The following is a 57,671-nucleotide window of genomic DNA, read 5'->3' on the forward strand; positions in this document are numbered from 1 at the left end:
CAAACCGACACAGGTAGGCGAGGAGAGAATCCTAAGGTGAGCGAGAGAACTCTCGTTAAGGAACTCGGCAAAATGACCCCGTAACTTCGGGAGAAGGGGTGCTCATCAAGGTGATAAGCCATGATGAGCCGCAGTGAAAAGGCCCAGGCGACTGTTTAGCAAAAACACAGGTCTCTGCGAAACCGTAAGGTGAAGTATAGGGGCTGACGCCTGCCCGGTGCTGGAAGGTTAAGGGGAGCGCTTAGCGAAAAGCGAAGGTGCGAACCGAAGCCCCAGTAAACGGCGGCCGTAACTATAACGGTCCTAAGGTAGCGAAATTCCTTGTCGGGTAAGTTCCGACCCGCACGAAAGGCGTAACGATCTGGGCACTGTCTCAACGAGAGACTCGGTGAAATTATAGTACCTGTGAAGATGCAGGTTACCCGCGACAGGACGGAAAGACCCCGTGGAGCTTTACTGCAGCCTGATATTGAATGTGGGTACAGCTTGTACAGGATAGGTAGGAGCCAGAGACGCGTGAGCGCCAGCTTGCGCTGAGGCGACGGTGGGATACTACCCTGGCTGTACTGACATTCTAACCCGCGCCCCTGATCGGGGCGGGAGACAGTGTCAGGTGGGCAGTTTGACTGGGGCGGTCGCCTCCTAAAAGGTAACGGAGGCGCCCAAAGGTTCCCTCAGAATGGTTGGAAATCATTCGGAGAGTGCAAAGGCAGAAGGGAGCTTGACTGCGAGACCTACAAGTCGAGCAGGGACGAAAGTCGGGCTTAGTGATCCGGTGGTTCCGCATGGAAGGGCCATCGCTCAACGGATAAAAGCTACCCCGGGGATAACAGGCTGATCTCCCCCAAGAGTCCACATCGACGGGGAGGTTTGGCACCTCGATGTCGGCTCATCGCATCCTGGGGCTGTAGTCGGTCCCAAGGGTTGGGCTGTTCGCCCATTAAAGCGGTACGCGAGCTGGGTTCAGAACGTCGTGAGACAGTTCGGTCCCTATCCGTCGCGGGCGCAGGAAATTTGAGAGGAGCTGTCCTTAGTACGAGAGGACCGGGATGGACGCACCGCTGGTGTACCAGTTGTCCCGCCAGGGGCACCGCTGGGTAGCTATGTGCGGAAGGGATAAGCGCTGAAAGCATCTAAGCGTGAAGCCCCCCTCAAGATGAGATTTCCCATCGCGAAAAGCGAGTAAGATCCCTTGAAGATGACGAGGTAGATAGGTCCGAGGTGGAAGCGTGGTGACACGTGGAGCTGACGGATACTAATCGATCGAGGACTTAACCAAGAAAGAGCATCTATTCGTGAAGGAACCGTTATCTAGTTTTGAAAGAATGATATTCAAATAAGTGTTGACAACTGCGATCAAAAAGTTATAATATTAGTTGTCCATCGAATTGAATGGAACAATGAATAGAAAAAAATTGCTTGGTGGCAATGGCGAAGAGGTCACACCCGTTCCCATCCCGAACACGGAAGTTAAGCTCTTCAGCGCCGATGGTAGTGAGGGTTTGTCCCTTGCGAGAGTAGGACGTTGCCAGGCAATTCATTTGAATATAAGCTTTCTAAATTATCGCGGGGTGGAGCAGTCCGGTAGCTCGTCGGGCTCATAACCCGAAGGTCGCAGGTTCAAATCCTGCCCCCGCAACCAATGGTCCCGTAGTGTAGCGGTTAACATGCCTGCCTGTCACGCAGGAGATCGCGGGTTCGATTCCCGTCGGGACCGCCATTACAACAATATACGAACAACTAACGAAACGTTCAACGTTTCGTTTTTTTATTTTATGAATATCTTGGATAAGCTAAACATATGCGGTAAACTATACAAGAGGATTGAATTGGATTCTTTAGGAGAGCATCTTTTAAAGAAAGAGGTTTTATATGTCAATTCAGGATGAATTTGAGTTTATCCGAAGTATTCGGCCAGCACATTATTTTCACGAAGGCCTTGTTGTCGGAATAGGTGACGATGCCGCAGTTTACACACCGAATAAAGGTTTTCAGCAAATAGTCTGCACAGACACAATGGTCGAAGGGGTTCATTTTTTACGTAAAACAATGGAGCCTTTTGATATCGGCTTTAAATGTTTGGCAGTGAACATTAGTGATATTGCCGCAATGGGCGGGATTCCAAAGTATTTTTTAGTTTCCATTGCGATTCCCTCTCGATGGCACGAGAAAGACTTACAATCTATATACAAAGGAATGGCAGATGCCGCAGAAAAATATAAAGTGGATTTAATCGGTGGAGATACTGTTTCTATTGCTGATCACCTCGTCATCACCGTCACCTTGATTGGAGAAGTTGAACGCGGGAAAGCCCAATTGAGAAGCTCAGCAAGACCGGGGGATGTGGTTTTTGTTACGGGTACTCTGGGGGATTCAGCTGCTGGATTGCACCTTCTATTAAACGATGAGTTCAATTTGCCGGAGGACGATTATCAATATTTAGTATCTCGCCATAGACGTCCGAAGCCGCAAGTAAAAGCGGGCAGGATTATTTCTGAAGTGGATCGGGCGAGCCTTAATGATATTAGTGACGGTATTGCAAGCGAATTGAATGAGATAGCTGACATGAGCAACGTACAAATCGTCGTACATAAAGATCTTCTTCCATTAAGTGATTCAATACAATTATTGCCGTTAGAAAAGCAATTTGAGTGGGCTATCACTGGAGGAGAAGATTTTGAACTGGTAGGGACGACTTCTAAACATTCCTTTGAAGTGTTGAAAAAAAAATGCGAGCAAGAAGGAATACGCATAACGAAGATCGGAGAAGTATTTGAAGGCAGCCCATCGGTTTATTTGCAAGAAAAAAATATTCGCAAACGGCTACTAAGCAAAGGCTACAATCATTTTAAAAAAGGTGATTCATTTGGATCAATTTGAAATAAAAACGACAAATCCTGATGAGACAGGGAATATGGCGATGAAGCTGGCTCAGCACTTACAAGCGGGCGATGTGATTACGCTTGAAGGAGATCTTGGAGCAGGCAAAACTACATTTGTGAAAGGACTGGCAAAAGGTTTGGGCATTGGCAGAACAGTGAGCAGTCCTACTTTTACAATCATGAAGGAGTATACAGACGGCAGACTGCCGCTTTATCATATGGACGTTTATCGGATTGAAAATAGCGATGAGGATTTAGGGTTTGATGAGTTTTTTGATGGAGACGGTGTAACAGTTGTAGAGTGGGCGCATTATATAGAAGATCAACTGCCGGAGGAAAGACTGGATGTATTCATCCGTTACATTCAGGACAATACAAGATCTCTAATTTTTAGGCCGAAGGGAAAAAGATATATTAAGCTGTGTAAGGAGTTTTTTACTGATGACGGTATTAGCGATTGATACATCAAACGACTGTTTAGGCATTGCGTTAGTAGACGAAACTAAAATTATTGGCGAATATATGACGAACTTGAAAAAAAACCATTCTGTTCGTGCAATGCCGGCAGTTGATTATCTTTTGAAAGAGTGCCACGTTCAGCCCAGCGACTTAACAAAGATTGTGGTTGCCCAAGGTCCTGGCTCTTATACTGGTGTGCGAATCGGTGTAACAATTGCTAAGACGCTTGCATGGGCTAGAAACATTCCTTTAACGGGCGTTTCCAGTCTTGAAGTGCTTGCGCTGAACGGGCGTTTTTTTGACGGATTGATTTGCCCTTTATTTGATGCAAGAAGAGGACGAGTTTATACCGGGCTGTATGAATTTAAAGAAAACATACTTTGTGTGAAAGAAGACAGAAATATTCTGCTAGAAGATTGGTTGAATGAAATAAAACAGCTCAAAAAGCGGGTGCTCTTTTTAGGGAATGATGTTTCTCTTCATTTAGATCTGATCAAAGAAATAATGGGTGAGTTGGCAGTCATCGGGGATCCGTCATTGCACCAGCCGCGTCCGGGATTGCTAGGTTTGCTGGGAATGACTAGAGAAGCAGTCAATGTTCATCAGTTTGTGCCAAATTATTTAAGGTTAGCAGAGGCGGAAGCGAAATGGATCGAGCAGCAAAAAACGTCAACATGATTAATAATCAAGTAAATGTTCGAAAAATGACAGTTGAAGATATACATCGTGTTTATGAAATCGAACAGCTGTCATTTTCGGTTCCTTGGACAAAGGAATCATTTTATCGGGAATTGGTCCATAACCATTTTGCTACTTATTTAGTAATAGAATATGAAGGAAAAGTTGTAGGTTATTGCGGTTTATGGGTGATTGTTGATGATGGGCAGATTACCAATATTGCTATTTCTCCAGCGTATCGGGGAAAAAAGCTGGGAGAGACCCTGCTTAGAAGCGTTTTAAACGTAGCAAAAGAAAAAGGAGCCAAAACCGTTACATTAGAAGTCCGAGTTTCGAATACGGTTGCGCAATCATTATATAAGAAATTGAATTTTGAACCAATCGGAATCCGGGAAAACTATTATACGGATAACCAAGAAGATGCGATATTAATGCAGGTGAATTTATAATGAAAGATCGATTAATTTTAGGAATTGAAACAAGCTGTGATGAAACAGCAGCTGCCATTGTGAAAAACGGAAAAGAAATTGTTGCACAAGTCGTTGCTTCCCAAATTGAAAGCCATAAACGTTTTGGCGGAGTCGTTCCAGAAATCGCTTCACGCCATCATGTCGAGCAAATTACTCTCGTATTAGAAGAAACGTTAAAACAGGCGAATCTGTCGTATCACGATTTGAACGCCATAGCCGTGACAGAAGGACCGGGGCTGGTTGGTGCATTATTGATTGGAGTCAATGCCGCAAAGGCTTTAGCTTTTGCGTATGATCTTCCACTAATCGGAGTACATCATATTGCAGGACACATTTATGCGAACCGTCTTGTGAAAGAATTTTCTTTCCCGCTGATTGCATTAGTTGTTTCCGGCGGCCATACAGAGCTTGTCTATATGAAGGAGCACGGTTGTTTTGAGGTGATTGGGGAAACACTTGATGATGCAGCAGGAGAGGCTTATGATAAAGTAGCGCGAACATTAAACCTGCCTTATCCGGGCGGGCCTCATATCGACAGGCTAGCACATGAAGGAACTGCTTCCATTGATTTGCCGCGAGCATGGCTTGAAGAAGGCTCGTTTCATTTTAGTTTCAGCGGGCTGAAGTCAGCGGTGATTAACACTCTTCATAACGCGGCGCAAAGAGGGATCACGATAGATCCGAAAGATATGGCTGCAAGTTTTCAGCAAAGTGTTGTAGAAGTTTTAGTGGAAAAAACTGTTCGTGCCAGTGATAAGTATCAAGCTAAGCAAGTTCTTTTATCAGGCGGAGTAGCGGCGAATAAAGGATTAAGAACTGCTATGGAGGAAGCATTCAAAAAGAAAAAAGGGATCGACCTCGTCATTCCACCATTGTCCTTATGCACAGATAATGCGGCCATGATTGCAGCTTTCGCTGATGTACTTTATGAAAAAGGAATTTTCGGTGATTATCGTATGAATGCTCATCCTGGATTGGAATTAACGTCATATATATAGAGGCAAAATAGGGTCGAATGAACAGCGGCCCTATTTTTTGTTTGTGCGCCCGGCATGGGTGTAATCTATAGGGTGAAAGTCCCGAGCTGCGAAGGCAGAAGTAGCAGTTAGCTTAACGCAAGGGTGTCCGTGGTGACGCGGAATCTGAAGGAAGCGAGCGGCAAACTTTGGGTCTCTCGGAACACGAACTTCATATGAGGCTAGGTATCACTGGGTGAGTTTGCAAGACAAAACAAAGCCCTTTCTGCCGAAGGTGATACAGAGTAAATGAAGCAGATGGATGGAAGGAAAGATTACACTCTTACCCGGGGAGGTCTGGCTGGCACGCCAAGTAACCTTGGTAACCTATCTAGTGATAGATAGCTGAACAGTCAGAAGTCAGCAGAGGTCATAGTATTAGTTGGTCTAGAACAACTAAGAAGGACCGAACAATTAAGAGAGAATAGCCCTTGGCATTCAGTGAGTCATGATGAACACAGAAAACGTAGTACCTCACTTGAGGGAGGAAGCGGTGAATCCCGTGGGAGATCTCTTGGAGGGTGGAGTGACCACTGGCATAAAGAGAACAGCTATTCACGGAAGTTATAAAGACTTGCGTCAATTATCTTAATTGAACCGCCGTATACGGAACCGTACGTACGGTGGTGTGAGAGGACGGGAGTTAATCGCTCCCTCCTACTCGATTAACCACAGGTTATCCACAAAGAAAATCTTCATTTTGGATAAATAAGACGAAACATTGAAATAGACGAAGAAAAAACAAGGTGAAACATGTGGATAACTAAAGGGGTTTGTTGTGGATAATGTGAACAAATAAGAAAAATATTATAAGGTAAGGAACTAATGATGTGGATAACTGTTTGAGAGAAACATGCTGAAGGAAACAAAATAAATAAAAAACCGGCATGAGCCGGTTATTCAGAAAGAAGTGATTCCCATTCCTCCATCAGTTGATCTAGTTGTTCCGTTAACATGACATTTTGATCATGAAGTTTTTGAGCTTTTTCATGATCTTGGTATATATTTGGATCGCAAAGCATTTCATTGTTTTCAGCGATCGCTTCTTCAATTTCTGCTATTTTGTTTTCAAGTTCTTCAATGCGGCGCTGTCTTTGCCGTTCCTTTTTTTTCAATATTTTTTCTTGTTCATAAGATAATTTTCCTTGTTTTTGCTCTTTGGTTTCGATAGTTGGTTCTTTCAACTGTTCAAGCTCGATCATCTCCGCTTTTTTTGCAATGTAATAATCATAGTCCCCGATATATTCGGCAATGCCTTCCGTGGATAATTCAAAAATTTTGGTCGCGATTTTGTTGATAAAATAACGATCGTGCGAAACAAACAAGATTGTTCCAGGAAAATTTATCAGAGCGTTTTCCAATACTTCTTTGCTGTCGAGATCCAGATGATTCGTAGGTTCATCCATGATGAGAAAGTTAGATTTTTTTAGCATTAATTTCGCTAAAGCGAGCCGAGCTTTTTCTCCTCCGCTTAAAGACGAGACGGTTTTCAGCACTTCATCTCCGGAAAAAAGGAAATTCCCTAAAACCGTTCGGATTTCTTTTTCTGTTTTTTCGGGATAGTCATCCCACAATTCATCTAAAACCCGTTTAGATGAAGACAAATCCGCTTGTTCCTGGTCATAATATCCGATTTGGACATTAGATCCAAACTGAATTTTTCCGCTCAGCGGCTTTAAGCGGTTGATGATCGTTTTTAATAAGGTAGATTTACCAACTCCGTTTGGCCCTATTAAAGCAATTGAGTCCTTCCTGTTGATCGAAAAGTTAATATTTTTCACGATCGGAGTTTTTTGATCGTAGGAAAGGGACAAATCAATGGCTTTTAACACGTCATTGCCGCTTTGCTTTTCGATTTCGAAGGAAAAGCTGGCTGACTTCTCGTCCCCAGCGGGTCTGTCCAGTATTTCCATTTTCTCAAGCATTTTCCTTCTGCTTTGCGCACGTTTCGTTGTCGATGCTCTTGCTAAGTTTCGTTGAATAAAATCTTTCATCCGCGCGATTTCTTCTTGCTGTTTTTCAAATTGTTTTAATTCCCTTTCGTACGCTTCCGCTTTTTGTTTTAAATAAGTGCTGTAATTCCCAACATACTTCGTACAAACTGTTCGTGATATTTCATAAACAGTGTTGACAACGCGATCTAAAAAGTACCGGTCATGGGAAACAATTAGAACCGCTCCATTATAATGCTGTAAATATTGTTCGAGCCAGTTTAATGTTTCCATGTCGAGATGGTTTGTCGGCTCGTCGAGTATGAGCAGATCCGGTTTTTTCAACAGGAGCTTTCCGAGTGCTAACCGGGTTTTTTGTCCTCCGCTCAAAACCGAAATTTTAGTTGAATAGTCGTAATCAGCAAACCTTAATCCATGCAGCACAGAACGGATATCCGCCTCATATTGATATCCGCCATTTTCTTTATATAAATGTTGGAGTGAATCATATTCCTTCATTAAGCTTTGCAAAGCATGAGAATCTCCAGCTGAGGAGATAGCTGCCATTTTTTGTTCAATATTTCGCAGCTCAGCTTCGATGTTCCGCAGCTCTTCAAAAACGGTTAGCATTTCATCCCATATCGACTTAGTTGATTCTAATCCTGTGTTTTGTGCCAGATAGCCGATTGTTAAATCTTTTGGCTTCACAATTTCACCAGAATCAAAGGGCATTTCACCGGCAATGATTTTCAATAATGTTGATTTTCCGGCTCCATTGCGGCCTACAACGGCGATTTTATCTCCTGTTTGGATTTCCAGCTTAATATTCGATAAAATAAGGTCAGCACCATAATATTTTGTGATTTTGTTTAACTGCAATAAAATCATCCATAGTTCACCTCAATCTTTGCTAGAATAAGTGTAGCCTATATATTTGACTGCAGGCAACTGACCTGATGAACAAAAGGACAAGAAATTGTAACAATCGTTCAAAAGACACGAATAAAAAAATAGTGTATAGTTTTTATATAAGGAGAGTTTGGAGAAAAAACAAATAAAAAGAAATGTAGACGGAGAAGAAGATCAGGATGGAAGCGTTATCAGTCTGATATTGTTTCATACAGGCGAGCAGCCGCTTGCTAGAAAACATAGTTAAAAACAAAATTAGTCAGGTTGTTTTGGATTGCGAGGGATGAGCATTGAATCAAGATCAATCTAAGATACCGCAAGCAACTGCAAAAAGATTACCTCTATATTATCGGTTTTTGCAAAATTTACATGCCTCGGGAAAACAACGTGTTTCCTCTCAAGAACTGAGTGAAGCAGTAAAAGTAGATTCTGCGACAATTAGAAGGGACTTTTCATATTTCGGAGCGCTGGGCAAAAAAGGTTATGGATATAATGTCAATTATTTGTTATCATTTTTTAGAAAGACGCTTGACCAAGATGAGTTGACCAAAGTTGCCCTCATTGGCGTCGGAAATTTGGGAACAGCTTTTTTAAATTACAATTTTACAAAAAATAACAACACACAAATTGTTATTGCATTTGACATTAATAAACGAAAAGTAGGAATGAAAATTGGTGGAGTTCCAATTTATCATTTGGATCAGCTAGAAAGTGAATTGCCTGATGATGTGCCTGTTGCGATATTAACGGTCCCGGCAACCGCCGCTCAAGGAATAACGGATCGGTTAGTGGAAAAAGGCATAAAAGGCATTTTAAATTTTACGCCGGCTCGCTTAAATGTTCCGGATAAAATTCGGATTCATCATATCGATCTATCTGTTGAACTTCAGGCTCTTGCATATTTTTTAAAACATTATTCGAATGAAGATTGAAGGAGCGATATTAAATGCCAACAATTGGAATTGGAAGCTTGCTGTTGATTGTATTTGCAGCTCTGCTTGTTTTCGGGCCGAAAAAACTTCCTGAGCTTGGAAAAGCTATAGGAGAATCATTAAAGGAGTTTAAAAGTGCCACGAAGGGCTTAGCAGACGATGATGAAGAAAACAAGAAAAATGAATAGCAAGAAGAATGGATGAATAATGATGAGCGAAAAAAAAATGTCCGTGTTGGAGCATATAGCGGAGCTTAGAAAACGGCTGATTATTGTAGTCGTTTTCTTTTTCGTTGCTATGATTACTGGCTTTTTCATAGCGAAGCCAATTATTGTTTTTTTACAGCAAACTGATGAAGCAAAGCAATTCGCCTTAAATGCTTTTCGTCCTGCAGATCCATTGATCGTTTATATGCAGATTACATTTATTATTGCTTTAATTCTAACTTTCCCTGTTTTATTGTACCAGCTTTGGGCGTTTATCAGCCCAGGACTGTATGAAAAAGAAAGGCGGGTCACATTAAGCTATATACCGTTGTCGGTTGCTTTATTTCTTTTAGGAATAAGCTTCTCTTATTTTATTTTGTTTCCTTTTGTCATCGATTTTATGGGGCGGCTTTCCAATGATTTAAACATTCAACAAATGATAGGAATAAATGAATACTTTCGTTTCCTGCTGCAGTTAACATTGCCTTTCGGACTGTTGTTTCAGCTTCCCGTTGTCATTATGTTTTTAACAAGACTCGGGATCATCAATCCGGCGTTTTTGGCAAAGGTTAGAAAATATGCGTATTTTGTATTGCTTGTTATCGCAGCGATTATTACGCCGCCTGAAATTGTGTCGCATTTAATGGTCACGATTCCGCTATTCATTTTGTATGAAATAAGTATCATTGTTTCAAGATTTGCTTACAAAAAAGCACAGTCTTCTCAAATAAAAGAATCAGATCAAAAGTAAAACCGATGGGCTGTTATAAACATATCCCTCTTGTGAAGACAGTATAGGCTTTTTTCCTACTGTCTACACAAGAGGGATAATATCATTACACCTCATCGGTTGTTTTTTGCTTTCCGAATTTTATATGAGAAAGTGAACATGCGGATGGAAACAGCAAAATCAAACGTGGCTAAAATCATTAAAATCATATTTGTAGCTGTCCACATACCATTTTCAGCATGATGAATTGCTAAATATGTAAATAGAACTCCCATGATAAAATAGAAGAGTCCCATGGAAACGGGATGAAAATTCATAATCTTAGCTGCCTCCAATAATGATTTGTATTTGTTCCATTTGCTTCATCATGTTTTCAATCTCATCATGATAAATTGTTTGAATGATGACTACGATTGTATTCATCATTGTATGGGCAAAAATAGGGACTAATATGCGTTTTGTTTTATAATATAAAAAAGCGAACGTAAACCCCATTGCTGTATAACGCAATAAAAGTTCAGGTTCCCCATGCACGATGCCGAACAATAGCGAGCTGACAAGCGCGCCGATCCAAAAATTCGTTTTTTGATAAATCACCCCGAAAATAATTTTTCGGAAGATAATTTCTTCAAGAATCGGTCCTATTATTGATGTGACAATAATCAAATAAGGCGTTGCTTCAATTAAATCCATAATAACTTGAGTATTTTCCGACATCGGATTAACTTTAAGTACATATATTTCAATATTGCCAACGATTGTTTGAATGAAAAAAGCTAAAAAAACTCCGAAAACAGCCCATATGGCAGATTCGCCGAAAGAAGCTTTTTCAATCCGGACATTATTTTTTCGTTCATGACGAAGGAGAAATAAAATAATGACAAACGCAGCAGTAAAACTTGTAATCGACCAATATGCTTGCGCTTGAAAAAGTCCTGCATTGAGATTTTCATCGACGCCAACACCCAGTTCATAAAAAAGGGGAACTCCAATATAGGATGAGAGCTGCATAATGATGTACGTAATGATGATCCACCAATATTGCTTTTTCACGAATAGTTCTCCTTTATAAAAGATTCATATGACTATTTTAACACACAATGGTTTTAAGAAAGAAAAACAATTTTGACAAGGGAAGCACTTAATGGAGGATGTTAAAATTTTTTTAAAAGAGACTTGAAAAATAGAGGAGGTTTCTTTAATATAATAATTGGTGTTAGCACTCGATAGCAATGAGTGCTAATAATGAATAAGGAATAAATTTTGAAAATCTCAAAAGATATTTGAGGAGGTTGTTTCCCTTGTTAAAGCCATTAGGTGATCGCGTTGTAATTGAACTTGTTGAAACAGAAGAAAAAACAGCAAGCGGCATCGTATTGCCTGACACAGCTAAAGAAAAACCTCAAGAAGGTAAAGTAGTAGCAGTTGGTACTGGTCGTGTATTAGACAGCGGTGAACGTGTTGCAGTTGAAGTTGCTGTTGGCGATCGCATTATCTTCTCAAAATACGCCGGCACAGAAGTAAAATATGACGGCAAAGAATACTTAATTTTGCGTGAAAGCGACATTTTGGCTGTGATCGGCTAATAGAGACAGCCCAATATCATAGACAATTTAAATTTTGAGGAGGTTTTCGCAACATGGCAAAAGAAATTAAATTCAGTGAAGAAGCACGTCGTGCAATGCTGCGTGGTGTGGATAAATTAGCAGATGCGGTTAAAGTTACTTTAGGACCAAAAGGCCGTAACGTTGTTCTTGAGAAAAAATTCGGTTCTCCGTTAATTACAAACGATGGCGTTACGATTGCAAAAGAAATTGAATTAGAAGATCCATTTGAAAACATGGGTGCAAAATTAGTTGCAGAAGTTGCTAGCAAAACAAACGATGTTGCTGGGGACGGTACAACTACTGCAACAGTTTTAGCTCAAGCAATGATCCGCGAAGGACTTAAAAACGTAACAGCTGGCGCAAACCCAATGGGTGTGCGTAAAGGAATTGAAAAAGCAGTTGCTACAGCTGTTGAAGAATTAAAAGCAATTTCTAAACCAATTGAAGGAAAAGAATCAATTGCTCAAGTTGCTGCTATTTCTGCTGCGGATGATGAAGTAGGTAAATTAATTGCTGAAGCAATGGAACGTGTTGGTAACGATGGCGTTATCACTATTGAAGAATCTAAAGGTTTCACTACTGAGCTAGACGTTGTAGAAGGAATGCAGTTTGACCGCGGATATGCTTCTCCATACATGGTAACAGATTCTGATAAAATGGAAGCTGTTCTTGAAAATCCATACATTTTAATTACCGACAAGAAAATCTCTAACATCCAAGAAATCTTGCCAGTTCTTGAGCAAGTTGTACAACAAGGCAAACCTTTATTAATCATTGCTGAAGATGTTGAAGGAGAAGCTTTAGCAACATTAGTTGTGAACAAACTTCGCGGTACATTTAATGCTGTAGCTGTAAAAGCTCCTGGATTCGGTGACCGCCGCAAAGCAATGTTAGAAGATATCGCCATTTTAACAGATGGTGAAGTTATTACAGAAGATTTAGGTTTAGATCTTAAGAGCGCTACTATTTCTCAATTAGGCCGCGCTGCAAAAGTTGTTGTAACGAAAGAAACAACTACAATTGTTGAAGGCGCAGGCGCAAGCGACAAAATTGCAGCTCGCGTAAATCAAATTAAAGCTCAATTGGAAGAAACAACTTCTGAATTTGATAAAGAAAAACTTCAAGAGCGCTTAGCAAAATTAGCTGGCGGCGTAGCAGTTATCAAAGTTGGTGCCGCTACTGAAACAGAATTGAAAGAACGTAAACTTCGCATCGAAGACGCTCTTAACTCCACTCGTGCAGCAGTGGAAGAAGGAATTGTCTCCGGTGGTGGTACAGCTCTAGTTAACGTTTACAAAAAAGTTGCTGAAATTGAAGCAGAAGGCGACGTTCAAACTGGTGTAAACATCGTTCTTCGCGCTTTAGAAGAGCCAGTTCGCCAAATCGCTCACAACGCTGGTTTAGAAGGCTCTGTTATCGTTGAACGCTTGAAAAAAGAAGAAGTTGGAATCGGCTTTAACGCTGCTACAGGCGAATGGGTGAACATGATCGAAGCTGGTATCGTTGACCCAACAAAAGTAACTCGTTCTGCTCTTCAAAACGCAGCATCCGTTGCCGCTATGTTCTTAACAACTGAAGCAGTTGTTGCTGACAAACCAGAAGAAAACAAAGGCAACGGCAACCCAGGCATGCCTGACATGGGCGGAATGATGTAATAATTGCAGTGAACTAGTCACAGAAACAAATATATTCAATCGTAAGGACTACTTCCTATAAAAAGGAGGTAGTCCTTTTTTGTTGCTCAAATTTGCATATCAAGATTTTTTAGAAGATCGGAAATTCAAAAACACAACAAAAGCGAACATAAGAAATTATGAAACGCTTCTAGGTGAATTTATCAACTATTGATTGATGGTCAATATGCTTATAAGGAAGAAGAACTTTTTAAGCCGAATGAGGATATTTTAAAGAAATTTAATTATGATGAAAAAGCTGCACATGCCTACATAGACGAACAATGGAAAAAGAATGTGATTGAGTTTTTTAATGATAAACCTGAATATGCGGAAATGTATATGCATTACATAATTAATTTTAGGCAGTATAAAGAAGTTCCTTTTGATGATGATTTTTACCGTTATTGTACTTTGAAGTTGTTGCAGCAAGGCGATTGGATAGAGTTTGAGATTAAGAAGGTAATATAATCAATTAGAAAGGTGAATTGAATGAAAAAAATTGAAATTCCTAGTTTATTTAAATGTACTAAATGTGGTTTAAAAATCCCGTATGAGAAAGCTGGAGAAATGGAATGTGGACAGTGTTCGTTTGAGGATTGGGAGAATGGCTTTAAGGATAAACATGCTGTTTTTAGTGATTATTGTGATGCCGGGCAAGAAATATTTGATACATACGAGGAAGCAAAGGCAGAATTTGAACGAAGAAAAAATGATGAAAACGAAAATGGTGTAGATGTTTACTTATGCAAGGTAATTGAAGAATATCATGCTAAGTGAAAGGGAATAAATCAAATATTTAAAATGATAGATCACAAAAAGTTATCACAGCTATTATTTCTTTGATGTGGTGTACTGTATTTGCGGCTTTAGCGTGTGGAATTGCTTGGTTGATTGAAACGCTATTTAAAGTAAATGTTAATTATTATGTAGCTGGTGGAATTGGCGTGTTTATTTATGTGTTATTGTTTTTGATTGCGTTGAACCAATATTTGTTTATGAAGAAATTTAGTAATGAGATTGAAAAGAATTGGTGATGAAAACTACATTCTGGGAATGTGGTTTTTTATTTTTTCTTTTTGGACTCGTAGCTCAACGGTTAGAGCAGCCAGTTTGAATACTGTGCGGTTTGCAGGTTCGAATCCTGCCGAGTTCACCGTAAAATGTGTTTTCTCTTGTCGAAGTTACTAGGAAATTCCTCCTATCATTCTCGAAATATGGTAAAATATAGAGAAGATTGGAGGATGATATGAGTATTGAAGAAAAAATGTCAAAACTTGTTAAGGAAGTTCAAGATCTAAAACCAAAAATGAAAGAAGAATACTTTCCTAAAGCAGAGGGGATTATAAAAAATATACCTATTGAATGCTCATTACATGAATTAGCAATTCAAAATCAAAAAAAAGAAATGCTAATCCTAATAAAATTCATCCTATTCAAGTTAAACGAGGTCAAATTTACAATGCTCTAATTGGAGAGAATATAGGTAGCGAACTCTGTGAAAATCATTTGGTCTTAATATTACAAAACGACACCGGAAATATGTTTGCTGATACCGTTAATGTATTAACGATTAAAGGTGATGGAAATAATATTAACGAAACGTTTCATGTCAAACTCACTAATAATGATATGTATTATGGCAAACTAGATAAAGATCCATCTAGAATAAATGTTACAGAAATACTAACAATTGATAAAGCTCGATTAGATAAAAGAGTAGGTAAGATAAAAAATGAATTATTCAAAGAAATAAATAAAAAAGTAAAAAATCAATTAGGTTTAAAATAAATCTATTGACAAACCCTTATATAATACTTTAAAATGGACTTATAAAATTTATTTAGCCTTAAACAAGGCAAATGGCTCAATCTTTTGAGTTTTGTTAGGGGGAGAAATTGTCTTCCCCAATTTCATTTAATAATCATATTTTTGTCAACAGTGCATAAAATATTTACACCATTTCAAAAAATTATTTAGTCACTTTAGTGACAATAGGCTTCCAAATGGAAGTTTTGTGTATCTTTGAAATGGGGCAGGAGTTTTGTCTCCTGCTTTTATCAGTCATTAAAGACCTCCTCAATAACCATATGGAGGTCTTTTTCGTTGTAAATTTTTTAAAAAAGAAGGAATTTTGTAATGCCCTATTGAATTATACTAACGTATAATTCAATAGTTAATCAAAAATTAATAAAAATTGTGTATAAGCATCCTTTTTTCAGGGTGCTTTTTTTATTTGGAGGGAAGAAGATGATAAAAGCCAGTGATTTGTTTGAAATAAAGACGGAAACAGTAAGTGAATCTGATTATAGTGTAACATTTGCTCATTATATAAAGCTAAAAGGAACAGATGAATGGCAGTACATTGGAGCAGTACAGTATTTTGCCAATGGCGATATTGATTTAGTGGTGATGCAATTTATCAGGAGGGAAGAAAATGAACGAAATAAAAATAAAGTAAGAAAATGTTACTTGAAATACTTTCTTAAATTAAATGAGAATCATTTGTTAATATTAAGAGTTCTTCGTGATATTTGTATTGCTAATGATTATAACCTTCGTCAAATTGTATCAGTAAAAGAAATTATCAATAATTCACCGAAAAATAATATAACAAGTGATCAACTTAAATTGATAAATAGATGATAAATACGCTGTGTTAGGAGATGATATATGAAGAATTTTTGTGTTGAGAAGATCGAATTTATTAATAATGAGGAGTTTAAGGTTATAGTGAAGCTTATACATAAAGGAGAAGAAAAATATTTTGTAAAAAACTTTGGTAAAGACTATATGGAGAGGAGTATTAGCGAACTGGAACAGATTATGAAAGGAATTGTTTTTGATTGTATTTTAGATGGCGTGTGTAAATTGTAGACAATTCTTATTTTTTTAATTATATAAGTGAATTATTATATGTTTATATAAAACATCCTTTTTCATCTGGTAACAATGTTACATTTTCATTAAATAGATATTCGTTGTCTTCATCTCTGTGAATTTTTAAGTATAATCCAAAGTAGTAATACTCCCACTTTTTACATTAAATGTGTAGTCTTTGTTGGTTTCTCCATTAATCTTTAATTCAGGTTGAAAACTCATTGTAGTATTGTTAGCTGTTGCGTCAATCATTAAATCTTTGATAGCAGTATCGGATTTTCCAATATTATAAACGTCAATTTTTATTTTTAATTCTAAAAATGAAGCTTCATCGGGAGTTGCTATCTTTTCTACGTCAAAACCATTTTCATTTACAAAATTTTTATAGTAATTAAATTTTCCAGATGACTCATTGATCCCAGTTCTAATTTTAGGCTTATTTTGAATATAATCTTTGATTAAATTTAAACAAAAACCTAATACAACACCAATTAATGTCATGAAGGGTAATAATAACTTCATACTGTAGATGAGCAAATTCACTAACATAAATTTACATCCGAACAAAAAAGGAGACATGAACCCGATTCCTTGGTTAGAATAGATGTGCCAACAAACCATTCACACAAGGAGGTTCATGTCTCATGAATAGATTAGCACATCATCAAGGAATCCACAAGTTTTTCACGATGTTGGGGTTGGCACTTTATTTTTCAAAACCTGTCATGAAGCATCTCGTTCATATCGTGGATGCGATGATCACGAAAGGCTTTTCTGGAACGTTGACCGATCTTCATCATTGGAGCTTTCACCCCAATCATCGAACGACACTCAGCCATTTTTTCACGAAAAGCCCTTGGGATGAAGAGACGCTGCTTCGCAAACTCCAGCAATGGATGCTTCATCGTGTCGAACGGATCGCCAAACAGAAAAATCAACCCCTTTTTGTTTCGATCGATGATACGATTTGCCAAAAAATCAAGCCTTCGTCACGGGCAACGCACGCCATTCAAGGGTGTGATTGGCACTATTCTCACACAGAGAAAAAGTCGATCTGGGGACATTCTCTTGTTTGGCTCATGGTTCATACGATGACCCAGGCTTTTCCCTTTGCGTTCCGCCTCTACGACAAGGCGGCTGGGAAAAGCAAGGGGGAACTCGCGATCGAGATGCTTTCTTCTTTGGATGTACGCCGTCCCGTTTATGTGCTGATGGATTCGTGGTATCCATCGCAAGCGCTCGTGGAAGCCTGTCTGAAAAAAGGATTTCACGTCATCGCGATGCTCAAAACGAACCGGATTCTCTATCCGAAAGGCATCGCCATCCAAGCCAAACAGTTTGCCCGCTATATCGAACCGAACGACACCCATCTCGTCACGGTGGGAGAAGAGCGTTATCGCGTGTATCGCTACGAGGGATCGCTGAAAGGTCTCGATGATGCCGTTGTGTTGTTGGCTTGGAAAGCCGATCAGCCGATGACACCCGAACATCTTCACTGCGTCTTGAGCACCGACCGGGAGCTAAGCGATGAAGAGATCTTGCGCTACTATGCCCAGCGTTGGTCGATCGAATGCTTTTTTCGACAAGCGAAAGACCAGCTGAAGCTCGATGGGTACCGCGTTCGTCAACGTCGGGCGGTGAAACGGTATTGGATCTTGGTGCAACTCGCTTATGTGTACAGTATGGTCGAATCCAACAGCGATTTCTCTACCGGGCTTGACTTCCTTCGAAAGAAGAAAGGACATAGCCTCGTGGAGTTTATTTACGATGCAGCGAAGCAAGATATTCCCATTGATGTCGTTAAAAAACAGCTCCATGTGGCATAAGGGGTACTCCGTTTGTCTCTTTTTACATGGTAATTATTGTAATGAAAATTGCTCAACTACAGTTCATATTAATTAAATTTATTAAACAAAAGCCTAGTACAACTCCTATCAGTATCATGAATGGCAAAAGTAACTTCATATACTTACTCCTTTATTATTGTACTGTACAACATTAGGATTGAAGTCTACTCATAAAAGTTTATTCTTCCTCTTCAACCTCAACCAGTTCCGCAAGATCATCCACTTTATACCCTACAATTTTCGCTAAAATAAAGGCTTTCTCTAAAGTCGGGAAACTTACTCCATTTTTTCAATTCCAAAGCTGTTTTTGTTGCACATTTACGTGTTTTCGTATGTAATCATTCCGCAATTCACTCTTTTCAATTAGTTCCCCAATATTGCTTTTCAGTTTGTATTTTTTCATCACTCATCACCATTTAAAATAATTCCACTCGTTTCATTTTTTCCTTCGTCCAAAATAAATAATACAGTTATAAATAAAAAGAGTTAATGTAAAAAGATTATCCATTTCGTATTGTCCAAGTAAATGGACTAAAATTACGCTCATAAGGGACGGTAAGTTACCGTTCCTTTTTTGGTTCACATAGTAATGTTATAATTAGTAGGAAAATTTCGTAAAGAGGTGATTAAGTTTGAAAAAAAATTTGCTTTTAACAATATTTTGTTTGGTATTTATGAGTATGATAGGTTGCAGTTCAGAAAAAACTGTTGAAGAAAATAAAACAAAGGAAGAGCAACAAGTGCAAAGTAAAATTGAAAACAAGGCAAAGTACGATATAGATAAAATTATTGTTCCCGTTCAGACAGAATGGACAAACGATTTAAAAGTATATCGAGACTTTAATATCGCAGTAATAAAAGAAATGGCTCAATCAAATAATATTCCAGTTGAACTAAGAGAATTTCCTACATTTGACGATGTGATTATTGCTTTAAAACGTGGAGATGTTGATGTTGTGCCGGGTATTGATAACCTCGTAGAAACAGATTTAACTAAGACGTATACATATTTTACGGGAGCTATATATCTCCCTAATGGAGAAGAGTTTGTACCGAAGAAAAGCTATGCAATGGCAGTAAGAAAAAAAGATACAGAACTTTTAAAATTTTTCAATGATATGATCTTAAAGTTTAAAGAAACAGGTAAATTAGAAAAAATCCAACAGGAATATCTAGGAGATCGAAATTAAAGAGAATTTCGTTCAAAAAGGTAACCGTTTACGAATATTAACATGGACAATAGCGTTAATAATTAAGACCACTCATTTCGAGTGGTCTTTTTCATCATCAATATATTCAATAAGATCCTCAACTTTGCAATCCAAAGTTTTACACAACTTGTTTAAAGTATCAAACTTTATTCCATCAGTTCCCTCATTGTATATCTTTGCAATTCCATTCCGATGCAACCCTGTCATTCTTGCCACATCTGAAATCTTCAACCTTTTCTCTCCCATTATCCTTGAAAGATGTACTTTAATCATTATTTTATAATATCCCCATTGACTACTTTACACTTTTTTGTAACTATTTTATAATGTAAATATCTTAATTAAAATAGGAAGTAGTCAGTATGTTTTAAATATATTTATAACTGTGATTTATATATGTTTGGACATTGTTGGAAAAGTATGAACTTCAAAACTATTACTGATTCAGCAATACTTTATTGTTAAGCCCGCAAGGATTAAAAATATAACTCCTTCTTAACATTCATAATGTCTATCCTAACTTTTCCCTTGATATATCATCTAGGTTAGAAAAAAGAATGTCACATCCTAAGAATAGAAATGTAATAAAAAAGGATAAAAGTAACTCTCCTCCTTGAAATATGGATACATTACTTAGATGGCTATCTGTAACATACTGTATGGAGAAATAAACAGCTATCCATGCAACAGCAAACTCACATATGTAAGTTATCCACTTAGGGATTCTGAGAAATATTGAGAGTCCTTTTATAACTGCCATAAGTATAAGCATGTAAACAAGTGCTAATGCGCTTACCAATAAAGAAAATATATATAAATCGGATCGAGAGCTATAATTTACATAGTCGCCTAAGAAATGATTAACACCTAAAGAAACAAAGTAAATAATTAGGCTAGTAACAGCTATGACAAAGAATAAACAAAAGCCAATAAGGAGGATAAAGGATATAAATGCTAAGGTGTTTGGAGGATTATCTATAACACCCTTTTTAATCAAAAATAAAAACAAACCACAGGAAATAACCAAACATGAAAGTATAGATAGAGTTATTGCTGTAAAGATAGTCAAGTCATCTTTAACCTCCATTAGAAAAGTGCCATTAGCAGGGAACTAACAGCACTTTTTCTTAAATTTTTAATGCGTTAAATCAGCGCAACAATGAATTTTGCCAACGCTCTCGCCACATCAGGTGGACAGCCAATGCCTCTAAGTCCATTATAAAACTGATTCTCTGTCCATTTTTCGCCTTTATCCATCAACTTAGCTACTTTAGCAGAGTTTTTTCTAACCCATGCGGCGGCCTTTGGAGACAAAGGTCTTAGCATTTGCGATAAAGCCCATCCTCCTGAGCGGAGAGCTAATTTAAAGGCTTTATAACTCCAGGACACTGCGCCTTGAGTTTGAAAATTCCCATTAGCAGTAGCTACTGTTTTAACAGGTACATTCTGTGACTTGATAGCGTTTTGTACCCCTTTATGAACAGTCACTTTCACAGGAACAGGAGCAGATGACGCTGTTTTTTCAGATGCTAATGCACCTGATGTGCCTAAGAAAGATGTAAGAAGTGTAGCGCTTAGAACCACTGAAGCTATTCTCTTTTTATTTTTCATATATATTTGCCTCCTACTATTTTATGAACATTTTTTAATAAATTGCTTTTATTGCAATGGTTGTCCAATGCGGCATAGCTTTAGCACTTGAGTCAGAAAGTCCTGACTTTTTAAGCGATTTATATAGCTTATTTTGGACATCAGACCATCCAAAAGCAGAATACTCATCCAAAAGGTCTCTCAGTACCGGCTCAATATACTTTGAAAACCTTTTTTCAAGCTCAGTTCTTATTTTCTTTTCTGCAAACTTTTCTATAAGTTTGAAAAGCTTTGCTTTGTTTTTTAGTACAGCTCTAATAGCATCTTTGACAGGATTTTCAATGAGTAATTGAATCTTTGATGGTTGATTATCTATAGGTAAGCGTAAAATAATCCCCACCTTTTAATGATAGGGATTAAATACTATTATTGTGATAAGTTATTAAAAACCCGACAATTCAAAGGAATTGTTTTGGACCAAGGAAGTAGTTGATCAAGCTCATCCATATTGCTTATATCCATATTGGGAAGCCTTTCAAATAAGTAGCGAAGATAATAAAATGGATTTAATTTATTCTCTTTTGCTGTCTCCACAATACTGTAAATGATTGAGCTGGCCTTAGCTCCTTTCGGAGTATTGCTAAAAATCCAGTTCTTCCTTCCGATCACAAATGGTTTAATGGATCGTTCACTTCGATTATTATCGATTTCTAATCGTCCATCCTCTAAAAATGCCACGAGTTTTTCCCATTGGTTGAGGCAGTATGTAATGGCTTGACCTAATAGACTCTTTGGTAAAACATTGCTTTTCTCTGTTTTTAGCCATGCTGAAAAAGCCTCCAACAATGGTTGGCTGTGTTTAAGTCGTTTTTTATATCGTTCTTCTGGTGTACATTCTTTCAAATCACGCTCGATGGCAAATAGCTGATTACAGAAATTGAGTCCTTCCCGAGCTGTGACTGCTGAATGACGTTTGGATTCAGGAAGTACGTTTAAAGCCTCATCGAACTTTCTGCGGGCATGAGCCCAACATCCAACTAATGTTACGCCGGATACCTTATGGTATCCTGCATATCCATCGACATGCAGGTATCCTTTAAACCCTTTTAGGAATTCTTTGGCATGTTCTCCTGCTCTAGTTTCCTGATAGTCATAAAGGACAAGTGGTGGATCCTCTCTTCCAGTCCGATAAAGCCACATGTAAGATTTCGATGTACTTGACCTTCCAGGTTCATGTAAAACCTGAACAGTTGTTTCATCCGCATGTAGAATGTCTTTAGAGAGGAGATGCTCTTTCATTCGTTGATAAATTGGCGCAAGCCATTTTTCGGCACCATAAAGCATCCAATTGGCCATGGTTTGCCTGGATAAGATCACACCTAATCGTTTGAACTGTTGTTCTTGGCGATATAGAGGTAGCCCCTCTACATATTTTTGATTCATAATATATGCCATGCTTGACGGTGAAGCTAAACTTTTTGGATACACAGATTTTGGGGCAGGTGCTGTAACGATTGGTGTCTCTATTTCATTACGCTCACAATGACGGCATCCATAGACATATCGAACGTGTTTTAAAACTTTGACTTGAGCCGGAATAATCACTAATTCTTGTCGTACTTCTGTGCTCATTTCGTGTGTTTTTTCACCGCAACACGAACAGACCTGCTCTTCTTCGGGTAAACGATATTCAATCGTTTCCATAGGCAGGTTTTCAAACGTAGCTTGACGTTGACCACGTTTCTTTTTACGACGATATGTAATTGTTTCAACAGTTGGCTCTTCGGCTTTTACATTAGACTCTACCTCTGCTTCATTGAATAAAGGTAGTTCTAATTGATTAGGATTTGTTTTTTCGCTTGAAGAGCCAAATTTTCGTTTTTGACTAAGACGATACTGTTCTTCATACCATTGTAATTTCGCCGTCAATTCAACGATTTGCTGTTGAAGTTTTTCAATTAATTCAAATGGGTTTTGGTTAGGATTCTTTAAATTTTTCATCATGTAGTAATAATTCGACGGTTTTAGCTATTTTCCTCCAAGGTTTTTGTTAAAAGTAAAAAATTCATATAACTGTTCTAGCCTTTACTTCTGGGTGTGCTTTCTTTTGCTCCATTGCAAGACCATCCAATAACCAGCGTAATTGCCGATAACTAATTTGTATCGTTCCAGTGTCATTTTCATTTGGCCATTGAAATTTTCCTTTTTCCAATCGACGATAATAAAGCCAAAAACCATTATAGTCCCAGTGAAGAATTTTTAATTTATCTCGCTTTCGATTACAGAACACAAAATAGCTTGATGAAAAGGGATCTAAATCAAATCCCTCTTTCACCAAAGCAGCTAATCCATCAATGGATTTTCTCAAATCAGTACTTCCTTTTGCCAAGTAAACTCGTTCAGCTCTTGTACCAACTAACATGTTGATTTCAACGTCCTAACCACTTCTGAAAGAAAGGCCGGATCGAAACCAGGTTTTACTTCAATTGAAATCCCACTAATTTCAATCCGTAATGAATTTTCAACTGTTTGTGAATGATCTTCTAGGGTAACGGATGCCCATTTTGTAGACTTTCCTTGATTTTTTATTGGATTTTCAATTTTTCTTAACCAGTATTTAAACTGGTGAATATTCCATTGATTTTCCTTGCACCAGTTTACTTGAGTTTGACCGCTTTTACGATAGTCAGCGATTCGTTGTTCCCAAACCTTTCGTAATTCAGGATTCTTAGGCATAAAAAAACCTCCTTCAATTTCATCTTGAGGAGATTATCTCATGAAATTAGCACACCAAGAAGGTGTGCAAGATTTGACGCTTACATCTATAGTATAAACAACAGATGAAGCTATTCCAGTGGGATTGGTATCATTTTCTTTAGTTTGAGGTGACTGGACAAAAGAAGTAGAGGCAGGGGCTAAAGAAGCAGTTACTATGAATCCTTTAGCTAGTCTATTGATGCTCATTTCCTCCCCTAATTAGTCGTATAATTAGTAGCAAACCAATGACCATGTATTTAGGTTACAACCTGTAATTGTTTGCTTTAGTATAAATTCCCACCTCCTCCTTGTTATCATTCTATCAACAGGAAAAATATAGGTGAATAGGAAAAAGGAACAATATTTATTTACATAATTTACACTCTTAAAAAAGTTCAAAAAGTGTAATTGCGGATAATAATGTATTTGTCATATCGGAGAAGTTTTAAGTATTAATAACAGAAACCATGTAAAAAACATAAAGATAACTTTTTAGAAAAAGTTTTCTAAGTGAAAAAACAATTACAGTAGAGGGAAAGATGGTAAAAGCCTTTTGCATCAATAAAATTATCTTTTTAAGGGTAAAACAGATAACAAAAAGGTAGCTAAATCCTTCTCTTAGCAGATAAGGAGAATTTACAATACCTATTTAGCCCCTAAATGAACTTGGACAATAAGAGTAAAAAATAATATACTGCTTAATGTACCAAGGAGGCTAAACAACATGACACGAACCAAACACTCCAAGGAGTTTAAATTACAAGTCATCAAAGAGGCACAGGAGACAGGCAATAACAGCCTTGTTGCCCGCCGTTATGAACTGAATTCCAACATGGTATCCCGTTGGGTGAGGGAATATAAAGATGGCAAATATGGTGATGTTGATGTCACTGTTTTGCCGGGCCTTGACCCGAAAGAAATATCCAAGGAAAATGAAAAGCTCAAAATATTGCTTGGTGAAAAAGACCTTGAAATCGCGATCTTACGCGACATGATAAAAAAGAAAAACCCTCACTTGCTGAAAAAATTGAAGTAGCCGACAACTGGATCCAAAAAGGCTATTCCATTTCCAAGGTGCTAAAGATTATAGGGATTGCTCGTTCCACCTACTATTATCAAAAGAGCTACCGAGTGGAAGAGAAAAAAGTGAGTGAGGGGCGTCCGGCACCAGGTTATTCCTTCACAGAAGACGGGCGAAAAGTATCAGACGAACAAATCAAAGAATTCCTGCTGGAGGAAATTGCAGGCGATGGCTTCAACTAGCAGGCATAATGCTTCTTTTTCGCGATATCCATGCCAACGACGAGCGTTTGATCGGTGACTTGATTAATCTTCTTGTTTGAGATAGAATTCATGTATAGTCCTCCTTGGTATCCAAATTAGGGGTCAATTCATCCGATTGACACCCCCGAATCATACCAAGAGGGCTTTTTTTATTCAAGTCCCCGAAAAAACTTCTAACAGGAATGCTCCTTTTATAGATTTATAAATAATCTTTACTTCGCTATTTCTTACTAATACGCAATAAATATGCATTAACTATTGTCATTATATGCCTTTATCGTAATCATCACAATATCTGTGCCAGAATACCTTAACCGTTTGACTTCTTCCTCTAACTCTTATATATGCTTGTTTTTAGCAACGATAAGGACATCTTTGCTTGCATCTGTCATTTCCCGTTTTAACTTGCATTCAGTATTGATATTTACTTATGTAAAAAAATAATAGATAGAGCATACACAAAATACCATGTAGCCTATCTATTATCATAGTTTAGATAAGAAATTCTGGATCGTTTTTTGATAATTTAGTTTTTTCAGAAGAAAGTTTGTTTAATAGTGATATGGAAGATTACAAAATACTTAAAAATACAGAAATTTGAATCAAATTTCAAAACGTATTGATTTATGTGGCTGCTTAAACGGAGTGAATGACCAAATGGCGCTTTCGACGAAATCCATTGCTTTTAGTTAGCCCGCAAGCGCTGTCCATTTAATTCCTGTAAATAGACTTGGTATGGAGTCCGATTGTGAAAAACCAAAACATTCCCTTCCTGTATAACATTCATTTCTATATTCAGGCATGAGCTTTTGCAAAGAGGGGCAGGTGATAGGACTTTGCAAGGCATACAGACCAGTCTATCACCACACCCGCCCCACATGTTGAATATGATGCCACTGTACAAGGCTTTGATTGTATAAAAACTCAATGATTCACAAGTGATTTCAAAAGTCTAAACAGGGATTAAAATGTTTTTGAAATGAAATCATATCAATCGAAATAAAACGACTTCTGTCAGGAGATTTCTTTATACTTGAACTTTCATTTCATCCCATTGTTTTAGTTGTCTTAAAGATTCTTTATAGTAATTGACCACCACATCTAAATAGTTTCCATGCTTAATCGGCGTAAATGGATTGGGGCCTTCTGCGACCATTTCCATTATAATCGGTCCTTTGAAACCAATTTCATCTAAAGCTTTTATTTGACCTCTAATATCAGAGTGTCCGTTACCTATAGCTTGCCTATTGGAATCAGCGACATGATAAACACCCAGCTTATTCCCTACGTCCTTGATTGCCTGAATTGGACAAGCCTCCTCAATATTCATATGATATGCATCTAATAATATATAAAGGTTGTCGCTTTTTACTTCATTAATTAATGAAATCGCTTCCTTTGCTGTTAAGATTTGATGGTTCTCATACCGATTGAGTACTTCAAATACAACTTGAAGGCCAACTTCCTCCGCTTTATTTACAATCTCCTTCGTACTAGCTACAAGCAAATCCCAGTCTTTTGTTAAATCTCCGCATCCATGTATTTTCCCAACATCACCATGTAAGCAGATTCTGTTGGCGCCTAAATTTTTCGCCCAACTGATTAGGTCTAAAAAATATTGTACGGCACTAGCTCGAATATTTTCATCAGAACTGGAAATGTCTACATTTTCAGGTGTTACGGACAATACCTTCAAGTCATATTTTTTTAAAATCGCTGCTAACTCTTCCGGAGATTGTGACAAATCCCCTTGGACTTCCACTCCGTCAACACCAATCTTCTTGGATATTTTACATTTCTCTTCAAAATCTATATCTCCAAACGTCCATAAACAAAGACCATAATCTCTTTTCATATTATTTTCCCTCCGGCAAGTAGTCATTTATACAATTCTATTATTTATAGATTGTATCAAAATCTGAAATATTCTGAACACTATAAGTTATAAGATTTTGAATCTGTTAAGCTTTCACAGATTCAATACTAGTTATTGCAATTTTGTTGAAACGGATCTCGTCCTATTAACTTAATTTTTCTTAGTTTTACAGTTGGCGGATCAAATATAATAGTAATTTCCGATTCAGAATCTATAACTTTAATTCCTTCTTCCATTCATTGTTTTACAGCTTCAAACAGGTAAGTCCTCAGCTTGTTCTTTCTTCATTTACAAGATAGTCTAATTCTTCTTATATCAGATTTTCTGCTTCTTCCGACCTTTTATTTCATCTTTCATTCCAATAGTTAATATTTCCTGTTTTACATGTATTTTCTGTAATAAAATTTACAATTAACCCTATATATGGTAATTGATAAATAAAGGGGCATGTAAAAAATTGCCGTCTCTTCATCATTTTCTGTAAACAATATCTTTTGCCACACTTGTTTTAATTACAGGAGAAGTATTTGAACCGGTAGGACTGCGGGTTCTGGTTCCAAATCTAGATCATGATGTGGCTGTTGCTCTTCTTAATCAAGTTGAGCCTTTTTTAATATGGCAGTTTGTTTTATTGTATTTTGGTGTTAAAGCATTATTGAAATCTGAAAGACGGGTTGCTCCTTTACTTATTGTAAGTATTATCTTTGTAGCAAACTTGACATTAAAAACAATTCCATCGATTATGACAAGTTTCCTATAAATTAAGGAGAGTAGTTATTATGAAAAAAAGAATGCTCATATTTTTATTGGTCACGGCGTTTTTTACAGTTTCGGTTATTATGGTTGAGTTAAGTATCCGTTCAGCTGTTTTATCGCCATTTATTCTTCTCGATTCAAAAAAAAATGTAGGAGTCCAGAAGCTTTTAACTGGCTATTCCATCTACCATGGGGACTATCTTTTAGATATTGAACATACTGAAGAAGACTCTACCAATCGTCCGCTCGCTTTTCATATTGGACCTATTGATTATCAATTTATCAAAGTCAATACAGAAAACATTATCTTACCTGCTGGAGAAGAGCTGACTGTTATGACGAGAAGAGGGGTTGAACCGTCTTTTAGTAAGGAAGTGACGATTCAGTCTAGTAAGAGGAAATTTTTTTTTAATGAATATACAATACGTGCTGCAAAAAATGATGGATCATTCTCCATCCAATTGAAGACGGAGTTTAGTAAAACTCTTACTTTTTTGATATATGGTTGTTCATTTTTATTGCCTTTTCTTTTGGCATTGTTTATTAACAAGGTTCTTCCATGGCGCAATCTTTTTACATTGTTTGTTCCGTTTATCTTAGCTGGAATCCTTCCATTGATATTAAACTATCATTTTTCGATGGGTTACGCACTACTTTTAACAAAATCATACATTTGGAGCATTTTGTTATGTATCTTTCTCCCGACGTTTTTATCAGTTTCATTGACAACTGCTATATACCAATGGACGATAAAAAGTGATGAGGATATTGAAGGAGAGTCTGAAATGGAGGAATCAGATTTCCTTGAATTTTCAAAAAGGGAAAAAGTTATAATTTTTGTACTCACCATAGGAAGTCTTGCTTACTTTTTCTCATTTTTCCTTTTTCCACTATCCCTATATGTAAAAATTGTGGACAAATGGTATTTATTTGCTGCTTGGTATTTATCGTTAACCCTTATTATAATGCTAGTTTATACTGTAATACATCGTTTCATGGGGAACTATGAAAATGTGGGATTCACCGAGCAATTTTACTCTTTGAAAAAAACGATAGAAGCTGCATGTAGTATAAACGTTAACCTATTTACGAAGAAAGAGTCCGAGAATGAGACGAATGCTTGGGTGTATAGTACTCCTTTTGCATCTAAAAAAAGCATTAACATTTACATGACAGAAGGTTTGATAAAAAAATTTACTTTAGATGAGGTAAAGGCAGTGTTATTTCACGAAATTGGACATATCAAACGAAAGCATGGTCGTTGGATACTGTTTATTACTTTTGGAGTAGCGACGCTTATTAGTTTGCTGATGTTCTTTACTAGAAAAATTATGCTAGGATTTGGATGGGGACAGTATATCCTTATTTTTCCAGTTGGTATAATCGCTTTAATAGGGCTCACAGAATGGCTTCCGAATAAAATTAGTAAAATGTTTGAACACCAAGCAGATGAATTTGCTGTAAGGCAATTGGGGAATAAGGAGTTATATATTCAAACATTAATGAAGTTAGAGCGAATCAGTGAAAAAGAGAATGACGAGTTTGACTTCAAAAGGAAAGAGTGGAAAGAAACTCATCCATCCTTCCAAAAAAGAATTAACTTTATCAAGGACTTGGTATGAACGTGAAAAATATATTTCGACTTAAGGCGTTTGGTATGGCATTTTTGGAAAGAAATCGAGATGTTTTTTTACTTTCACTTTTAATTGTTTTAATAAGTTTTTTGGACCAATGATTTATTTGCAGTTAACTGATATAAGAGAAGCAACAGACATGGAACAGGAGGCTGTAGTAATAGTTTCAGAAAACCTCGATGATGAGGAGCTTACGTGGCAGTCTATATTTTTTCATAATTTCATGATTTTATTGCCAGCATGTATTGGTGTGTTTTCATTTGGTTTCGTTTCTTTTTGGTATATCCTTTTACAAGGATATTTATTAAGTACTAGTAGGGGCTGTCTTTGAAAGTCAAATCGCCATTGAAAACAAAAAATCATAAACACCGATATATTAACGTTTCTAAAGCATTAATGGGGGCGTCATAAGCCGTAAAAACGACTTATTAAACACCCCCATTCTCTTTTTGGTTTGTATTTAAATATACAATTTTTCATGGTGTTTTTGAAATCCTAGCAATTATACTTGTTGGGGCATTCGCACTAAAGCCTGCAGTAGTGACTTTTAAGTGCATTATATTAAAAAAGCCCTTTTTCCAAAAAAGAGATTTTAAAGATATGTCTATACTGTTTGTGCTCTATGTATTTTTTCTTTTCTTGGCAGCGTTAAATTGAAGGTCTTATAACAACAGGGCTTTGAGATGGGGACTTATATGAAAAAAATTTGGCTTATATGGAACAATCGGACACGGTTAACTATTAATAAAATTGTGTACCAGGATGAAAGCATGATAATAGTTAGTAGTTCCTATTTTACAAGTGTTATATGGAATTTAATTTACAATCAACCCTATATATGGTAATCTAGGGGATTGAAGGTATTTGTATAAAATTGCTAATTTAGGAGATAGTATCAATGAAGCAATGTGTAGACCTGAAAAAAAGGATTTTTTGCTAGTCTTTTAACTTTTGCATTAGGTTTAATGGCAGCTCAAGTTACTACTGAAATAGGAACTGTAAATTCATCTTTCGCATGATTAGCTACTAAACTCGGAATTAAACAGGCTACAGCAGGGCTTATTATTGATTTGGTTTCTGGAGGTTCAACTCTTTGGTCGATTGTTGCGGCAGTAGCTGGACTTAGCGGCGCAATTGGAGGTATTACTGCAATTAAAGCCGTTATTCAAAATTCAGGAAGAGACTTTGCTATTGCTTTGTAATTAAAGCTGAAAGAGTACAAGCCCAAGCTGCGGAAATCCGGCAAAACTTGTATTCGCAGCTAATACTAAAATTAACATGCCACTTCTTTTTTCTGTTTACCTAGTCAGGAGGTGCCAATTCAATAATGTTTACTAGTAATTCTGTCTTTTCTTTTATAGATAAAATGATCAATATAATAAAATATAACAGAAAATCTGCTCTGCGAAAATTTTTAGCAGACTGGCAGCTGGATAAAATTGATCTTAGAAAGATATATAGATGGATTACACTCATTGTGATTTTTATTATGAGTGCTTTGTTTTTTTTCACAGTATTTTTAACTGGTTATATCATCAAGGATCTAGATGCAAATACATGGTTAAATGCCTTTTTGAGCTTTGTAATATTTCTTGCTTTCTTCAACTCATTAAGTTTCTTTAATAAAAAATCTTCTATTTTTTATTATGACACGACAAAAATGTTGTCTCAATTAAAAAGTTATAGAGTGTTGCAAGTCATTGCTTCTATTTATGGTGACTCATTGAAAAATACAGTGATAATGTGGTTCGTTTTGTTAATGCCTGTAGTTTTAGGGATACATATAAATTACCCAAGTTTTGAGCTGAAATTTTTGATTTACTATTTTCCGCTATTTAGTCTATTAAGTTTAATAATGACTATGTTTTTTTCATACTTCCGCTTTTTGTTTTCCCATTTTTTTTATATACAATCACTGCGTTTATTAAATCGCTTTTTTCTATTTATAGTCGTTGGGCTCTTATTTTTTTTATTACCCTTCACGATCGCTTCACTGTTATTCAATTCACAAAAATTTGGAATTAAATTAGCAGATATTGTGATAAAATATCAGTCTTTTTTAATGGAACTCGGTCTGCCTAAGGACATATATAATCTGGAATTTCATATACTTTTCATCGTTTTTCTTTTCATGCTATCCATAGCTGGTGTATTCACTTTGATATGGATCAAAACATTAAATCATTTAGATTTAATACCTTATTACCAAATTCGTACCCGTAAAAGCTCTATATCTGATAAAGATAAGTTCATAAATACGAATAAATATTTTTTTGTAAAAGACATACTTCATATTAAGCGTGTTAGTTCATGGTTTATTGGGCATATAGGAAAAACTATATTAGGCTTGCTAGTATTTATCGGAATCGCCTTGCCAGTCGTACAACATTTTATTGATTCAACATCACCGTTGTTTTTTTTATCCATTATAACAGTATTTGCTTTTGCCATATTTCAAATTGTTGGCGAATCACTAAAAATGATATTAGCGATTGATACAGAGGCCAAGAATATACACTTGCTTGTTTATACCAAATATACAATGTGGGATATTGTCAAAGAAAAATGGTATATATATTTTATTTTTACATTTCTAGTCACTTTTTTCGTCGTCTTATTATCTTCTGTTTTTATAAATGTAAATATTTTTCTGTATGCTTTATCAATCACTATTATGCTCACCTATGGTGGACTGAGTGGTTTATTTCAAATATTCTCAACAGCGTTATACCCACGGATAAATTGGGAGCATCCCTATGAAATTGGTGAATCCCATAAAGCTAATTTTATAGAAAGCATTTTAAATAATGGTCTAACTTATCTATACACGGTTTTCATAGGAGGATTACTGATCGCAGATCAATTTTTCGGATTAAAATTAAACACTATGGTTGCATGTATTCTTATATTAATTCTCGTTGCTTTTTTCTTTTGCGCTTATGCCATCGTTGCTGCGTATACTAAACAAATTTCAGTCAGGGAGGTTTTCTTAAAAAATGATTAAGGTGAAAAATTTATCTAAAAGATATGATGAAAATATCGTTTTAGATAACCTTAATTTCCAAGTGGATACGGGTTGTATCTATGGGATTGTTGGTACGAATGGTGTTGGGAAAACTACCTTTCTACGTATCCTTGCAGGTTTATCCAAACCAGATAATGGTGAAATATACATTGATAATATGAATCCTGTTGGTAATAAAAGCAATAAAAAAATAAGTTTTGTTCCTGATTCCGCTTCTTTATATGAATATTTAAGCGGGGAAGAATATCTTTTGTTCTTTGCATCTATTTTAGATGTTCCGAAAGAGTTGCGAAAAGATAAAGTTTCTTATTTAATTGACCTCTTCAATTTAACATCAGCAAAAGATGAATTGATTAAGACATATAGCCACGGAATGAAACAAAAGGTATCTATTGCATCAGCATTATTGAACGATCCAGATATATTATTATTAGATGAACCTTTGACAGGAATCGATTTAATCAATTCACATATTATAAGACAACATATAAAAAAGTTTGTAAAAGCAGATAAAACAGTTATTCTAACGACACATTTACTTGAATTGGCACATTCTCTATGCGATAAAATAGGGATTTTACATAAAGGTAAAATTGTCGAGGAATTTTCAACCAATAAATTAAGTCTCGATTCAATAGAAAAGCGTATTACATCAGTTTACTTAGGTAAAAATTCTGGAGAAATGATGAGCAAATGAATTTTCAGGGAAGGGGTATAAAAGATGTTGTTCGTAAGCTTGTATCGAATAACAAAATATTGTTTGTCATTTCTTTACTTTTATTTTTTGGGGGGATGGCAGGGGGGTATTTGTTTAGAATAGATGCAGTAAGAGGAGACTTAAACTATATACAGGCTTCTGATGTAGAAAACTTACTTTTTAATAATATAAAGGCATCACTAGTTATTGCTTCAGGATTACTTTCTCTTGGTATTTCTACTGTTATATTTTTGATAACTAATGGGTTAATAGTCGGTTCCTCTATTCAGCAGCAATTGGAGCTTGGATTGTCTATTTCAAGTATTTTTGTAAAGCTAATCCCGCATGGAATATTTGAGATACCTGCGATATTAATAAGTGGAATCATTGGATTAAAAGGCGTATCAATTATTATTGAATATTTCCGTACTTCTTTAAGTGCAAAACAGCTAATAAAACAGACGTTATTTGAAATAGCCCTATTAACCAGTATAATATTAATTTTCCTTACATTGGCAGCAATAATAGAATGGTATATAACCCCATTATAATATTGGAGGTCATGTCATGAGTGCAAAATTTGCAAATTTTCTATCAACTGCCCTTTTTTTCTTAGCATTGATCGTTATAGTACTAACTAAAAATCTATATTTAGGTTTATTCCCCTTAATTTTATCTATGTTTATTCTTACTTGGCAATTAGGAGGAAAGATAAACAATAAAATGTTAAAATTCATTTTTTTGGGCTTTGAATTTCTGTTTCTTTTTATACTCTCATTTTTTTTAATAAATCATCTTCTTACGAGGGGGATATAAATGAATATTATTCATAAACCAAGTATCAAGTTGGTATGGTTTGGAATATTGGTAAACTATATATTGCTTTATTTAAGTATTTTTGATTATTTAAACAATTATATGAAAAGCATTTTACCGGATTTAGACAGTATGGTCTCGGTCATATTGGTTTCTATAATTGGTATTCTTAATTTAGCTTCTATTTTCATAGGGGTTCTGATATTAAGCATTATAGCGTATATATTTGGTCGAATATTTCGTATTGGGATAACTAAGCGAGAATTTTTATTTATTTGTAGTATAGTTATGTTGGTGAACACTTCCATTCAGATTCCCATAGCTTTGGCAAACTTTATAAATGACTCAAATAATATTGTTTTGGTTAGCAATAATCTTTTATTTACTTTATTTAACCCTTTCTTATTGTTATCTATTTTTGTTTTCTACAAACTATTACTTAAATACGATGTACCCAAAAAAATTATTATTAGTTATTGTTTAACATTTTATTTTTTACAATTAGGAAGTACTCTTCTTTCAAACAGAATGCTGAATTTATAACCATTGACCAAGGAAGGCTTAGGCAGTATGTGATTTGCTTATCCCAAAAAGTATAGTCTTACATTGGTCAGTTGTGCAACTATTTTCGAATTAAAACAAAGTCATTATTGTTTTCAAAAATGATTTTGACTGAAAAATAACTGGCCAAATCACAAAATAGAGATGACGTTGATATTGAGCTGCCTGATGTTTTTGCAACGATAAAAGTTCAACTATTTCGCTCCGATTAATGTGTACGTCTTCATGATCCTGCATAGATAGCGAATCGGTCAGGGGGAAAATTGCCTTTGGCTGCGAGAAAGCTCAAGGAAGTTTCGGCATATTACCCTTTCTGGAAAAGATTATCCCTAATTATATTTTAGGTACGGGGAGATCTTTGGCTTTTTTATTTAGGTACTTGCACTACTAATACGTGTCTGCATAGATTATGGTGAAATATTTAAACACAAAGGATGAGTGCACATGGTTGCATATTTGGATTACACATCACCTAAAACGCAATTCACCTTCGATGTCAACAAGAGTAGATCGTTCACAAAGGATAAACACAACTTTATAAATATCTTGGGAATTAAACAGTTAAACACATTAGAAAACATATCTTTATTGGATATTTTTTTAAGCAAAAATAATGTTATAGAACCTCACTATCATCAAAATGCAGCTGAGCTGGTCTATTGTATTTCCGGTGCTGCCACTGTCTCGATGTTGAACCCATTTACAAAACAAATTCATAACTATCCAATTAAGCCGGGGCAGGTGGTAAATATTCCGCAAGCATGGTGGCATTACGAAGTAGCAACCAAGGATAATACACACCTTCTGGCAATATTTGATGCCCCGACTCCTGAGGTGATTTTAGGTTCAGATATCTTAAAGCTTACTCCGTCAAATATCATGGCGCATACTTATTGCCTGAATGAACAGGAATGGAAGAAAACTATAGCTCCTATTCAACCGAACACATTTATCGGCCCACATAAAAACTGTAAACGTAAGAAATATGAAAATGATCAAACTAGATCGACCCGCCAAAATCCAAATTATATCCATCATTATCATCATTACCCTTATAATTACCCATTCGCATCTTATAGTCCCAGCCTTTCCTAAGGCAGAACCTTTAAAGGAGGTATTTTTCCTTTGATAGGTTTTGTTTTGAGAATTTACTGAAAATTCCAGTCGTATGATACAGTTCCTGATTATAGAAATCTTATGGCAATTCTCTTTTTTTGTTTGAAACCATCTCTTAGATAAGGAAAAGGTGGTTGGAAACATTGCTTCGTAAGCTGTTGGGGTATAATCACCGGAAGAATGTTTCAGGAAGAACTTGCTAAGCAAATATGCGGCGGTGAGCGACATGTGGTGTAGCTCCTCAACTCATGAATTCGTTTCGCAAATATTCTTAAACCCTTGGGCAATCCAGTAAAAGGATTTGTCCAAGGGTTTTATGTTTGCCGAAGGAGGTTTTCATGATTTGCCTTAAAAATCTTTATACATACTTTGCAACAGTTCCCAAAACGAAAAAAAGGCGGGGGTTTTTGCATAACTAAGTTGATTTTTGATTAAGCGGTGTTGAAGGGAGGGCTTCTCTGTTTGCAAATTGTCCAATTGTAACCGCAGGTTTAAATACTTTTTGCCAATTGGTTTGACCAGCAGATTGAAAATAGAATAATCGAATGGCTTTCACTCTGTGTGTCCGATAAAATAAAAAAATTTACACTTATCTACTAAATAAATCAATTTCTTCCTGTTCCATAGAACAGCAGGAACGATTTCGAAAATCTATTAAAATATGTCTCCATCGTTGAAAGGTGAACAAGCTTGAGGAAGTCATGATGAGAACAAGGATTCAGTCACCTCAAAAACAATTTGACAAAAGAAAAAGCTGCTAGCAGCTTGTCAACGATGTTTTATGTTTAATTTTCATTATCAGCAATGACAAGCTGGATATTGTGTTTTTTGGCAAATTCCTGGTATTGCTCGCTCGGAGCAGTGTCCGTAATAATATAATCAACCTCATCAAGACGGCAATAAGTCATTAAAGCGTATTTATCAAATTTATCATGATCTACCAATAAATAAACTTGTTCACTTCTTTTGACAATTGTTTGTTTTATTTCGCTTTCAAGCGGGGAGGAGTTCGTTACGCCATTTGAAATGGAGATGCCGGTTGATGCCATGAAAGCTTTATTAATATTGTAGCTTTGTAATATATCCATATTTTTGAGACTGACGAACGATTTCGTTTTACGTTCAAATATTCCACCTGTTGTCAGAACGTTTAAGTTTGGGTAAGGGTACGAATTTATAATAAAGTCCAAATTGTTTGTAATGATCGTGACCTGTTTTGTTTGCAAATATTCCACCATTTCCAATGTTGTTGTTCCCGAATCAATATAAATAATATCGCCGTCTTCAACATATTTTGCGGCTGCTTTGGCAACGGCTTTTTTCTGCTTTTGATTGCGGGTTTGTCTGACCGTAAATGATTCTAATGTTGTATGATTAACAGCAACTCCTCCGTACACCTTTTTGATCGTTCCCCGTTCAACTAATTGTTGAACATCGCGCCGGATGGTGTTTTTTGACACATTGAATTCCTTAACAAGTTCGTCCAACGAAACGGTTTGATGTTCAAAAACATATTTTTCTATTTGTTCTATTCGTTTAGATTTTAACATGTGGATCCCTCTTGCTTTCTTTAGTTTTCACTGGCTAATATCTGAAACAAATTATAAAGTTAACCAAAACTTAACCATCAACGTTAATTATATCTATATTACCCTATAAGTTCAATAATAATGAAGATTTAGCCGATTAGTAGCAGAAATATTTTAAAATTTTTGTTGACTGAAAACGCTTTTAATATTATCATTAAAATCGAGATATAACCAAAATATAACTAATATATAACAATAATATCATCAATTTTTTTAAAAACATACCAACTATTTATGATCAACTAGTGTTGATGAATTAAGGGGGACAGAAAATGTCTAACGCATTAAAATTAAAAAATTACATTAATGGCGAATGGGTTGAAAGTAAAGCAACAAAATATGAAGATGTTTACAATCCTGCTACTAAAGAAGTAATTGGCCAAGTTCCGCTTTCTACAAAAGAGGAAGTGGATGAAGCTGTAGAAGTTGCCAAAAAAGCTTTTGAGGAATGGAAAAACGTCCCTGTTCCTCGCCGTGCAAGAATCCTATTTAATTTTCAGCAGCTGTTAATAAAGCATAGGGAAGAATTAGCGCGGATCATTACGATTGAAAATGGAAAAAGTTATTCTGAAGCATTAGGAGAAGTCCAGCGCGGAATAGAAAATGTAGAGTTTGCGGCAGGAGCGCCTACTTTAATGATGGGGGATTCCTTATCAACGATTGCGACTGATATTGAGGCGACCAATTACCGCTATCCGATCGGCGTGGTCGGCGGGATTACTCCGTTTAACTTCCCGATGATGGTGCCTTGCTGGATGTTCCCAATGGCAATAGCGCTTGGCAATACTTTTATATTAAAACCATCTGAAAGAACACCTCTCTTAATCGAAAAATTAGTCAACTTGTTTACAGAAGCGGGTCTTCCAAAAGGTGTATTAAATGTGGTAAATGGAGCGCATGATGTTGTCAACGGAATTTTGGATCATCCGGATATCAAAGCGATTTCGTTCGTTGGCTCCAAACCGGTTGGCGAATACGTTTATAAACGGGCTAGTGAAAATTTAAAACGCGTTCAGGCGTTGACTGGAGCGAAAAACCATACGATTGTGTTAAAGGATGCCAACTTGGATGATGCTGTTACCAACATTATTTCTTCAGCATTCGGATCAGCAGGAGAACGATGCATGGCATGTTCAGTTGTGACGGTGGAAGAAGAAATTGCTGATCAATTTATCGCCAAGTTAAAAGAAGAAACAGAAAATATTAAAATGGGCAACGGCCTTGATGACGGTGTCTTGCTAGGACCGGTCATCCGAGAAGAAAATAAAAAACGCACGATCCGTTATATTGAAAAGGGTGTTGAAGAAGGCGCAACCTTGGTATGTGACGGACGCAATCGCGCAACAGACGACGGGTTTTTTATCGGACCTACGATTTTTGACAATGTTACAACCGATATGACCATTTGGAAAGATGAAATTTTTGCACCTGTCTTATCGATCATTCGGGTGAAACATTTAAAAGAAGCGATCGAAATTGCAAATAGATCTGAGTTTGCCAACGGCGCATGTATTTTTACAACGAACGCTCAAGCCATTCGCTATTTCCGCGAAAATATTGATGCAGGTATGCTAGGCGTTAACTTAGGAGTGCCGGCTCCAATGGCGTTCTTCCCGTTCTCCGGATGGAAGTCTTCGTTCTTTGGAACATTGCACGCCAACGGAAAAGACAGCGTTGATTTTTATACGCGCAAAAAGGTTGTCACAGCGCGCTATAAAACGCCAAGTTTTGAATAATAGATTGGTAATGTGATAGAAGATTCATCCTTCAGGCTCATTATTCAGCTTCATGAGCCTGAAAATGAATCGGAAAAGAGAGCGCGACGGCTTTGTCAAAAGCTTTAAAAAAACAATTGTTTTTTCGGTTTTCTTTCCTTTAAGAAAAAGAAAACCGCCGCCATGTGAGGGAGGTATATATGAGTCATTTGCTGCGAAAACCGAACAAGAAAGAAATCGAAAAGGGAGTAATAGTTGTTCATGAAGTAACATCAGAAAACTCTCCTTTGGAATATGTGGGATTTAAAGTCATCGATTTAGATCCGAACGCCAAATATTCGGAATTATTAGGAAACCAAGAATGCTGCATCGTCGCCTTAACGGGAAAAATTAATGTTTCAGTCGGTGATGAAAATTTCGAAAATTTAGGTACGCGGGAAAGTGTTTTTGAAAAGATCCCGACGGACAGCGTATATGTTTCCAATCAGCGCCATTTTGAGGTTGAAGGAGTAACAAAAGCGCGCGTTGCCTTATGCTATTCCCCGTCTGAACGTCAGCTGCCTACGAAATGGATTAAAGCAGAAAATGTAGGAATCGAGCATAGGGGGATACTTAACAATAAACGTTTTGTCCACAATATTTTGCCTGATTCAGATCCAAGTGCGAATAGTCTTTTAGTGGTGGAAGTGTTTACGGAAAGCGGCAATTGGTCAAGCTATCCTCCGCATAAGCATGACCGTGATAACTTACCAAATGAGTCGCTATTGGAAGAGACCTATTATCATGAAATGGATCCGCCTCAAGGATTCGTTTTTCAGCGAGTTTATACGGACGATCGTTCACTAGATGAAACGATGACAGTTGAAAACGGTGATGTTGTCATCGTGCCGAAAGGATATCATCCGGTCGGCGTACCAGACGGTTATACCTCTTATTATTTAAATGTTATGGCAGGCCCGAAACGGATTTGGAAATTTTACAATGACCCTGATCATGAATGGATATTGAAACGTTAAAAAATACAAGGAGCTGTTTATCAAAGATGAGATATGATTTCAATACCGACAGAGAATTTGACATCATTGCAATTGGCCGTGCATGCATTGATTTAAACGCTGTGGAATACAACCGTCCGATGGAAGAAACGATGACTTTTACAAAATATGTTGGAGGCTCTCCGGCTAATATTGCCATTGGCTGTTCAAAATTAGGGCTGAAGGCTGGATTCATCGGAAAAATTTCAGACGATCAGCATGGCCGTTTTATTGAGCAGTATATGCGCAATGTTGGGGTTGACACATCCCATATGGTCGTTGATCAGGAGGGGCATAAAACCGGATTGGCTTTTACAGAAATTAAAAGTCCGGAAGACTGCAGCATCTTAATGTATCGTGAAAATGTAGCAGACCTCTATTTGAAACCGTCCGAGGTAGATGAGGAATATATCAAAAGATCCAAAATTTTGCTTGTTTCCGGTACGGCGCTATCTAAAAGCCCTTCGAGAGAAGCTGTTTTGAAAGCGATCTCTCTGGCGAAAAAACATGATGTGAAAGTCATATTTGAATTGGATTATCGCCCGTACACTTGGATATCTACTGATGAAACTTCTGTTTATTATTCATTGGTGGCGGAAAAGGCAGACGTTGTGATCGGCACCCGCGACGAATACGATATCATGGAAGGAACAAAAGACGGGAAAAACGAAGAGACCGTTCGCTATTTGTTTCAGCATTCGCCGGACCTGATTATCATTAAGCATGGCGTTGAAGGCTCTTATGCGTATGCGAAATCAGGTGAAACATTTCAAGCGAATGCTTATCGGACAAAAGTATTAAAAACGTTCGGTGCAGGGGATGCATACGCTTCAGCCTTCTTGTATGCGCTAATTACAGGCAAGGACATTGAGACGGCTTTAAAATACGGGAGCGCCTCAGCAGCTATTGTCGTCAGCAGACACAGCTCTTCTGATGCAATGCCGAAAGCAGAAGAAATCGAACAACTCATTGCCGAAAGATCTTAATTGAATACGATCAGGGGTGAAAAAGATGGGAACTATCCGGCTGACAACAGCTCAAGCTTTAATCAAATTTTTAAACCAACAATACATTCACGTTGACGGTAAAGAATTTCCCTTTGTGGAAGGAATCTTCAATGTGTTCGGACATGGCAATGTTTTAGGAATTGGTCAGGCGCTTGAGCAAGATCCCGGCCATTTAAAAGTAATTCAAGGGAAAAATGAACAAGGAATGGCGCATGCAGCCATTGCTTACAGCAAACAAATGCTTCGGCAAAAAATATTTGCCGTCACCACGTCGGTTGGACCGGGGTCGGCCAACTTGGTCGCGGCAGCGGGTACAGCTCTTTCCAATAATATTCCCGTCCTTCTGCTCCCTGCAGATACGTTTGCTACCCGCCAGCCTGATCCTGTTTTGCAGCAAGTGGAACATGAATATAGTACGGCGGTGACAACCAATGATGCGCTCAAGCCCGTATCAAGATATTGGGATCGGATCACACGCCCTGAACAGTTGATGTCAAGTTTAATCAGAGCTTTTGAAGTGATGACAGATCCGGCCAAAGCGGGTCCTGCGACCATCTGCATTTCGCAAGATGCCGAAGGGGAAGCGTTTGATTTTGATGAGAAATTTTTTGAAAAACGGGTGCACTATCTTGACCGCAAATTGCCGACCGATCGAGAGCTAAAGGGAGCTGCAGAATTAATAAAATCAAGCAAAAAACCACTTATCATTGTGGGCGGCGGTGCAAAATATTCCCAAGCGAGGGATATTTTAATCAAGCTTTCCGAGAAGCATGATATTCCGCTTGTCGAAACGCAAGCCGGAAAATCGACAGTCGAATCAACATTTAAAAATAATTTGGGCGGAATCGGAGTAACCGGAACATTAGCTGCCAATAAAGCGGCTAAAGAAGCGGATTTGATTATTGGAGTGGGAACAAGATATACAGATTTTACGACTTCGTCGAAAACAGCGTTCAATTTTGAACAGGCAAAGTTTTTGAACATTAATGTCAGCCGTTTGCAGGCCTATAAAATGGATGGTTTTCAAGTAGTCGCAGATGCCAAAACAACTTTGGAGCTGTTATTCCCGCTGTTGGACGGGTATAAAAGCGAATTCGGAGATCAAATTGTCGAATTAAAAGAGGAGTGGCTGAGAGAGCGCGACCGTTTAAGCAAGATAGTGTTTGACAGGGAAAACTTTACACCGGAAATAAAAGATCAGTTTTCCCAAGAAGTGCTGAATGAATATGCAGATGCGTTAAATACAGAATTGGCGCAAACCACTGCATTATTGGCGATTAATGAAGCGGTTTCGCCTGACAGTATCATCATCGGTTCAGCTGGTTCATTGCCTGGAGATCTTCAACGCTTATGGCATTCAACAGAACCTAACACATACCATATGGAATACGGGTATTCGTGTATGGGATATGAAGTGTCGGGTGCTTTAGGAATCAAGCTTGCGCAGCCTGACAAAGAAGTTTATGCCATGGTCGGCGACGGCAGCTTCCTCATGCTGCATTCTGAATTGGTTACAGCCATTCAATATAATCATAAAATTAATATTTTGCTGTTTGACAACTCAGGATTTGGCTGTATTAGCAACCTGCAAATGGGCAATGGAATGGGAAGCTATTATTGCGAATTCCGAACACATGACAATCAAATCATGAACATTGATTATGCAAAAGTGGCTGAAGGCTACGGAGCCAAAACTTACCGTGCCAATACAGTCGAAGAACTGAAAGCAGCGTTAGAAGATGCCAAGAAACAAAATGTATCTACTTTAATAGAAATGAAAGTGCTTCCAAAGACCATGACAAATGGCTATGAAAGCTGGTGGCATGTAGGGGTTGCGGAAGTCTCGGAGAAGGAAAGTGTGCAAAAAGCATTTAAAGAAAAACAAGAAAATTTAAAAACTGCCAAACAATATTAAAGAAGGAGACAAACAATGGGAGAGCAAGACATCTTATGGGGAATTTCGCCGATCGGCTGGCGCAATGATGATATACCGGAAATCGGAGCTGAAAATACGTTGCAGCACCTTTTAAGCGACATTGTTGTCGCAGGTTTTGAAGGCACCGAAGTCGGCGGCTTTTTCCCTGAGCCGAAAGTGTTAAACAAGGAATTGAAGCTGCGAAACTTAAAAATAGCAGGACGGTGGTTTAGCAGTTTTATTATCCGCGACGGCATAGAAGAAGCTAAACGGGCTTTCCATCAGCATTGTCAATACTTGTATGAAGTTCATGCAGATGTGGCAGTAGTTTCTGAGCAGACTTACAGCATTCAAGGTACCGATAAAAATGTTTTTTCTGAAAAGCCGCACTTTACAGATGCCGAGTGGACCCAATTGTGCGAAGGTCTGAACGAACTGGGAAAAATCGCTGTGCAGTACGGTTTGAAATTAGTTTATCACCATCATATGGGAACGGGGGTTCAAACCCTTCCGGAGATTGATCGGTTAATGGAAAACACTGATGCAAACTACGTGCACCTGCTCTATGACACAGGCCACATCTATGTTTCAGATGAAGATTGCCAGCAGCTATTAAACAAGCATATTGACCGCATAAAACACGTGCACTTTAAAGATGTAAGAAAAAAGATAATGGAGGAGTGCAAAAAAGAAGGAAAATCATTCATGAATTCCTTCTTAAGCGGAATCTTTACGGTACCAGGGGATGGCTGCATTGATTTTACCGTACTTTATCAAAAACTATTGGACCATCAATACAAAGGATGGATTATCGTTGAAGCCGAACAAGATCCGTCAATAGCCCATCCATTGGAATACGCTTTAATTGCTCGTAAGTATATAAATGAAAAATTATTAAACAACTCTTAAGCAGGGCATGGGGGATGAAACAAACAACAGTTTCGCTCTTTAAAAAAATGTCACCCGTTAATCGAAACAATCGATTCGTAACTTTGATTGTAATGGGATGGTGGGCGGTCATGATTTTACCTTTGCCGTTCAGAAAATTTTGTGAAAGGTGATCAAAATGGAAAAAGTAAAGTGGGGAATTATGAGTGCAGCTAATATTGCTTACGAGCAGCTTCTTCCTGCCCTGAGACAATCCTCTCGTTCCGAAGTTGTAGCGATTGCGAGCAGAAGCAAAGAAAAAGTCGCCCGATTCAATATTCCAAAGGTTTATAGTGATTACGATCAATTGTTAGAAGATGAATCGATAGATGTAGTTTATATTCCTCTTCCAAATGCCCTGCACGCCGAATGGGCAATAAAAGCTGCACAGAAGGGAAAGCATATTTTAGTAGAAAAGCCTGCAGCTGTTAGTACGAAAGAATTATTGAAGGTTCAGGAAGCTGTAGAGCAAAACAACGTAATTTTTATGGAAGCCTTTATGTATCAATTCCATAAACAACATGCACGTGTAAAGGATTTATTGGCTTCGGGAATGATCGGAAACATATTGCATGTAAAATCACATTTTTCTTGGAGTTTGCAAGACCGGAACGATATTCGTTTAAACCCCGCATTAGGCGGAGGAGCTATGTGGGATGTCGGGTGTTACGGAGTTCATGCGATGAGCCAGATCATCGGAATAAAACCAGAGAAAGTTGTTATGTTGGGGGAAGTTGACCCTGAACATAAAGTGGATATGTTATCAACTTGTATTTTTGTAGATGAGTTTGGAAGAACAGCCGAAATTACCGCCAGCATGAAGCTGCCATTTATTAATCGGTATGAAATTATAGGAGAGCGCGGGACCATTTTAGTAGATTCCTCTTTTCGGCCTGATGTGTCATCAGATCAAAAGGGAAAAGTAATTGTAAAAGATGACAATAACGAAATAATACTGTTTGAAACATATAAAGATAATCAGTATTTCAATCAAGTGGAGCATGTAAATGATTGCATTATCAACGGAAAACAACCAGTTTATGGAATCCGAAATTCTATTCAAGTTATTCATTATATAGAAAAAGGTTATGAATCTTTGCGCAATCAATCCGTAGTAACAAGTCTAAATAAATTTTAGGAAGGTAATGAGAATGAACAGAAAAATTCGCTGTGCAGTGATCGGGCTAGGACGTCTTGGATATTGGCATGCCGTAAACGTTAAGACAAAAATCCAATCCGCTGAACTAGTATACATTTGTGATAGAAATGAAGAGCTTGCCAAAAAAGTTTCCATAGAATTAGATGTTCCTAACTTCACTACAAATCCAAGTGATATTTTTTCCAATGATCGGATTGAGGCTGTTATCATTGCTTCTCCTACGAGTACGCATTTTGAACTGTTGAAGGAAGCAGCTTTTAGCAATAAAGCAGTTTTTGTTGAAAAACCGCTTGTCAGCAATTTAGACGAAGCGAAAGAAATTTTTGCAATAATGAAGCGGCATAACACAATTTGTCAGGTCGGCTTTATGAGACGGTTCGATCCAGCATACGCTGAAGCCAAAAAAAGAATTTTAAGAGGAGATATCGGAAAACCAATTTATTTTCGGGGAATTTCCCGCGATCCAGCATCGCCTCCTGAAGAATTTATAAAAAATAGCGGCGGTATATTTATTGATATGGCCATTCATGATTTTGACATTGCAAGGTATTTAATGGAATCAGACGTTGAAGCAGTATCAGCTCACGGCAAAGTTTTAAAATATCCGTTTATGTCCAAATATCAAGATGTGGATCAATCTCTCTGTTATTTAGAATTTGAATCGGGAGCCGTTGGTGACGTTGAATCCAGTAGAAATGCCCATTATGGCTATGATATACGTGCGGAAGTAATAGGTACGGAAGGAACGATTTTTATTGGCGGCTTGCGTCAACATAACATTCAAGTTTTGACCAGTTCTGGCGCAGTTCATGATATTGTTCAAGATTTTCCGACTAGATTTAAAGACGCCTATTATCTCGAGCTGGAAGACTTTTTCAATGCTTTACTAGAGGGGTATCAACCTAAAGTAACTGTTGAAGATGGAGTAAAAGCTCAAGAAATTGCTGTTGCGGCACAAGAATCGTTTTTTAAGCAAGAAAAAGTTTCCTTGAAAACATCTAAAATATTATGATTTTGTCTTCAGAATAGCTGTTGATTCTCTTAATAGATTAGTTCCTATACGCAGAGAAAGGAGGAAAAAACATTGGCTAGTGCTGAAGGAAGCTTACTGGTGATGAAGGGCATTAAAAAAAGCTTTTCAAATAATCATGTTTTGAAGGGCATTGATTTTGAAGTGAAACCTGGGGAAGTTCATGTGCTGTTAGGTGAAAATGGGGCTGGTAAATCAACGTTGATTAAAATTTTGACGGGAGCCTATCAAAAAGATGAAGGAGAAATTTATTGGGAAGGCCAGCCGGTTCAAATCAGCTCACCTTTGGATGCCATGCAACTTGGAATAGCAACGATATACCAAGAACTAAACGTGATTCCAGAGCTGAAAGTCTATGAAAATATATTTTTAGGCCGGGAAATTAAAGGGAATGGAAAATTTTCATTTATCAACCACAAACAAATGAAAGAAAGCGCGAAGCAATTTTTGCAGATGCTTGGACAAGATCCAGCTATTGCAGAGCAGCCGCTCGGTTACTTAGGAATAGGTCAGCAGCAGCTAGTTGAAATTGCGAAAGCTCTTACTTTAGATGCGAAATTAATTATCATGGACGAACCAACAGCGAGTTTGAGCCAGTCGGAGGTAGAACAGTTATATAAAACGGTCGAACAATTAAAAGAAAAAGGAATTGCTATCATATTTATTTCTCATAGACTTGAAGAAATTAAACGAATTGGCGATCGAATCACTATTTTAAGAGACGGCTTTAAAATCGATACACTTCCAGTAAAGACAACGAGCACGGATCATTGGATTGAATTGATGGTAGGTAGAACTCTTGAAGAAAAATATCCAAAACAAACCTTTACGTTAGGGGAAGAAGGCTTTCGAGTCGAAGATTTAAAAGTTAGCGGCTTTAAAGAACCTGTCAGCTTTAGTATTCGCCGCGGCGAAATTGTCGGTATTTCCGGGCTTGTTGGTGCCGGCAGAACGGAGCTGGCAAGAGCCATTTTTGGTGCAGATAAAAAGGAAAAAGGGAAGATCTATGTTGACGGAAAATTAGTCGACATTAAATCACCTAGGGACGCCATCTCTGCCGGAATAGCCTTTATTACAGAGGATAGAAAAAGTGAAGGTTTGCTGCTGGATCAACCGTTATACATGAACATTGTCCTTGCTAATATGGATAACTTTAGAAAAAAGAGCAAATTAATAGATTTGAAAAAAATCAAGCAGGGAGCCATGGACTATGTAAAAGAATTGAAAATCCGCCCGGGAAATATTGAACTGAATGCAAGAAAGCTGAGCGGAGGAAACCAGCAAAAAGTCGTTATAGCCAAATGGCTTTGTACAAAAGCGAAAGTCTTTATATTTGATGAACCGACACGTGGTATCGACGTTGGCGCTAAAGTGGAAGTATATCGGTTGATGAATCAATTAGTTGAAAATGGAGCCATCGTTTTAATGATTTCATCTGATTTGCCAGAAATTTTAGGAATGTGCGATCGCGTACTGGTGATGTCTGAAGGAAAAATAACAGCAGACTTTCCTATAAATGAAGCTACGCAAGAGAAGATTATGAAAGTGGCTACAGGAGGGAGTAATTGATGAGAGAGTTAGCGGTGAACAGCTCGGAAACGAATGTTGAAAAGAAATCTGTCAAGCATTACCTTAGTAAGTTTGGCGCTCTGATCGGGCTTATCATTTTATGTACAGTTCTCACGATTCTATCGGATAAGTTTTTAACCATCAACAACATCATGAATATCGCCAGACAGTCATCCATTAATGCATTGTTGGCTTTAGGGATGCTCTTGCCGATTTTGACTGCAGGTATCGACTTATCGGTCGGATCCATTTTAGCTATTTCAATCATGTTAATGGGGATTGTTTCAGTTAATATGGGCATGCATCCCATTTTAGGAATTCTTGTTTGCTTATTAGTAGGATGTTTTTTTGGGTGGCTAAACGGAATATTGCTGACAAAGCTTAAATTGCCTCATCCGTTTATTTCTACTCTTGGAACAATGAACATAGCACGTGGTTTAGCGTTGATTGTAACAGCAGCTGCACCTATTGCCGGCTTCCCATATTTAATTCAATTTTTGGGGAGAGAATTTGTCGGTCCAATTCCTGTGAGTTTTTTGCTAGTTATCGTGATGTATATCATTTTCCATATATTTTTAACTAGAACAAAAACCGGAAGATATATTTATGCAATTGGAGGAAATAAAGAAGCAGCTCATTTATCCGGAATCAATGTTGATCGTGTTCTTGTCATTGTTTATACGATCAGTGGTTTTATGGCATCGCTGGCAGGATTAGTTATGGTAGGAAGAGTAAATTCTGCCTTCCCGCTAGCAGGTTTATCATATGAATTGGATGCTATTGCAGCGGTAATTATTGGCGGAGCAAGCTTTTTTGGTGGAGTTGGAACAGTTTGGGGAACTCTGATAGGAGCTTTAATTATTGCTGTGTTGAGAAATGGCCTTAACTTATTGAATGTTTCAGCCGATTTTCAAATGGCAGTCATAGGATTTGTTATTATAGCGGCTGTTTATGTAGATGTGATTAGACAGAGAAAAAGCAAGAAAGACTAACTTTTTCAAAAATAGTGTTAATATTTAAAAATTTATTTATAAATTCAAGGGGGATGATTTTATGAAAAAATGGGTGAAATCTTTAGGTGTTGTAGCAATGGCTGCTAGCATGATTATTGCATCCGGATGTGGGGGTGAAAAATCTTCAGGGGGAAGTAGTGAGAAAGAAGGTAACGAATTAGAAGGTAAAACAATATCAGTCGTTTTAAAAACGTTAAGCAGCCCATATTGGAAATATGTAGAGGCTGGTGCGAAAGCAGCTGGAAAAGAATTGGGTGTTGAAGTAAATGTTGTAGGACCAGCTTCAGAGTCTCAAGTGATCGAACAAGTAAATATGATTGAGGACCAAATCAATCAATCGCCGGGGGCATTAGTTGTTTCGCCAACTCAGCCTTCAACTGTTGTTCCTTCACTAGAACAGGCTACACAACAGGGCATTCCTGTATTGCTCATTGATACAGACGCAGAACTGAAAGATAAAACAACATTTATTGGAACAGAAAACTTCACAGCTGGTCAGGAAGCTGGAAAATTGCTTGCATCAATGTTGAATAAAGGGGATGAAGTAGCTCTTATTAGCGGTGCTCTTGGGAACACTGCAACAGATGAGCGTATAAAAGGAGCCAAAAAAGCTTTAGAAGATGCTGGGATGAAAGTAGTAGCTGAACAACCGGCAGATAGTGATAAATCAAAAGCGATGTCAGTAATGGAGAATATATTACAGAACAATAAAAATATTAAAGGTGTATTTGCTGCAAACGATGATATGGCACTTGGAGTGCTCCGGGCAGTTGAAGCTAAAGGAATGAAAATCCCGGTCATTGGCACAGACGGTACAGTTGAAGCTGTTGAATCGATTATAGCCGGAAAATTAGCCGGAACAATTGCTCAAAGCCCTTATGACATGGGATATTTAGGAGTTGAAAATGCAATTAAAGCTATAAAAGGTGAAAAAGTTGAAAAAAGAATTGACAGCGGCATTGATGTCATCACAAAAGAAAATGCGCAAGAAAAATTAGAATTCTTGAAAAGCATTACGAAAGAATAAATTTTTGTTAACTGATGAAAAGATGGTTGTTCGCAACAACAAGTCTGTCGGACACGTAAAACCATTAAATAGCTCGAGCTTCTTCAGCTCGAGCTCATTAATATAATGATCCTTTATTTACTTAAATAAAAAACTTTTAATGATGAGCAAGCAGATTTCATCATGCCAAATGATGGTCATTTTCTTGGTGAAAATGGAGGAGATCGGAACATGATAAACATTGGAATTATTGGAGCAGGGAGAATCGGGCGGCTGCATGCAGAAAACATGCAGCATATACCAAATGTAAAGATTAAAGGAATATCGGATGTAATGATTGCTCAAATGGAAGATTGGGCAAAAGAAAAGAACATTTCAATAGTTACGGATAATTATGAGGATCTTTTACGTGATCCGGAAATCCATGCCATTTTTGTTTGCTCTCCAACTACTACGCATGCCGAAATTATTAAAAAGGCTGCGGCGGCCGGTAAGCATATCTTTTGTGAAAAACCGGTTAGTTTTTCAGTTGAAGAAACAGTAGAGGTAATTAATGAAGTTGAAAAGGCTGGCGTCAAATTTCAAGTAGGATTTAACAGACGCTTTGACCCGAATTTTAAAAGGCTACACGATCTTGTTCAACAAGGACAAATTGGAACACCTCATATTTTAAAAATTACTTCAAGGGATCCAAAACCGCCAACCATTGATTACGTGCGGACTTCAGGCGGTTTATTTATGGATATGATGATCCACGATTTCGATATGGCTCGTTATATTGTAAACAGTGAAGTAGTTGAAGTTTTTGCTCAAGGAGCCGTTTTAATTGATTCAGAAATTGGCAAAGCCGGTGATATCGACACGGCGGTTGTAACACTAAAATTTGAAAATGGTGCATTAGGTGTCATTGATAATAGCAGACAGGCCGTTTATGGATATGATCAGAGGGTAGAAATTTTTGGAGATAAAGGGGCGGCAACTGCTGATAATTGCCGGCCGACAACAGTTGAATTATCAACATCTGACCATGTTGTGAAGGATAAACCGCTCTATTTCTTTCTTGAACGTTATTCTGAAGCCTATATTGAAGAAGTTAAGCAATTTGTTCATGCTTGCATGGATAATGAATCTGTTTTGTGCAGTGGATTTGATGGCTTGCAAGCACAAAGAATTGCCAAAGCTGCGCAAGAGTCATTTGAAAAAGGAGTACCGGTGAAAGTCGAGTTTTAACAAACCATTTAAGAAAAAAATTCGTTGTTTTTCATTGAAGATTTTGTATAGAAAACGTAATAGCAAGTACAGATTTTCCCCAGAAAATAGTCGGTATAGGAAAAGGATGATGAATAAATGCCTTTAGTGACAATGCGAGAGATTTTCGCAAGTGCAGAAGAGGATAATTTTGGAATCGGTGCATTTAGTGTTGCAAATATGGAAATGGTTATGGGGGCGATCCAAGCGGCAGAGGAATTAAGATCGCCCATTATATTGCAAATTGCCGAAGTTCGTTTGAAGCATTCTCCACTTCATTTAATCGGCCCATTAATGGTTGAAGCTGCGAAACAATCTGTTGTCCCAGTAGCAGTTCATTTTGATCACGGTTTAACTTATGAAAAAATCAAGCAGGCACTTGATATCGGCTTTACATCTGTCATGTATGATGGATCACATTTACCTTTAAAAGAAAATATAGAAAAGACAAAAGAAATTGTTAAACTGGCGAACTTCTACGGTGCAACCGTTGAAGCTGAGATTGGAAGAGTCGGAGGAAGCGAAGATGGGTCAGAAGATATCGAAATAACTATTACAGGGGTTGAAGAAGCTGAGAAATTTGCTGAAGAAACAAAAGTAGATGCATTAGCAATTGCAATCGGGAACGCCCACGGCGTATATAAAGGTGAACCAAATTTGCGGTTTGACCGTTTGAAGGAAATTGATGAGCGAGTTGAAATACCGCTTGTATTGCACGGTGGATCGGGAATCGAAGAGAATGATTTTAAAGAATGCATTAAGTTAGGAATTAGAAAAATTAATGTTGCTACTTCAACCTTCAACAATGTTATCAATCATATAAATAAAAATGTCCAATCTTCTTGCTATACAGATTATTTTGTGTTTCATCAAGATGTTATCCGTGCCGCATATGAAAATGTCAAATACCATATTGAGATTTTCGGAAGCTCCAATCGAATAGAAAAATTGATGCAAAAAATATAGTTTTCTGTACGCTTATTCCCAAAAGATTTATTCCTGCCGGGGAATCGAAAAGCTCATCCAAGAAAATATTGAGAAACTGGCGGCTTTTTCTTTACCCATGCTGAAAACAGTCACAGGATATGGCAGTGAAGAAAACTATATACAGTTGGTGTTGAGAAAGAGCCTCGATTTGATTTTCTGATTTCTTATGGCACCTACGTACAAGAACAACACACAAATACAAAAAGACATCAAAATTGCGAAAAACTGGACGTATTGTGAGCAAGATAATTGTTTTATCTGCCCAAATGGAAGGAAAGTTGCGTTTAAAAAATACCAAAACAAAAAGGACCCGTCTGGTTATGAACAAAGCTTCAAAATCTATGAATGTGAAGACTGTAGTCATTGCCCTCTAAAATCAAAATGCACGAAAGTGAAAGGGAACTGTAAAATTATTACAATAAAAGGATATGTAGGGTGCATGTAATAAAATTGACCACTTTTTTGAGAACTGGTCTATAGAATAAGTGAGGACTACTTCCTTACTAAGAAGAAAGGAGCATTCCTGTTAGAAGTTTTTTCGGGGACTTGAATAAAAAAAGCCCTCTTGGTATGATTCGGGGGTGTCAATCGCACGAATTGACCCCTAATTTGGATACCAAGGAGGACTATACATGAATTCTATCTCAAACAAGAAGATTAATCAAGTCACCGATCAAACGCTCGTCGTTGGCATGGATATCGCGAAAAAGAAGCATTACGCCTGCTTTGTGGATGAGCGAGGGAGGGTGCTGAAAAAATCGTTTCCCGTTCCGCAATCCAGAGAAGGGTTGGAATGGTTGTACCAGTGCATCGTGAAAGCGATGGAGGAATTTGAAAAAACGGAAGTGATCGTTGGCATCGAGCCAACGGGACATTATTGGCTCAATCTCGCTTACTTTCTTGACGAGAAGGGCATTCCTCTCGTCATGACAAACCCGATGCACGTGAAGCGCTCCAAAGAGCTGGACGACAATCTTCCAACCAAGCATGATGCGAAAGACGCGCTCGTCATTGCCCGGTTAGTGAAAGACGGCCGATTCAGCTATCCGCGCATTCTGAAAGGGATGGAGGCCGAACTGCGCGTGGGAGCGACATTTCGCTCCAAATTGGTGGAAGAACAGGGAGCGATTCGAAATCAAATGATTCGCTGGCTTGATCGATATTTTCCGGAGTTTTCCCAAGTCTTCCCGTCATTTGGGAAAATGGCGCTCGCGGTGCTGGAATATACGCCATTTCCGAGTGATCTGGCAGGAAAAGAACTAGAAGAGGTGCTGGCCCTTTACCGGCAAAGTGAGGGATTACAATCGCCACAAAAGCCGAAAGCGAAGAAGTTGATGGAATTGGCCCAACACTCCATTGGCGTAACGGAAGGACAACAGATGGCCCGTATCGAAATCGCCACGCTTGTCCGCCGATATCGCCAGCTGGAAAAAGAGATCGAGGCATTGACAGAACAGCTGATTGAACTCGTACAGACATCGGTCGAGTACGAATGGTTGAAGACCGTTCCGGGCTTAGGCGATGCGACCATCGTAGAATTGTTATCAGAGATCGGGAGTTTCTCCCATTATCAGGATCCGCGGCAGCTTATCAAATTAGCGGGCCTGACGCTGCGGGAACATTCCTCCGGCCAACACAAAGGGCAAAAACGGATCTCCAAGCGTGGAAGAAGGCGGTTGCGCGCCCTCCTCTTCCGCGTGATGATGCCGATGATCCGCCACAACGAAGCGTTTCGACAGTTACATGAATATTACACGACACGGCCCGATCATCCGTTGCGCAAGAAGCAATCCATTGTGGTGTTATGTGGGAAATTACTGAAGGTACTGCACGCTGTGTGTACGAAGCACCAGGCGTTCGATGCGAAGCGAATGATGCAGGACATCTTTGGTCTCGAAACGGCGGCTTGATGCCTGCATGCCTTACGATTCCCTAGACAACAAGGATGACACGGAGAAGCCGGCACGATATCATCCATTCGACCTTGAGTCCCTAAAGGAGCTTCGCCAGCCTCTGCCTGATGACTAGACCGAACGAAGGAATGTAGGCACAAGGATGCCCAGAGACATGGGAGGGTTCGTCATCATCAGCGATGCAGAGATCCAAGGTGCATTCCATACATTTACCACCATTACAACCAAATTAAACCAGTAGTGGCAGCGAAGCGCACCCACCCAATGTCATATATATACAGATTTGAGAAACAAAGTTAGAAAACGTGTCGAAAAAAATTTTTTTGACACCCCTGAAACGGCTACAACCGTTGATATATCAACATTTATAGAGGGAGGTTTATTATGGGAATTTTAAGCGATAATCCAAAAGAAGAGCCAATGCACTACGGAGAAATATTTGGCGTATGGTCGTATTTACAAACGGCTAAAGGATTTGTTGCCGGATATCCGGTTTAGTTTGTTACCAAACTAGGGATTCTTTGGCTGAGAATGGCAATATCAAGGTGTTTATGACTTCGTAATTAATCGTACTTGGCTGTTCTCGGATATGCGGAATTTACAAACCTATATGAATAAACAGAAACGTTAATAAAACGTCATATAAAGCTTCATGTTCTTACTTTTACAGACAGATTCTCTATGCCAATACGAAAAACGTTGCTCTGAAACATCGTCCAATTCAATTTAACTGGACACATTTTGGAGATTTTCAGCGTGAAGAAAATCCGATTGTATTAGCGGATCGAATTCTTTTCCGGCTGACTTGATTACACCGGCTAACAATCAAAAGGGTTATTTGAACTTGAGACTGGCTATAATCTTTCCTTTCCATCCGTGTGTCGGAGCAGGTAAAATAGATGATCGATGGAAATTATCGAAAAAAGAATGAAGGTGGAAGAAGTTGATTAAAAAGGAATTAAATGATAAGTGAAAATTTTTAAAAAACGCACCTGAAAAAAAGATGGAAGTTTTCCTTTCAGGTGCGGAATGTCATTTTTAATGCTTCTATCAAATGTACAATAAACACGTATCCATCATAAGTGTAAGCAAAATTTATGAAATTCCGGCAGCTTCGGCCAAATATTCGACTAGATGCAATGCCCGCACAGAATCAGACAGTTTTTCGCGTTCGATACCAAGCTTCATCTGTATGAGACATCCTGGGTTGGTCGTAATCACGACTGATGCTCCGGTCGCTTTCGTATGCTTCATTTTCTCATCAAGGATGTCCATTGAGGCATCATAGTTAATAATATTATAGATTCCTGCTGAACCGCAGCACATGTTTGCTTGCTCCATCTCAACAAAATTAATTCCTGAAATACTTTTTAGAAGGTTTAAAGGCTCCTCAGTCACTTTTTGAACATTGGTCATATGACACGAAGGCTGATATGTGACTCGTTCTTCCGGATTTGACCGAAGATTAGGCAGTCCGCCGCAAGCGACTAGCACTTGGCTGATTTCTCTTGATTTTGCAGTGAACGCAGCCGCTCTATCAGCCCATTCTGGATCATCTGCGAGCAGGTGGTCATATTCATGCAGCATAGCTCCGCATCCTCCGGCATTATTCACAATAAAATCAACGTTCTCTTGTTCAAATGCGGCGATGTTTTGTTTTGCGAGACGCTTGGCTTCCTCTATTTCACCAGAGTGCGCATGCAGTGCGCCGCAGCATGTCTGATTAGGGATGACAATGACATCACAACCCGCTTCTGCAAGCAGCTGTACAGACAACCGGTTGATGCGATGGAACATAGCATCCATGATACATCCGGTGAAAAATGCAACTGTATATTTTTTTTCACCTTTTGCTTTCGCTTTGGAAGGAGCTTGTTTACGCTCTGCTGGTGAAACTGCCTGAGACATTGTCGCTTCGAATTCACCTAAATGATAAGGCAGCTTTTTCATAATACCAGTTTTGCGCATCGCTTTTTGCAATCCGCTTTTCTCATAAAGCCAAAACGTATTGCCGATCACATTCATGGCTGTTTTACTAGGGAATACGTTCTGAAACATTGTCTTTCTCAGCAGACGAACAGGAGCTTTAAATCTCTTTCGTTTCACAAGTGCAGCCCTTGCTGATTCAAGGATGGAACCATATTCCACTCCAGTCGGACAAGCCGTTTCACAAGCCCGGCATCCAAGGCATAAATCCAACGGCTCTTCAAGCACTGATAGATCCGTGATTTTTCCTTCGCCAACCATTTTGACTAAATTAATACGTCCGCGCGGTGAATGTGTTTCTATTCGCGTAGTTACATATGTCGGGCAGACGGGCAGACAATAACCGCACTGTACACAGCTGTTCGTTTTATTATATTGAAATTCTTCCCTTAGTTCTTCAAGAGATTCTTTCATGTTAACTCAACTCCAATTTCTGCCCCTTTTCGGGGAAAATTTTTCCTGGATTCATGATGTTATTTGGATCCCAAACTTTTTTAATCCGCTTCATCATATCCAGACCGACTGGTCCTAATTCCATTTCCATAAAAGGAGCCTTCATAGTTCCGATGCCGTGTTCGCCTGAAAGCGTTCCGCCAAGTTCAACTGCTGCTGTGAAAATTTCAGCGACAGCTTGTTCTACGCGGCGCATTTCTTCTTTGTCGTTTTTGTCGCAAATAATGTTTGGATGCAGGTTGCCATCACCTGCGTGACCGAATACGACGAGGTGAATATTATATTTATCTCGAATTTCCTGCAATCTTGCGCACATTTGAGGTATTTTGCTTCGTGGTACGGTGGCATCTTCTGAAATTTTGGTCGGTTTTATACGTACGATAGCCGGAGATACCAGCTTTCGAGCTTTCCAGATCTCCGCTTTTTCCGCTTCATTTTTTGGAATGCGAACAGCTCTTGCTCCGACAAGATAACATAGTTCCGCTGCTTGTTTGATCTCATCCTTTAAAGCTAAAGGATGGCCGTCGAGCTCAATGAGAATAATCGCTTCTGCATCTACAGGTAGCCCTAAAGGCTCGTAATTTTCGACCGCCACAATCGAAGCTTGATCCATTAACTCCATTTTGGCAGGCAAAATACCTGACGATAAAATTTTTGAAATGGCGCTTCCCGCATCAACAAGGCTGTCAAATACCGCCATAATGGTTTCGGAAGCGGGCGGCTTTGGAAGAAGGCGCAAAATTGCTTTTGTAATGATGCCTAAGGTTCCTTCTGATCCGACAATGAGTTTTGTTAAATCATAACCGGTTACATTTTTTACAGTGCGTCCGCCAGTATGAATGATTTCACCCTCAGGAGTGATAACCTCCAAACCAATCACATAATCTTTCGTTACTCCGTATTTTAATCCTCTTGGACCTCCAGAGTTCTCAGCTAAATTTCCGCCAATAGTAGACACATGTGAACTGCTTGGATCTGGAGGATACATTAATCCTTTTTTCTCGGCTGCTTTGTGAATATCCGCTGTTAATACTCCCGGGGATACAACGGCGATTAAGTCTTCTTCATGAATTTCAAGTACATCATCTAATACCGATAAATCCAATACCATACCGCCTTTGACAGGCAGCGGGCCACCGCTTAATGATGTGGCTTGACCGCGAGGATAAACTGGGATTTTCTCGCGATTGGCAAGCTTCACAAGGGATGCTAATTCTTCCACGCTCTTTGTTTGAATGACCACATCCGGCAGAAATGTTCCGAAAGAGCCGTCGAATGAATAGCTGAAACGGTCGCTCTCATCAGTGAGTACTTTACCGGTTTTAACTATTGATTTAATCTCTTCAATATGACTCGGTGTAACTACCTTCATATGAATCTCTCACTTTCCAATTTTCTATATCGTATAATCTCTTAAAAGCAGACTTAATTTTTTCTCAGCATTTTTTAAATGGATGAGACATTGGATTTTGGCGAGGTCCGGTTCTTCTGCTTCGATTGCTTGTAAAATATTGTAATGTTCTTGATATACAGCTTTTCGTTTTTGTTTTAACTCCACGTTAGGTCGCAACGTAATC

General features: G+C 38.0%; 56 protein-coding genes, 3 tRNA genes, 2 rRNA genes and 3 pseudogenes (2 of these 64 running past the window's edge). 48 read left to right on the forward strand and 16 right to left on the reverse strand.

Annotation, left to right across the window (positions count from 1 at the left end; all coding sequences use genetic code 11):
* From NST97_RS14960 to tsaD, 9 genes are all read left to right on the forward strand, one after another.
* A 23S ribosomal RNA gene (locus NST97_RS14960) occupies positions 1–1,279 on the forward strand (it extends 1,654 nt beyond the left edge of the window).
* Positions 1,280–1,418: 139 nt separating this feature from the next.
* Positions 1,419–1,534 (forward strand): 5S ribosomal RNA (gene rrf, locus NST97_RS14965).
* Positions 1,535–1,565: 31 nt separating this feature from the next.
* Positions 1,566–1,642, forward strand: a tRNA-Met gene (locus NST97_RS14970).
* Between the two features lie 2 nt (positions 1,643–1,644).
* Positions 1,645–1,720, forward strand: a tRNA-Asp gene (locus NST97_RS14975).
* Between the two features lie 152 nt (positions 1,721–1,872).
* Entirely contained in the window at positions 1,873–2,880 is a 1,008-nt protein-coding gene (thiL, locus tag NST97_RS14980) for a thiamine-phosphate kinase (protein WP_063388678.1), read from the forward strand.
* Complete coding sequence (gene tsaE / locus NST97_RS14985; RefSeq protein WP_341343392.1) at positions 2,867–3,343, forward strand: tRNA (adenosine(37)-N6)-threonylcarbamoyltransferase complex ATPase subunit type 1 TsaE; 477 nt, start codon at positions 2,867–2,869, stop codon at positions 3,341–3,343. Before thiL ends, tsaE begins: the two co-directional genes overlap by 14 nt.
* Positions 3,324–4,019, forward strand: a complete 696-nt coding sequence (tsaB, locus tag NST97_RS14990; RefSeq protein ID WP_066248096.1) for a tRNA (adenosine(37)-N6)-threonylcarbamoyltransferase complex dimerization subunit type 1 TsaB — start codon at positions 3,324–3,326, stop codon at positions 4,017–4,019. Before tsaE ends, tsaB begins: the two co-directional genes overlap by 20 nt.
* On the forward strand, positions 3,989–4,468 hold the full coding sequence (gene rimI / locus NST97_RS14995) for a ribosomal protein S18-alanine N-acetyltransferase (RefSeq protein WP_063388681.1): 480 nt from the start codon (positions 3,989–3,991) through the stop codon (positions 4,466–4,468). Before tsaB ends, rimI begins: the two co-directional genes overlap by 31 nt.
* On the forward strand, positions 4,468–5,487 hold the full coding sequence (gene tsaD, locus NST97_RS15000; protein WP_341343393.1) for a tRNA (adenosine(37)-N6)-threonylcarbamoyltransferase complex transferase subunit TsaD: 1,020 nt from the start codon (positions 4,468–4,470) through the stop codon (positions 5,485–5,487). The genes rimI and tsaD overlap by 1 nt, the downstream gene beginning before the upstream one ends.
* Before the next feature lie 914 nt (positions 5,488–6,401).
* Here tsaD and NST97_RS15005 read toward each other — a convergent pair.
* Positions 6,402–8,324 carry an ABC-F family ATP-binding cassette domain-containing protein gene (locus NST97_RS15005; RefSeq protein WP_341343394.1) on the reverse strand — a complete coding sequence of 641 codons (1,923 nt, stop codon included), beginning with the start codon at positions 8,322–8,324 and terminating at the stop codon, positions 6,402–6,404.
* A gap of 311 nt (positions 8,325–8,635) precedes the next feature.
* Between NST97_RS15005 and NST97_RS15010 the strand changes: the two genes are divergently transcribed.
* From NST97_RS15010 to tatC, 3 genes are read left to right on the forward strand one after another with little or no spacing between them, the layout of a single operon-like run.
* On the forward strand, positions 8,636–9,277 hold the full coding sequence (locus NST97_RS15010) for a redox-sensing transcriptional repressor Rex (RefSeq protein WP_063388684.1): 642 nt from the start codon (positions 8,636–8,638) through the stop codon (positions 9,275–9,277).
* A 14-nt stretch (positions 9,278–9,291) separates the two neighbouring features.
* Complete coding sequence (locus NST97_RS15015; RefSeq protein WP_063388685.1) at positions 9,292–9,465, forward strand: twin-arginine translocase TatA/TatE family subunit; 174 nt, start codon at positions 9,292–9,294, stop codon at positions 9,463–9,465.
* 22 nt (positions 9,466–9,487) lie between these two features.
* The gene (gene tatC, locus NST97_RS15020) at positions 9,488–10,234 is read left to right on the forward strand and encodes a twin-arginine translocase subunit TatC (protein ID WP_066248101.1); all 747 of its coding nucleotides are present in this window, start codon (positions 9,488–9,490) and stop codon (positions 10,232–10,234) included.
* Positions 10,235–10,326: 92 nt separating this feature from the next.
* Here tatC and NST97_RS15025 read toward each other — a convergent pair whose 3' ends face one another.
* Both NST97_RS15025 and NST97_RS15030 read right to left on the reverse strand, forming a co-directional pair.
* Positions 10,327–10,530, reverse strand: a complete 204-nt coding sequence (locus NST97_RS15025) for a YdiK family protein (protein ID WP_063388687.1) — start codon at positions 10,528–10,530, stop codon at positions 10,327–10,329.
* 4 nt (positions 10,531–10,534) lie between these two features.
* Complete coding sequence (locus NST97_RS15030; protein WP_063388688.1) at positions 10,535–11,266, reverse strand: CPBP family intramembrane glutamic endopeptidase; 732 nt, start codon at positions 11,264–11,266, stop codon at positions 10,535–10,537.
* Between the two features lie 248 nt (positions 11,267–11,514).
* Here NST97_RS15030 and groES point away from each other — a divergent pair, with 248 nt between their 5' ends.
* The 9 genes from groES to NST97_RS15075 all read left to right on the forward strand — a co-directional run bounded on the left by groES (position 11,515) and on the right by NST97_RS15075 (position 16,370).
* Entirely contained in the window at positions 11,515–11,799 is a 285-nt protein-coding gene (gene groES, locus NST97_RS15035; RefSeq protein ID WP_063388689.1) for a co-chaperone GroES, read from the forward strand.
* 53 nt (positions 11,800–11,852) lie between these two features.
* A complete protein-coding gene (gene groL / locus NST97_RS15040) occupies positions 11,853–13,475 on the forward strand; it encodes a chaperonin GroEL (protein WP_063388690.1) in 1,623 nt (540 codons plus the stop codon).
* Positions 13,476–13,664: 189 nt separating this feature from the next.
* Positions 13,665–13,964, forward strand: a complete 300-nt coding sequence (locus NST97_RS15045) for a hypothetical protein (RefSeq protein ID WP_339194060.1) — start codon at positions 13,665–13,667, stop codon at positions 13,962–13,964.
* Positions 13,965–13,985: 21 nt separating this feature from the next.
* The gene (locus NST97_RS15050) at positions 13,986–14,273 is read left to right on the forward strand and encodes a hypothetical protein (protein WP_082830345.1); all 288 of its coding nucleotides are present in this window, start codon (positions 13,986–13,988) and stop codon (positions 14,271–14,273) included.
* Positions 14,274–14,574: 301 nt separating this feature from the next.
* Positions 14,575–14,649, forward strand: a tRNA-OTHER gene (locus NST97_RS15055).
* A 93-nt stretch (positions 14,650–14,742) separates the two neighbouring features.
* The gene (locus tag NST97_RS15060; protein WP_340880871.1) at positions 14,743–14,964 is read left to right on the forward strand and encodes a hypothetical protein; all 222 of its coding nucleotides are present in this window, start codon (positions 14,743–14,745) and stop codon (positions 14,962–14,964) included.
* Between the two features lie 11 nt (positions 14,965–14,975).
* On the forward strand, positions 14,976–15,284 hold the full coding sequence (locus NST97_RS15065) for a type II toxin-antitoxin system PemK/MazF family toxin (RefSeq protein WP_339195643.1): 309 nt from the start codon (positions 14,976–14,978) through the stop codon (positions 15,282–15,284).
* 459 nt (positions 15,285–15,743) lie between these two features.
* On the forward strand, positions 15,744–16,139 hold the full coding sequence (locus NST97_RS15070; protein ID WP_341343395.1) for a hypothetical protein: 396 nt from the start codon (positions 15,744–15,746) through the stop codon (positions 16,137–16,139).
* Positions 16,140–16,226: 87 nt separating this feature from the next.
* Positions 16,227–16,370 carry a hypothetical protein gene (locus tag NST97_RS15075; RefSeq protein WP_339194067.1) on the forward strand — a complete coding sequence of 48 codons (144 nt, stop codon included), beginning with the start codon at positions 16,227–16,229 and terminating at the stop codon, positions 16,368–16,370.
* 126 nt (positions 16,371–16,496) lie between these two features.
* Here NST97_RS15075 and NST97_RS15080 read toward each other — a convergent pair whose 3' ends face one another.
* Positions 16,497–16,922: a hypothetical protein gene (locus NST97_RS15080; RefSeq protein ID WP_341343396.1), complete on the reverse strand. Its 426-nt coding sequence runs from the start codon at positions 16,920–16,922 to the stop codon at positions 16,497–16,499.
* Between the two features lie 95 nt (positions 16,923–17,017).
* Between NST97_RS15080 and NST97_RS15085 the strand changes: the two genes are divergently transcribed.
* On the forward strand, positions 17,018–18,199 hold the full coding sequence (locus NST97_RS15085; RefSeq protein WP_341343397.1) for an IS701 family transposase: 1,182 nt from the start codon (positions 17,018–17,020) through the stop codon (positions 18,197–18,199).
* Positions 18,200–18,852: 653 nt separating this feature from the next.
* Entirely contained in the window at positions 18,853–19,410 is a 558-nt protein-coding gene (locus tag NST97_RS15090; RefSeq protein WP_063388943.1) for a substrate-binding periplasmic protein, read from the forward strand.
* Between the two features lie 72 nt (positions 19,411–19,482).
* Here the strand turns inward: NST97_RS15090 and NST97_RS15095 are convergent, their stop codons facing one another.
* Together NST97_RS15095 and NST97_RS19335 are read right to left on the reverse strand one after the other, a co-directional pair.
* Positions 19,483–19,704, reverse strand: a complete 222-nt coding sequence (locus NST97_RS15095; protein ID WP_339194073.1) for a helix-turn-helix domain-containing protein — start codon at positions 19,702–19,704, stop codon at positions 19,483–19,485.
* Between the two features lie 238 nt (positions 19,705–19,942).
* Positions 19,943–20,428, reverse strand: coding sequence for a YrvL family regulatory protein (locus NST97_RS19335; RefSeq protein ID WP_445206415.1), 486 nt, complete (start codon positions 20,426–20,428; stop codon positions 19,943–19,945).
* Between NST97_RS19335 and NST97_RS15100 the strand changes: the two genes are divergently transcribed.
* The gene (locus tag NST97_RS15100; protein ID WP_157727888.1) at positions 20,337–20,546 is read left to right on the forward strand and encodes a hypothetical protein; all 210 of its coding nucleotides are present in this window, start codon (positions 20,337–20,339) and stop codon (positions 20,544–20,546) included. The genes NST97_RS19335 and NST97_RS15100 overlap by 92 nt on opposite strands.
* 28 nt (positions 20,547–20,574) lie before the next feature.
* Here the strand turns inward: NST97_RS15100 and NST97_RS15105 are convergent, their stop codons facing one another.
* The 5 genes from NST97_RS15105 to tnpA all read right to left on the reverse strand — a co-directional run bounded on the left by NST97_RS15105 (position 20,575) and on the right by tnpA (position 23,757).
* Positions 20,575–21,042, reverse strand: a complete 468-nt coding sequence (locus NST97_RS15105; RefSeq protein WP_094245007.1) for a hypothetical protein — start codon at positions 21,040–21,042, stop codon at positions 20,575–20,577.
* A 34-nt stretch (positions 21,043–21,076) separates the two neighbouring features.
* Positions 21,077–21,421, reverse strand: a complete 345-nt coding sequence (locus NST97_RS15110) for a hypothetical protein (protein ID WP_341343398.1) — start codon at positions 21,419–21,421, stop codon at positions 21,077–21,079.
* Positions 21,422–21,447: 26 nt separating this feature from the next.
* Complete coding sequence (tnpC, locus tag NST97_RS15115; protein WP_094245431.1) at positions 21,448–23,025, reverse strand: IS66 family transposase; 1,578 nt, start codon at positions 23,023–23,025, stop codon at positions 21,448–21,450.
* Between the two features lie 61 nt (positions 23,026–23,086).
* On the reverse strand, positions 23,087–23,443 hold the full coding sequence (gene tnpB / locus NST97_RS15120; RefSeq protein WP_003352857.1) for an IS66 family insertion sequence element accessory protein TnpB: 357 nt from the start codon (positions 23,441–23,443) through the stop codon (positions 23,087–23,089).
* Positions 23,437–23,757, reverse strand: a complete 321-nt coding sequence (tnpA, locus tag NST97_RS15125) for an IS66 family insertion sequence element accessory protein TnpA (protein ID WP_311066156.1) — start codon at positions 23,755–23,757, stop codon at positions 23,437–23,439. The genes tnpB and tnpA overlap by 7 nt, the downstream gene beginning before the upstream one ends.
* A 745-nt stretch (positions 23,758–24,502) precedes the next feature.
* Here tnpA and NST97_RS15130 point away from each other — a divergent pair.
* Together NST97_RS15130 and NST97_RS15135 are read left to right on the forward strand one after the other, a co-directional pair.
* Positions 24,503–24,814 carry a transposase gene (locus tag NST97_RS15130; protein ID WP_339194083.1) on the forward strand — a complete coding sequence of 104 codons (312 nt, stop codon included), beginning with the start codon at positions 24,503–24,505 and terminating at the stop codon, positions 24,812–24,814.
* Between the two features lie 95 nt (positions 24,815–24,909).
* Positions 24,910–25,041: a hypothetical protein gene (locus NST97_RS15135; RefSeq protein WP_257790163.1), complete on the forward strand. Its 132-nt coding sequence runs from the start codon at positions 24,910–24,912 to the stop codon at positions 25,039–25,041.
* 1,048 nt (positions 25,042–26,089) lie between these two features.
* On the opposite strand, the gene NST97_RS15140 is transcribed toward NST97_RS15135, so the two are convergent.
* Complete coding sequence (locus NST97_RS15140) at positions 26,090–26,917, reverse strand: sugar phosphate isomerase/epimerase family protein (protein ID WP_339194086.1); 828 nt, start codon at positions 26,915–26,917, stop codon at positions 26,090–26,092.
* A gap of 800 nt (positions 26,918–27,717) precedes the next feature.
* Here NST97_RS15140 and NST97_RS15145 point away from each other — a divergent pair.
* The 7 genes and pseudogenes from NST97_RS15145 to NST97_RS15165 all read left to right on the forward strand — a co-directional run bounded on the left by NST97_RS15145 (position 27,718) and on the right by NST97_RS15165 (position 35,522).
* Positions 27,718–29,316, forward strand: coding sequence for a M48 family metallopeptidase (locus tag NST97_RS15145; RefSeq protein ID WP_341343399.1), 1,599 nt, complete (start codon positions 27,718–27,720; stop codon positions 29,314–29,316).
* A gap of 471 nt (positions 29,317–29,787) precedes the next feature.
* A pseudogene (locus tag NST97_RS19340) lies at positions 29,788–29,985 on the forward strand (hypothetical protein); the annotation flags it as partial.
* Positions 29,986–30,359: 374 nt separating this feature from the next.
* Positions 30,360–30,530: pseudogene (locus NST97_RS19345) on the forward strand (uberolysin/carnocyclin family circular bacteriocin); the annotation flags it as partial.
* A 125-nt stretch (positions 30,531–30,655) separates the two neighbouring features.
* Positions 30,656–32,332 carry a hypothetical protein gene (locus tag NST97_RS15150; protein WP_341343400.1) on the forward strand — a complete coding sequence of 559 codons (1,677 nt, stop codon included), beginning with the start codon at positions 30,656–30,658 and terminating at the stop codon, positions 32,330–32,332.
* Positions 32,325–33,050, forward strand: coding sequence for an ABC transporter ATP-binding protein (locus NST97_RS15155; RefSeq protein ID WP_341343401.1), 726 nt, complete (start codon positions 32,325–32,327; stop codon positions 33,048–33,050). The genes NST97_RS15150 and NST97_RS15155 overlap by 8 nt, the downstream gene beginning before the upstream one ends.
* Complete coding sequence (locus NST97_RS15160; protein ID WP_327856894.1) at positions 33,047–33,601, forward strand: stage II sporulation protein M; 555 nt, start codon at positions 33,047–33,049, stop codon at positions 33,599–33,601. Before NST97_RS15155 ends, NST97_RS15160 begins: the two co-directional genes overlap by 4 nt.
* A 1,270-nt stretch (positions 33,602–34,871) precedes the next feature.
* On the forward strand, positions 34,872–35,522 hold the full coding sequence (locus NST97_RS15165; RefSeq protein WP_063387638.1) for a cupin domain-containing protein: 651 nt from the start codon (positions 34,872–34,874) through the stop codon (positions 35,520–35,522).
* Between the two features lie 806 nt (positions 35,523–36,328).
* Here NST97_RS15165 and NST97_RS15170 read toward each other — a convergent pair.
* Positions 36,329–37,093 (reverse strand): DeoR/GlpR family DNA-binding transcription regulator, encoded by a 765-nt coding sequence (locus tag NST97_RS15170; protein WP_327847885.1) that lies wholly within the window; start codon positions 37,091–37,093, stop codon positions 36,329–36,331.
* A gap of 311 nt (positions 37,094–37,404) precedes the next feature.
* On the opposite strand from NST97_RS15170, the gene iolA reads away from it, so the two are divergent.
* The 15 genes and pseudogenes from iolA to NST97_RS19355 all read left to right on the forward strand — a co-directional run.
* Positions 37,405–38,868, forward strand: a complete 1,464-nt coding sequence (iolA, locus tag NST97_RS15175; protein ID WP_063387635.1) for a methylmalonate-semialdehyde dehydrogenase — start codon at positions 37,405–37,407, stop codon at positions 38,866–38,868.
* Positions 38,869–39,047: 179 nt separating this feature from the next.
* Complete coding sequence (gene iolB, locus NST97_RS15180; protein ID WP_130158047.1) at positions 39,048–39,863, forward strand: 5-deoxy-glucuronate isomerase; 816 nt, start codon at positions 39,048–39,050, stop codon at positions 39,861–39,863.
* Between the two features lie 26 nt (positions 39,864–39,889).
* Entirely contained in the window at positions 39,890–40,867 is a 978-nt protein-coding gene (iolC, locus tag NST97_RS15185; RefSeq protein WP_063387633.1) for a 5-dehydro-2-deoxygluconokinase, read from the forward strand.
* A gap of 25 nt (positions 40,868–40,892) precedes the next feature.
* Positions 40,893–42,803 carry a 3D-(3,5/4)-trihydroxycyclohexane-1,2-dione acylhydrolase (decyclizing) gene (gene iolD / locus NST97_RS15190; protein ID WP_066248127.1) on the forward strand — a complete coding sequence of 637 codons (1,911 nt, stop codon included), beginning with the start codon at positions 40,893–40,895 and terminating at the stop codon, positions 42,801–42,803.
* Positions 42,804–42,818: 15 nt separating this feature from the next.
* A complete protein-coding gene (iolE, locus tag NST97_RS15195; protein ID WP_063387631.1) occupies positions 42,819–43,712 on the forward strand; it encodes a myo-inosose-2 dehydratase in 894 nt (297 codons plus the stop codon).
* Between the two features lie 157 nt (positions 43,713–43,869).
* Positions 43,870–44,868 (forward strand): Gfo/Idh/MocA family protein, encoded by a 999-nt coding sequence (locus NST97_RS15200; RefSeq protein ID WP_341343402.1) that lies wholly within the window; start codon positions 43,870–43,872, stop codon positions 44,866–44,868.
* 13 nt (positions 44,869–44,881) lie between these two features.
* On the forward strand, positions 44,882–45,901 hold the full coding sequence (iolG, locus tag NST97_RS15205; protein WP_094245025.1) for an inositol 2-dehydrogenase: 1,020 nt from the start codon (positions 44,882–44,884) through the stop codon (positions 45,899–45,901).
* A 102-nt stretch (positions 45,902–46,003) separates the two neighbouring features.
* A complete protein-coding gene (locus NST97_RS15210; protein WP_341343563.1) occupies positions 46,004–47,488 on the forward strand; it encodes a sugar ABC transporter ATP-binding protein in 1,485 nt (494 codons plus the stop codon).
* Positions 47,488–48,480: an ABC transporter permease gene (locus NST97_RS15215; RefSeq protein WP_063387628.1), complete on the forward strand. Its 993-nt coding sequence runs from the start codon at positions 47,488–47,490 to the stop codon at positions 48,478–48,480. Before NST97_RS15210 ends, NST97_RS15215 begins: the two co-directional genes overlap by 1 nt.
* Before the next feature lie 61 nt (positions 48,481–48,541).
* On the forward strand, positions 48,542–49,528 hold the full coding sequence (locus NST97_RS15220) for a sugar ABC transporter substrate-binding protein (RefSeq protein WP_117017312.1): 987 nt from the start codon (positions 48,542–48,544) through the stop codon (positions 49,526–49,528).
* 210 nt (positions 49,529–49,738) lie between these two features.
* Positions 49,739–50,737 carry an inositol 2-dehydrogenase gene (gene iolG, locus NST97_RS15225; RefSeq protein ID WP_063387650.1) on the forward strand — a complete coding sequence of 333 codons (999 nt, stop codon included), beginning with the start codon at positions 49,739–49,741 and terminating at the stop codon, positions 50,735–50,737.
* 117 nt (positions 50,738–50,854) lie between these two features.
* Entirely contained in the window at positions 50,855–51,721 is an 867-nt protein-coding gene (locus tag NST97_RS15230) for a class II fructose-bisphosphate aldolase (RefSeq protein WP_063387626.1), read from the forward strand.
* A 187-nt stretch (positions 51,722–51,908) separates the two neighbouring features.
* Positions 51,909–52,187 carry a transposase gene (locus NST97_RS19350; protein WP_445206695.1) on the forward strand — a complete coding sequence of 93 codons (279 nt, stop codon included), beginning with the start codon at positions 51,909–51,911 and terminating at the stop codon, positions 52,185–52,187.
* Between the two features lie 187 nt (positions 52,188–52,374).
* A complete protein-coding gene (locus NST97_RS15235; protein ID WP_341343403.1) occupies positions 52,375–53,652 on the forward strand; it encodes an IS110 family transposase in 1,278 nt (425 codons plus the stop codon).
* Positions 53,653–54,039: 387 nt separating this feature from the next.
* Positions 54,040–54,144: pseudogene (locus NST97_RS19355) on the forward strand (DUF3231 family protein); the annotation flags it as partial.
* 606 nt (positions 54,145–54,750) lie between these two features.
* On the opposite strand, the gene NST97_RS15240 reads toward NST97_RS19355, so the two are convergent.
* The 3 genes in view from NST97_RS15240 to NST97_RS15250 are tightly spaced (at most 24 nt apart) and all read right to left on the reverse strand, a layout consistent with a single transcriptional unit that may run on beyond the window.
* Positions 54,751–56,055, reverse strand: coding sequence for a (Fe-S)-binding protein (locus NST97_RS15240; protein WP_341343404.1), 1,305 nt, complete (start codon positions 56,053–56,055; stop codon positions 54,751–54,753).
* Between the two features lies 1 nt (position 56,056).
* Positions 56,057–57,466 carry an FAD-binding oxidoreductase gene (locus NST97_RS15245; protein WP_339229733.1) on the reverse strand — a complete coding sequence of 470 codons (1,410 nt, stop codon included), beginning with the start codon at positions 57,464–57,466 and terminating at the stop codon, positions 56,057–56,059.
* A gap of 24 nt (positions 57,467–57,490) precedes the next feature.
* A protein-coding gene (locus NST97_RS15250) for a FadR/GntR family transcriptional regulator (RefSeq protein WP_063387623.1) crosses the window boundary here: on the reverse strand, positions 57,491–57,671 show its final stretch. The gene runs 527 nt beyond the window's last position; only the last 181 of its 708 coding nucleotides appear in the window; its start codon lies off the right edge, out of view — the gene reads right to left on this strand; its stop codon occupies positions 57,491–57,493.

This window comes from Aeribacillus sp. FSL K6-1305 (assembly GCF_038050115.1).
Lineage (GTDB): Bacteria > Bacillota > Bacilli > Bacillales > Aeribacillaceae > Aeribacillus > Aeribacillus composti.

Excerpts from the sequence above, each read along its gene's own strand:
- thiL (WP_063388678.1), top strand. The coding sequence starts at position 1,873 with ATGTCAATTCAGGATGAATTTGAGTTTATCCGAAGTATTCGGCCAGCA.
- NST97_RS15170 (WP_327847885.1), bottom strand. The coding sequence starts at position 37,093 with ATGTTAAAATCTAAACGAATAGAACAAATAGAAAAATATGTTTTTGAA.
- tnpB (WP_003352857.1), bottom strand. The coding sequence starts at position 23,443 with ATGTTAGTTGGTACAAGAGCTGAACGAGTTTACTTGGCAAAAGGAAGT.
- NST97_RS15105 (WP_094245007.1), bottom strand. The coding sequence starts at position 21,042 with ATGAAAAATAAAAAGAGAATAGCTTCAGTGGTTCTAAGCGCTACACTT.
- NST97_RS15060 (WP_340880871.1), top strand. The coding sequence starts at position 14,743 with ATGAGTATTGAAGAAAAAATGTCAAAACTTGTTAAGGAAGTTCAAGAT.
- NST97_RS15095 (WP_339194073.1), bottom strand. The coding sequence starts at position 19,704 with ATGATTAAAGTACATCTTTCAAGGATAATGGGAGAGAAAAGGTTGAAG.
- iolD (WP_066248127.1), top strand. The coding sequence starts at position 40,893 with ATGGGAACTATCCGGCTGACAACAGCTCAAGCTTTAATCAAATTTTTA.
- NST97_RS15160 (WP_327856894.1), top strand. The coding sequence starts at position 33,047 with ATGAATTTTCAGGGAAGGGGTATAAAAGATGTTGTTCGTAAGCTTGTA.
- NST97_RS15085 (WP_341343397.1), top strand. The coding sequence starts at position 17,018 with ATGAATAGATTAGCACATCATCAAGGAATCCACAAGTTTTTCACGATG.
- NST97_RS15100 (WP_157727888.1), top strand. The coding sequence starts at position 20,337 with ATGACAAAGAATAAACAAAAGCCAATAAGGAGGATAAAGGATATAAAT.
- NST97_RS15015 (WP_063388685.1), top strand. The coding sequence starts at position 9,292 with ATGCCAACAATTGGAATTGGAAGCTTGCTGTTGATTGTATTTGCAGCT.
- NST97_RS15220 (WP_117017312.1), top strand. The coding sequence starts at position 48,542 with ATGAAAAAATGGGTGAAATCTTTAGGTGTTGTAGCAATGGCTGCTAGC.
- NST97_RS15210 (WP_341343563.1), top strand. The coding sequence starts at position 46,004 with ATGAAGGGCATTAAAAAAAGCTTTTCAAATAATCATGTTTTGAAGGGC.
- tsaD (WP_341343393.1), top strand. The coding sequence starts at position 4,468 with ATGAAAGATCGATTAATTTTAGGAATTGAAACAAGCTGTGATGAAACA.
- tnpA (WP_311066156.1), bottom strand. The coding sequence starts at position 23,757 with ATGCCTAAGAATCCTGAATTACGAAAGGTTTGGGAACAACGAATCGCT.
- iolE (WP_063387631.1), top strand. The coding sequence starts at position 42,819 with ATGGGAGAGCAAGACATCTTATGGGGAATTTCGCCGATCGGCTGGCGC.
- iolB (WP_130158047.1), top strand. The coding sequence starts at position 39,048 with ATGAGTCATTTGCTGCGAAAACCGAACAAGAAAGAAATCGAAAAGGGA.
- iolG (WP_063387650.1), top strand. The coding sequence starts at position 49,739 with ATGATAAACATTGGAATTATTGGAGCAGGGAGAATCGGGCGGCTGCAT.
- NST97_RS15155 (WP_341343401.1), top strand. The coding sequence starts at position 32,325 with ATGATTAAGGTGAAAAATTTATCTAAAAGATATGATGAAAATATCGTT.
- NST97_RS15140 (WP_339194086.1), bottom strand. The coding sequence starts at position 26,917 with ATGAAAAGAGATTATGGTCTTTGTTTATGGACGTTTGGAGATATAGAT.
- iolG (WP_094245025.1), top strand. The coding sequence starts at position 44,882 with ATGAACAGAAAAATTCGCTGTGCAGTGATCGGGCTAGGACGTCTTGGA.
- NST97_RS15230 (WP_063387626.1), top strand. The coding sequence starts at position 50,855 with ATGCCTTTAGTGACAATGCGAGAGATTTTCGCAAGTGCAGAAGAGGAT.
- NST97_RS15145 (WP_341343399.1), top strand. The coding sequence starts at position 27,718 with ATGAAAAAAAGAATGCTCATATTTTTATTGGTCACGGCGTTTTTTACA.
- NST97_RS15235 (WP_341343403.1), top strand. The coding sequence starts at position 52,375 with ATGAATTCTATCTCAAACAAGAAGATTAATCAAGTCACCGATCAAACG.
- groL (WP_063388690.1), top strand. The coding sequence starts at position 11,853 with ATGGCAAAAGAAATTAAATTCAGTGAAGAAGCACGTCGTGCAATGCTG.
- iolC (WP_063387633.1), top strand. The coding sequence starts at position 39,890 with ATGAGATATGATTTCAATACCGACAGAGAATTTGACATCATTGCAATT.
- NST97_RS15200 (WP_341343402.1), top strand. The coding sequence starts at position 43,870 with ATGGAAAAAGTAAAGTGGGGAATTATGAGTGCAGCTAATATTGCTTAC.
- tnpC (WP_094245431.1), bottom strand. The coding sequence starts at position 23,025 with ATGATGAAAAATTTAAAGAATCCTAACCAAAACCCATTTGAATTAATT.
- NST97_RS15070 (WP_341343395.1), top strand. The coding sequence starts at position 15,744 with ATGATAAAAGCCAGTGATTTGTTTGAAATAAAGACGGAAACAGTAAGT.
- NST97_RS15080 (WP_341343396.1), bottom strand. The coding sequence starts at position 16,922 with ATGTTAGTGAATTTGCTCATCTACAGTATGAAGTTATTATTACCCTTC.
- NST97_RS15245 (WP_339229733.1), bottom strand. The coding sequence starts at position 57,466 with ATGAAGGTAGTTACACCGAGTCATATTGAAGAGATTAAATCAATAGTT.
- NST97_RS15005 (WP_341343394.1), bottom strand. The coding sequence starts at position 8,324 with ATGATTTTATTGCAGTTAAACAAAATCACAAAATATTATGGTGCTGAC.
- rimI (WP_063388681.1), top strand. The coding sequence starts at position 3,989 with ATGGATCGAGCAGCAAAAAACGTCAACATGATTAATAATCAAGTAAAT.
- NST97_RS15150 (WP_341343400.1), top strand. The coding sequence starts at position 30,656 with ATGTTTACTAGTAATTCTGTCTTTTCTTTTATAGATAAAATGATCAAT.
- NST97_RS15215 (WP_063387628.1), top strand. The coding sequence starts at position 47,488 with ATGAGAGAGTTAGCGGTGAACAGCTCGGAAACGAATGTTGAAAAGAAA.
- tsaB (WP_066248096.1), top strand. The coding sequence starts at position 3,324 with ATGACGGTATTAGCGATTGATACATCAAACGACTGTTTAGGCATTGCG.
- tatC (WP_066248101.1), top strand. The coding sequence starts at position 9,488 with ATGAGCGAAAAAAAAATGTCCGTGTTGGAGCATATAGCGGAGCTTAGA.
- NST97_RS15050 (WP_082830345.1), top strand. The coding sequence starts at position 13,986 with ATGAAAAAAATTGAAATTCCTAGTTTATTTAAATGTACTAAATGTGGT.
- NST97_RS15240 (WP_341343404.1), bottom strand. The coding sequence starts at position 56,055 with ATGAAAGAATCTCTTGAAGAACTAAGGGAAGAATTTCAATATAATAAA.
- NST97_RS15025 (WP_063388687.1), bottom strand. The coding sequence starts at position 10,530 with ATGAATTTTCATCCCGTTTCCATGGGACTCTTCTATTTTATCATGGGA.
- NST97_RS15165 (WP_063387638.1), top strand. The coding sequence starts at position 34,872 with ATGGTTGCATATTTGGATTACACATCACCTAAAACGCAATTCACCTTC.
- NST97_RS19350 (WP_445206695.1), top strand. The coding sequence starts at position 51,909 with ATGGCACCTACGTACAAGAACAACACACAAATACAAAAAGACATCAAA.
- iolA (WP_063387635.1), top strand. The coding sequence starts at position 37,405 with ATGTCTAACGCATTAAAATTAAAAAATTACATTAATGGCGAATGGGTT.
- NST97_RS15130 (WP_339194083.1), top strand. The coding sequence starts at position 24,503 with ATGACACGAACCAAACACTCCAAGGAGTTTAAATTACAAGTCATCAAA.